This is a genomic window from Hymenobacter fastidiosus, assembly GCF_039539565.1.
GTDB classification, from domain to species: Bacteria; Bacteroidota; Bacteroidia; order Cytophagales; family Hymenobacteraceae; genus Hymenobacter; species Hymenobacter fastidiosus.
Map to the genome: position 1 here is coordinate 293,941 of NZ_BAABDJ010000006.1, position 41,438 is coordinate 335,378.

At 62.0% G+C, this 41,438-nt stretch carries 30 protein-coding genes and 1 tRNA gene; 14 read left to right on the forward strand and 17 right to left on the reverse strand.

The annotated features are described in order from the left end of the window. Positions 1-6 precede the first annotated feature (6 nt). Together ABD833_RS19305 and trxA are read left to right on the forward strand one after the other, a co-directional pair. The gene (locus tag ABD833_RS19305; protein ID WP_425553569.1) at positions 7-2,709 is read left to right on the forward strand and encodes a helix-hairpin-helix domain-containing protein; all 2,703 of its coding nucleotides are present in this window, start codon (positions 7-9) and stop codon (positions 2,707-2,709) included. A gap of 247 nt (positions 2,710-2,956) precedes the next feature. Further along, the gene (trxA, locus tag ABD833_RS04790) at positions 2,957-3,286 is read left to right on the forward strand and encodes a thioredoxin (protein ID WP_135496369.1); all 330 of its coding nucleotides are present in this window, start codon (positions 2,957-2,959) and stop codon (positions 3,284-3,286) included. Between the two features lie 77 nt (positions 3,287-3,363). On the opposite strand, the gene ABD833_RS04795 is transcribed toward trxA, so the two are convergent. From ABD833_RS04795 to ABD833_RS04805, 3 genes are all read right to left on the reverse strand, one after another. Continuing rightward, positions 3,364-4,320: a TonB family protein gene (locus ABD833_RS04795; RefSeq protein ID WP_345071333.1), complete on the reverse strand. Its 957-nt coding sequence runs from the start codon at positions 4,318-4,320 to the stop codon at positions 3,364-3,366. 238 nt (positions 4,321-4,558) lie between these two features. Then, complete coding sequence (locus ABD833_RS04800) at positions 4,559-5,023, reverse strand: AsnC family transcriptional regulator (protein WP_345071335.1); 465 nt, start codon at positions 5,021-5,023, stop codon at positions 4,559-4,561. A 556-nt stretch (positions 5,024-5,579) separates the two neighbouring features. Next, complete coding sequence (locus ABD833_RS04805) at positions 5,580-7,769, reverse strand: protein-disulfide reductase DsbD family protein (RefSeq protein WP_345071336.1); 2,190 nt, start codon at positions 7,767-7,769, stop codon at positions 5,580-5,582. A gap of 226 nt (positions 7,770-7,995) precedes the next feature. Here ABD833_RS04805 and ABD833_RS04810 point away from each other — a divergent pair, with 226 nt between their 5' ends. From ABD833_RS04810 to ABD833_RS04820, 3 genes are read left to right on the forward strand one after another with little or no spacing between them, the layout of a single operon-like run. Next, positions 7,996-9,327 (forward strand): hemolysin family protein, encoded by a 1,332-nt coding sequence (locus tag ABD833_RS04810; protein ID WP_345071338.1) that lies wholly within the window; start codon positions 7,996-7,998, stop codon positions 9,325-9,327. Between the two features lie 59 nt (positions 9,328-9,386). Then, positions 9,387-9,758, forward strand: coding sequence for an RDD family protein (locus tag ABD833_RS04815; RefSeq protein ID WP_345071340.1), 372 nt, complete (start codon positions 9,387-9,389; stop codon positions 9,756-9,758). 50 nt (positions 9,759-9,808) lie between these two features. Next, complete coding sequence (locus tag ABD833_RS04820; protein ID WP_345071341.1) at positions 9,809-10,054, forward strand: hypothetical protein; 246 nt, start codon at positions 9,809-9,811, stop codon at positions 10,052-10,054. A gap of 76 nt (positions 10,055-10,130) precedes the next feature. On the opposite strand, the gene ABD833_RS04825 is transcribed toward ABD833_RS04820, so the two are convergent. Both ABD833_RS04825 and ABD833_RS04830 read right to left on the reverse strand, forming a co-directional pair. Beyond that, entirely contained in the window at positions 10,131-10,646 is a 516-nt protein-coding gene (locus tag ABD833_RS04825) for a gamma carbonic anhydrase family protein (protein WP_345071342.1), read from the reverse strand. Between the two features lie 95 nt (positions 10,647-10,741). After that, positions 10,742-11,725: a radical SAM protein gene (locus ABD833_RS04830; RefSeq protein WP_345071343.1), complete on the reverse strand. Its 984-nt coding sequence runs from the start codon at positions 11,723-11,725 to the stop codon at positions 10,742-10,744. A gap of 115 nt (positions 11,726-11,840) precedes the next feature. Here ABD833_RS04830 and ABD833_RS04835 point away from each other — a divergent pair, with 115 nt between their 5' ends. Continuing rightward, positions 11,841-12,320, forward strand: a complete 480-nt coding sequence (locus tag ABD833_RS04835; RefSeq protein WP_345071344.1) for a hypothetical protein — start codon at positions 11,841-11,843, stop codon at positions 12,318-12,320. 155 nt (positions 12,321-12,475) lie between these two features. Here the strand turns inward: ABD833_RS04835 and ABD833_RS04840 are convergent, their stop codons facing one another. The 4 genes from ABD833_RS04840 to accD all read right to left on the reverse strand — a co-directional run bounded on the left by ABD833_RS04840 (position 12,476) and on the right by accD (position 16,318). Continuing rightward, positions 12,476-13,237, reverse strand: a complete 762-nt coding sequence (locus ABD833_RS04840) for an endonuclease III domain-containing protein (RefSeq protein ID WP_345071345.1) — start codon at positions 13,235-13,237, stop codon at positions 12,476-12,478. Positions 13,238-13,393: 156 nt separating this feature from the next. Then, entirely contained in the window at positions 13,394-14,113 is a 720-nt protein-coding gene (locus tag ABD833_RS04845; RefSeq protein WP_345071346.1) for a YiaD family glycine zipper/OmpA-like lipoprotein, read from the reverse strand. Between the two features lie 355 nt (positions 14,114-14,468). Beyond that, the gene (locus ABD833_RS04850) at positions 14,469-15,164 is read right to left on the reverse strand and encodes a YiaD family glycine zipper/OmpA-like lipoprotein (RefSeq protein ID WP_345071347.1); all 696 of its coding nucleotides are present in this window, start codon (positions 15,162-15,164) and stop codon (positions 14,469-14,471) included. A 260-nt stretch (positions 15,165-15,424) separates the two neighbouring features. Beyond that, the gene (accD, locus tag ABD833_RS04855; RefSeq protein WP_345071348.1) at positions 15,425-16,318 is read right to left on the reverse strand and encodes an acetyl-CoA carboxylase, carboxyltransferase subunit beta; all 894 of its coding nucleotides are present in this window, start codon (positions 16,316-16,318) and stop codon (positions 15,425-15,427) included. A gap of 364 nt (positions 16,319-16,682) precedes the next feature. Between accD and ABD833_RS04860 the strand changes: the two genes are divergently transcribed. Then, positions 16,683-17,702 (forward strand): OmpA/MotB family protein, encoded by a 1,020-nt coding sequence (locus ABD833_RS04860; protein ID WP_345071349.1) that lies wholly within the window; start codon positions 16,683-16,685, stop codon positions 17,700-17,702. Between the two features lie 394 nt (positions 17,703-18,096). Here ABD833_RS04860 and ABD833_RS04865 read toward each other — a convergent pair whose 3' ends face one another. Beyond that, the gene (locus ABD833_RS04865; protein WP_345071350.1) at positions 18,097-18,612 is read right to left on the reverse strand and encodes a hypothetical protein; all 516 of its coding nucleotides are present in this window, start codon (positions 18,610-18,612) and stop codon (positions 18,097-18,099) included. Further along, positions 18,612-19,751, reverse strand: a complete 1,140-nt coding sequence (locus tag ABD833_RS04870; protein ID WP_345071352.1) for a cystathionine gamma-synthase — start codon at positions 19,749-19,751, stop codon at positions 18,612-18,614. Before ABD833_RS04870 ends, ABD833_RS04865 begins: the two co-directional genes overlap by 1 nt. Before the next feature lie 160 nt (positions 19,752-19,911). Here ABD833_RS04870 and ABD833_RS04875 point away from each other — a divergent pair, with 160 nt between their 5' ends. The 3 genes from ABD833_RS04875 (at position 19,912) to ABD833_RS04885 (ending at position 22,248) form a co-directional block, all read left to right on the forward strand. After that, a complete protein-coding gene (locus tag ABD833_RS04875) occupies positions 19,912-20,631 on the forward strand; it encodes a TVP38/TMEM64 family protein (RefSeq protein WP_345071353.1) in 720 nt (239 codons plus the stop codon). Between the two features lie 116 nt (positions 20,632-20,747). After that, positions 20,748-20,821, forward strand: a tRNA-Arg gene (locus ABD833_RS04880). A 128-nt stretch (positions 20,822-20,949) separates the two neighbouring features. Further along, positions 20,950-22,248, forward strand: a complete 1,299-nt coding sequence (locus ABD833_RS04885) for a site-specific integrase (RefSeq protein WP_345071355.1) — start codon at positions 20,950-20,952, stop codon at positions 22,246-22,248. A gap of 664 nt (positions 22,249-22,912) precedes the next feature. Here ABD833_RS04885 and ABD833_RS04890 read toward each other — a convergent pair. From ABD833_RS04890 to ABD833_RS04905, 4 genes are all read right to left on the reverse strand, one after another. Continuing rightward, positions 22,913-23,311: a tetratricopeptide repeat protein gene (locus ABD833_RS04890; protein ID WP_345071356.1), complete on the reverse strand. Its 399-nt coding sequence runs from the start codon at positions 23,309-23,311 to the stop codon at positions 22,913-22,915. 15 nt (positions 23,312-23,326) lie between these two features. Next, on the reverse strand, positions 23,327-24,385 hold the full coding sequence (locus ABD833_RS04895; protein ID WP_345071358.1) for a serine hydrolase domain-containing protein: 1,059 nt from the start codon (positions 24,383-24,385) through the stop codon (positions 23,327-23,329). 84 nt (positions 24,386-24,469) lie between these two features. Then, positions 24,470-25,447 (reverse strand): alpha/beta fold hydrolase, encoded by a 978-nt coding sequence (locus ABD833_RS04900; protein WP_345071359.1) that lies wholly within the window; start codon positions 25,445-25,447, stop codon positions 24,470-24,472. 79 nt (positions 25,448-25,526) lie between these two features. Continuing rightward, on the reverse strand, positions 25,527-27,935 hold the full coding sequence (locus ABD833_RS04905; RefSeq protein WP_345071360.1) for a TonB-dependent receptor: 2,409 nt from the start codon (positions 27,933-27,935) through the stop codon (positions 25,527-25,529). 110 nt (positions 27,936-28,045) lie between these two features. Between ABD833_RS04905 and ABD833_RS04910 the strand changes: the two genes are divergently transcribed. Both ABD833_RS04910 and ABD833_RS04915 read left to right on the forward strand, forming a co-directional pair. Further along, a complete protein-coding gene (locus tag ABD833_RS04910) occupies positions 28,046-29,728 on the forward strand; it encodes a histidine kinase (RefSeq protein WP_345071361.1) in 1,683 nt (560 codons plus the stop codon). Then, positions 29,725-30,423 (forward strand): LytR/AlgR family response regulator transcription factor, encoded by a 699-nt coding sequence (locus ABD833_RS04915; RefSeq protein WP_345071362.1) that lies wholly within the window; start codon positions 29,725-29,727, stop codon positions 30,421-30,423. The genes ABD833_RS04910 and ABD833_RS04915 overlap by 4 nt, the downstream gene beginning before the upstream one ends. Before the next feature lie 49 nt (positions 30,424-30,472). Here the strand turns inward: ABD833_RS04915 and ABD833_RS04920 are convergent, their stop codons facing one another. Then, a complete protein-coding gene (locus ABD833_RS04920) occupies positions 30,473-31,444 on the reverse strand; it encodes an IS30 family transposase (protein WP_345071363.1) in 972 nt (323 codons plus the stop codon). Positions 31,445-31,947: 503 nt separating this feature from the next. Here ABD833_RS04920 and ABD833_RS04925 point away from each other — a divergent pair. Beyond that, positions 31,948-35,040, forward strand: a complete 3,093-nt coding sequence (locus ABD833_RS04925) for a sensor histidine kinase (RefSeq protein WP_345071364.1) — start codon at positions 31,948-31,950, stop codon at positions 35,038-35,040. Positions 35,041-35,289: 249 nt separating this feature from the next. On the opposite strand, the gene ABD833_RS04930 is transcribed toward ABD833_RS04925, so the two are convergent. After that, complete coding sequence (locus tag ABD833_RS04930) at positions 35,290-35,922, reverse strand: response regulator (protein ID WP_345071366.1); 633 nt, start codon at positions 35,920-35,922, stop codon at positions 35,290-35,292. Between the two features lie 171 nt (positions 35,923-36,093). Here ABD833_RS04930 and ABD833_RS04935 point away from each other — a divergent pair. Then, on the forward strand, positions 36,094-41,438 hold a 5,345-nt coding region (locus ABD833_RS04935), incomplete at its 3' end, for a beta strand repeat-containing protein (protein ID WP_345071368.1).

The window sequence follows — 41,438 nt, forward strand, 5'->3', positions numbered from 1 at the left end:
ACACTGGTGCATGATGCCGACACCGGGGCGCGGGTGCGGATTGACGAGTTGGCCGGCCGCGTGGGCACTTTCCGGGTGCAAGGCGTGGATGCCGACCTCAACCCGGCCGTGGCCCCCATCACCCGCTTCTTCGACAACGGCGTGCGCGAGGTGGTGCGGGTGCGCCTGCACGACGGCTCGACGGTAACGATGACGCCCGACCACCAGGTGCTCACCGAAGCCGGCTGGCAGGCAATCGGCCAGCTCGCGCCCGGCGACTATATCGCCGCGCCCCGCCAACTGGCCGTGGCAAACGAAACCGATTACGACCTCCACAAGCTCCGCACCCTGGCCTACCTGCTGGCCGACGGCTCCCTGACTTCCGGCGCCTGCTGCGACTTCGTGTCGCGCAGCCCGGCCCTGGTGGCCGCCTACACCACCAGCACCACCGCCGCTTTTGAAAACCTGACCATCAGCACCTTGCCCCAGGTCCGGGAGGTAACGCGGGTATCGGTGAAGGTGGCCGAGAAGGCCTATTATCACCAGCCCACCAGTCTGCTGGCCTGGCTGCGGGAGCTGGGCCTGAAGACCCCAAAGGGCGGGCTGCCCTCGCGGGAGAAATTCGTGCCCGAGTTCGTATTCGGCCTGAACCCGGCCTGCATTGCGCACTTCGTGGCCGCTTTATGGGACTGCGACGGGCACGTGGGCGAGAAGATCTGCTTCTACAAAACGATTTCGCCCCAGCTGGCCCGCGACGTGCAGACGCTGCTGCTCCGCCTGGGTTTGCGGGCGGTAACCTACGAAACCAGCTACCATAACCCCGGCGACGGGCAGCCCACCCCGGCCTACCAGATCAGCACCTACCAGCTGCGCGAGTTCGACGCTTTGGTTGGCCCCCACCTGGTGGAAAAGCGCCGCCGATACGGTGAGCGGGCCACCCCGGCTACCACCGCAACGGTTGGCCGGCAGGCTTTCGTGGCCGAACTGCGCCAGGCCTGGACCGGCTCAGACAAAGCCCTGATGCGCACCCACGGTTTCGACCGCCAGCACCTGCAACCGGCGCGGCTGGCCCGCAACCCCCGCATCAGTGCGGCCGTGGTGGCTCCGCTGACGCGGACGCTACCGCTGCCGGCTACCGAGCGGAACTTGCGGGTTCGGTGGGAGGAAATTGTCAGCATCGAGCCGGCCGGGCAGCAGCCGGTGTACGACATTGAGGTGGCCGGCATCCACAACTTCGTGGGCAACAACGTCATCCTGCACAACTGCGTCTATCAGGAGCAGATCATGCAGGCAGCCCAGATTATGGCCGGTTACTCGCTGGGCGGGGCCGACTTGCTACGCCGCGCGATGGGGAAGAAGGACATGAAGAAAATGGCCCAGGAGCGGGACAAATTCATCGAAGGCTGTAAAACGCTCCACGGCATCGCGGCCAAAAAAGCCAACGAGGTGTTCGACGTGATGGAGAAGTTTGCCGCCTACGGGTTTAATCGCTCACATTCAGCGGCTTACAGCATTGTCGCCTACCAGACCGGCTACCTCAAGGCCCACTACCCGGCCGAGTACATGGCCGCCGTGCTCACCAACAACATGGGCGACATCAAGAAGGTGACGTTCTTCATTGAGGAAGCCCGCAAGCAGGGCGTGGCCGTGCTCGGCCCCGACGTGAACGAATCCATTCTGAAGTTCAACGTGAATGCCCAGGGCCAGATCCGCTTCGGCATGGCCGCCATGAAGGGCTCGGGCGAGGCCGCCGTGGAGGAAATCGTGCAGGAGCGCGACAAGGGCGGCCACTACGCCGACATCTTCGACTTTGCCCGCCGGGTGAACCTGCGGGCCGTGAACAAGAAAACCTTCGAAAGCATGGCCCAGGCCGGCGCCTTCGACTCGTTTGAGCGTTACCACCGCCGCCAGTTTCTGGAGGCTCCGGCCAATGACCAGAACCTGATTGAGAAGGCCATGAAGGTGGGCCAGCAGCATCAGGCCGCCAAGGAATCTGCCCAGCAAAGCCTCTTCGGCGGCGGCGGTGGCGAAATGGCCATTCCCATGCCCAAGATTCAGGATATGGAACTCTGGAGCCCCACCGAGAAGCTGCGCCGGGAAAAGGAAGTCGTGGGTTTCTACCTCTCCGGCCACCCGCTCGACGACTTCAAGCTCGAAATCGACTCCTATTGCACCTGCGGGCTGGACAAGATCGAGACCTTCAAAAACCGCGACGTGACGGTAGCCGGGCTTATTTCCAATGTGCTGTTCAAGACCACCAAGACCGGCCAGCCCTTCGTGTCGTTCAACGTGGAAGACTACGAAAGCAGCCTGAACCTGGCCCTGTTCCGCGACGACTACACCAAGTTTTCCAGCATCATCAACCCCCGCAACTACGACAAGGAGCAGGTGCCGCCGATGTTTATCCGGGGCAAGTACCAGCAGCGCTTCCGCGACTCCGACCAGTTCGAGTTCAAGGTGATGACCATGGAGCCGCTGTTTCACGTGGCCGAGAAGCTCGCCAACGGCGTGCGGGTCCAGCTCGACCTGCGCACCATCACCGAGCCCTTCATGGACCGCTTCATGGAAGCCGTGGAAAGCGCGCCAGGCTCCAAGAAGCTCGAAATCAAGTTCGCCGAGCCCCACGAGCACCTGGCCGTCGACACCTACTCCCGCCGCTACCGCATCGAGCCCAAGGAGTTTATCCGCCGGATGCGCGCCATGGAAATCGACGCCTGCCAGCTGATTTGATCTTTGACTTTCCCGGCTTTTGAGCAAATGCCGCAGATTTTTTCAGTCATAATCGAAAGAATCTGCGGCATTTGCTTTGACTATCAGCAGGGCTACGCGGCCGTACGACAAGGTTATAAGTCCCTATCTGCCACTCTGTCCTGATTGAACTTTCCGGCCCGGGGCTTGTTGAACTCCCAATCTGCTACCTTGCGGCCTCAATGCTCGTAAGCAGCTGGATAACTCAACCCACAAACCCCCTACTGTTATGGGACACAAAGCCATCGAAATCACCGATGCTAATTTCGACGAAATCATCAACTCCGATAAGCCCGTGCTCGTGGATTTCTGGGCCGAATGGTGCGGTCCCTGCCGTATGGTGGGTCCGGTAGTAGAAGAGCTGGCCGGCGAATACGAAGGTCGCGTCGTAATCGGCAAAGTTGACGTGGACTCCAACCCGCAGACGTCCGCCAAGTTCGGCATCCGCAGCATCCCTACGCTGCTCGTCTTCAAAAACGGTCAGGTGGTCGACAAGCAGGTTGGCGCTGTTCCCAAGCACGTTCTGGCCCAGAAGCTCGACGCCCAGGTTACGGCCTAAGCTTCCTTTTGAAATACCAAAAAGCCCCGTTCCTCACCAGGAACGGGGCTTTTTGGTTTCAGTAGCGATTAGTAACCCTAGTAGGTTTCGTCCGGGTTACCCGCCCGGGCTTCGGTGGGCGGAGTCTGGGTAGCTTTTATTCCCCCGAAGATCTTGAAGTTGGGCGCAAACATGATGGGCAACGTGTAGGTCATAGCGGTGGGAACATTGTACTCGCGGCCCGGCCGGAAAGCGGGCAGGCTGGTGACGACCCGGCGCGCTTCCGTATCTACTTCCGCCGACACCCCCCGCACTACGCGCACCTGGCTCACCCGGCCGTCTTCGCCCACGGTGTAGGATACGTATACCTTGCCCGTAATATTTTTACGGCGCGCAGCCTTAGGATACAGCGTATTGCGCGCCAGATACTGCAACAGGACCACTTCGCCGCCGGGAAACTGAGCCGCCTGCCGCCGCCGGAGCGACCCTTTGTAAGGCGTACCATCAGCGTTGAAGAACGTCATGCCCAGGCTGCGCCCCCGGTCCAGGTGTTCGATGGCGCTGGGCTGGCCCGTATCGTAGTAATAGCGCCATTCACCGTGCTGCTGCCCCGCCACATAGTCGCCGCGGGAACGTTTCTGACCATTGCGGTGGACGCTCAGCCAATGGCCTACCCGCTGCCCGTCGGTATATTCCCCGCGCTGGCTCACGTGTCCGTCCTCGTACCACGAAACGTACATTCCATCGGCCTCGTCATCACGGTAATGCACCTGGCCGGCTTTGGCCCCGTTTGGATGGTACCAGGTCAGGGTACCGTTGCGTACGGCCGGCTCAATGGAAGAAAGCGTGCCGCGCAGCAGTAACGTACCCGCCAGGGAATACTCACGCATCGCATAGCCACTTTCGCCCTTACGGTCTACCAACCGGTAGTGAGTCGCACTATCAGGTACGGTTTCCTCACCGTGGGCGTTGAGGTAGACCGCCGGCATCGTCTGACCAGGGGCGGAGAGCACCGCCATCATGAAAAAGTAAAACGCGGCAAGGCAGACTTTCATAAGGCGCTACGCGGATAGGGGTCAGTCTAGGAAAGATACTGAGTTATCGGGGCGTAGGCAACCCCAGGGCCTGGCTTTGTTCGAAAAATACTATACAAACTATGTTCTAACCAGATTACTCCGTGGAATTCAGACCGCAAAAAACGGCCTTTCCGCGGTGCGGAAAGGCCGTTTTTTGCATTTTCGATCAGGTAAAGGGCCGCTGGGCGCGGCTGCCGTTGTGGCTCAAACTGGCCGTTTACAGCAATTGAATCGGGCGGTTCAGGGTTTCTTCGAGCGAGATGAGGGTTTCTGTTCGCTCAATCCCTTCAATCAGCTGCACCCGGTTGTAGAGCACGTCGCGCAGGTGCTGGGTATCCCGGCATACCAGCCGGGCAAAGACCCCGTAGGCACCGGTCGTAAAGTGAATATTCACGACTTCCGGAATCTCGCGCAGCTGCTCCGCGACACTATGATACACCGAGCTTTTTAATAGGTAGATGCCCAAAAAGGCACTTACCCCGTAGCCCAGCTTCTGATAATCCATCTTAAGCGTTGCCCCTTTTACGATACCTAACTCCTCCAGACGGGCCATCCGCACGTGAACCGTACCACCTGACACATTTACTTTACGGGCAATTTCGGTGTAGGGAATCTTCGCATCTTCTACCAACAGCGCCAGAATCTTCCGGTCGGTGTCATCAAGTTCGTAATTACGGGCCATTTTTTAGTTTGTTGATTGCCTATATTTCTATTAAAGGCGTTTTTAATTAAAATGTTTGCAAATTTACACCTCAATAGCTGAAGATATTTTATTACTTCAGCACAAACACTACATTTGTCATAATCCGATGTAGACGACACGGCTTACCTTGTAGGATGATGGAACTGGCAGACATACCCTCCTCTCTCGGGGGTGGTGATTCGGGAGAAACTGGTCCGGCGGCCGGCTAACTACACCGTGAAGGTTCGACCCCTTCTTCTACAGCTTTAAGTGGATAGTGTGAAGAGGGAAAACAGGAACGTATCTGGGTGGGTACGTTCTTATTGCTGAGCGACTGTATCTGGGTGGGTACAGTCCTTCTATGAAGAGGCTGCATCTGGGTGGATGCAGCCTTTTTTGGGTCTATACTGGCTGAACTTATCCGTGTAGATAACCCTACCCTCTCCCAAATTTTGCGCAAATAACGCCAATTTTGGCCAGGAAGTATAGATAGGAAGGCAAAACTAACCGTTTGGCAAACTGGGACCAGCCTCAGAATCCTCCTTGCTTGGCCGGGCTAAGGCCGCCCTCCGACGGCCACCGGATTGCCCTGCTGACGGTATTGACGCAGGCCCGCATCCAGAAAAGCAACAAACTCCGCGACGGAAGGCTCGTAGGCGATTGGCGTAACCAACGGCTTACCGCTCGCATCCTCAGGATCGAACAAAACATAGTAGGGCTGAGCATTCACGCCGTAGCGCGTTACCTGCAGATCGGCATTTTGTTTGCCCAGCGTAGACTTAAGCTGGTTGTCACGCCGGGAAGTATACCACTCTTGTTTGGGCAGTTCGGTTTTATCGTCGACGTACAGGGCCACCACCACGTAATTTTCGCGCAGACGCTGCAGAACCTGCGGATCGCTCCAGACAGTTGCCTCCATTTTGCGGCAGTTTACACAAGCGTGGCCGGTGAAATCAATAAAAACGGGCTTCCCCTGCTCGCGGGCACAGCGCCTGGCCTGCTCCAGATCAAAGTAGCCCTGCAAACCGTGGGGAAGCTCCAGAAAGTCGGCGTAACGCGGGGCTTCACAAAGCGCGCTGCGGGCCGGAACGGCCACGGCTCCGGCGGCCCGGTTCAGCGAAAAGTCGTGGTTGCTCTGCGGGGGCAGGTAGCCCGCCAGCAGCGGCAGCGGGGCGCCAAACAGGCCGGGCACCAGATACACCATGAAGCCGAAGGCGAAAATGGCCATCAGCAAACGTCCCACGCTCAGGTGGCTCAGGTCGCTATCGTGGGAGAGTTTGTACTTGCCCAGCAGGTAGAGTCCCAACAGGCCGGACAGCGTGATCCAGAGCACGAGATACAGGTCGCGGGGCAGCAGGTTCCAGTGGTAGGCCAGGTCGGCCATACTCAGAAACTTAAGTGCCAGCATCAGCTCGATGAAGCCCAACACGACTTTCACCGTGTTGAGCCAGCCCCCCGAGCGGGGCAGACTTTTCAACCACGACGGGAAGATGGCAAACAGCGTGAAGGGCAGCGCAAAAGCCAGGGAGAAACCCAGCATACCCACCACCGGCAGCACCGTCTGCCCCCGGGCCGCCAGCCCCAGCACCGTAGCCACAATAGGTCCGGTGCAGGAAAAAGACACCAGTACCAGCGTAAAAGCCATGAAGAACACACCGAGCCAGCCGCCCTTGTCGGCCTGCGCATCGGCTTTGTTGACCAGTGCGTGCGGGAGCGTGATTTCGAACAGCCCCAGAAACGACAGGCCGAATACCACGAAAACCACGAAGAAAATCAGGTTGGGGAGCCAGTGAGTGGCCATGAAGTTGGGCCCGTCTTCGCCCAGCAGCCGCGCCACAATCACCCCGATGATGGTATAGATCAGAATAATGGACAGGCCGTAGACCAGAGCTTTCATGATTCCCTGCCGCCGGCTGTCGGAGCTGCCGGTGAAGAAGGAAACCGTCATGGGCACCATCGGGAACACGCAGGGCGTGAGCAGAGCAGCCAGCCCGGAAAGAAAAGCCAGGAAGCCGAAACTCCACAGGCCCCCACTTTCCGGGGCGGCAGCTGCCGCCGTAACCGGAGCAGCAACCGCCCCGGTGACAGCCGATGCCGCAGCAGTATCCCGCTCCGGGGCCTGACTCAAAGCCAGGGCCGGCGCAGCGCTATCAGCAGCTATGGCGGCAGAAGCCATTGGGCGGGGTTCGGTTGCCGACTTAGCAGCCGGGGTAGCCGGCAAGGCTACGGCGGCCGGCGTTGAGGGCGGCGCCACGGCCGCCGTACCCGTCACCGCTATCGGGCCGAAGCTCAGCGTTTCGGCGCCCGGCACGCAGCGGCCATCCACGTCGGTGCAGGTCTGGTATTCTACGTCCGCTTTGATGGTTAACGGGCCGGGCTGCAATACGCGGATGCGCTGGCGGATCTGGCCGGTTTTCTCGAAGTAGGTGATGTCGCCCTTAAATATCTCGTCAAACTTCTTCTTCGTACCGATAGACTTGGGCTTGCCGACCAGCTCATAGGCGGCACTCTTCCCGAGGGTGAGGGTGAAAACCGTCGGCCCCAGATCGGGGTCAAAATCGGTGGCATAGAGGTGCCAGTTGTTGTCGATGCGGGCATTCACCAGCAGCTCTATTTCCTCACCTACCGGTGCCGTGGGCTTACTCAGCGCGGTACTAAGCTTGGTAGGAGTCAGCACCTGGGCCCAAACGGTACCGGCCAGGAACACGCACAGGACGAGCAAAACTATTTTTTTAAACGCAGGCATGCAGCAGCAAAAGGGCGGTGATAACACTGGACAACAAACAAAGTACGGCAGGAAGTGTCACAAACTTGTACTTCCCTGGTCCCGCTTACCGGCCAGAGGATAGTATGCCGGGCCGGAATGGCCAATCTTAGGGCTATTTCTGGCTGCGCCGGAACCGCTTAGGTGAAATCCCGTACTTTTGAAGCATAAAGGAAGCTGTGCCGTCCGTGCCGAAGCCTCCGAACCTATGGCCTTAAATATTCTTTTTACCGTTCTGCTGGTTTTGCTGAACGGGTTTTTCGTGGCGGCTGAGTTTGCGTTCGTCAAAGTCCGGCTCTCGCAAATCGAGATCAAAGCCCAGAGCGGCAACCGTTTGGCCAAGCTGGTGCTGAACATGCTCAAGGATCTGAACTACTACCTTTCCGCCACCCAGCTGGGAATTACGCTGGCGTCGCTGGCGTTGGGCTGGATTGGCGAAAGCGTGGTAGCCGAGGTGGTCATGGCTATCATCCGTCAGTTTGGCATCACCCTCGCTCCCACCGCAGTACACCAGATTTCGCTGGTCACCTCTTTCTCCATCATTACCGTCCTGCACATTGTGCTTGGGGAGCAGGCGCCCAAGGTGCTGGCCATTCAGAAGCCCGAAAACACGAGCATGGCCATAGCCATTCCGCTGCGGGCCTTTGCCTTCGTCACCTTCCCGCTTATCTGGATCCTGAACAAGCTCTCCAATATGGTAGCGGGCCTGTTTGGGGGGCAGGTCACGCACGGCTCCGAAGCCCACTCGGCCGATGAGCTGCGCCTGCTGCTCGACCAGAGCATGCAGAGCGGCGAGATTCAGGATTCGGAGCACGAGCTGATTGAGAACGTGTTTCAGTTCAACGACCGGATGGTAAAGCAGATTATGGTGCCCCGCACCAAGATTGCCGCCATCGACGTGAACGCGCCCCAGGAACAGGTACTCGAAATGGTGTACAGTGAAGGCTATTCGCGGGTGCCGGTGTACGAGGACTCCATCGATAACATCGTCGGGATTCTTTACGTGAAGGACCTGCTGCAGATCATCCGTCGCAACGAGCCGATCGTGCTGCCCAAGATTATGCGGCCGGCGTATTTCGTGCCCGAAACCAAGAAGATCAACCGCCTGCTGCGCCAGTTTCAGCGCAAGCACATGCACATTGCCATCGTCTCCGACGAGTTCGGCGGCGTGTCGGGTATCGTGACCATCGAAGACATTATTGAAGAGCTGGTGGGCGAAATCCAGGACGAGTACGACAACGAGGTGCCGGTGGTGGAAAAGGTATCGGAAACCGAATACCGCGTCAACACGTCCACCTCCATCTCCGACGCCAACGAATACCTGCCCTTCCCCCTGCCCGAAGGCGGCGACTACGAAACCGTGGGCGGCCTGCTCAACGTGATTTACGGCAGCATTCCGGAAGTCGGCGACGTGGCCGCGCTGGACCATTACGAATTCCGGGTGCTCAAACGCTCCCGCCGCGTAGTCGAGCTGGTACAGGTGCGCGTCACCACCTCCCGGGAGCGGGCCGCCGAAGCCGAAGAAAGCCTGGGCCTGTAGCCGCAGCTTGGCCGCACCGGGTAAAAAGGCCACCTTTGCGGCCTCTTCAAATTCCCCGTATGGATGCTTCCCTGACCCGCCGGTTTCTGAACTGGCTGATTGATAACGTGGGCGTACTGCTGCTGCTGACTGTGCTGGTCCGGCTGGGCAGCAACCCCGCCGCCACCCGCCTGTACCTGCGCCTGGCATCGGTGGGCTTGCTGTTCATCTACTACGTCGGGACTGAGTTCTTCTTCCAGCGCAGTCTGGGGAAGCTGCTCACCCAAACCGTGGTCGTGAGCCGCGACGACGAGCGACCCTCCTTCGGCGCCATTCTGCTGCGCACCGTTTGCCGGTTTATTCCGCTGGAACCGGTAAGCTTGCTGCTTAGCGGAAAACGGGCCTGGCACGATTCGCTTTCGGGCACGAAGGTGGTTTTTGTAAATTATTAACTTTAGTTTTGACTCATCTTTTTTTTCCTTTCCTCCATTTCCATCTTTCTATGAAGCAACTGCGTCAGTTTGTCATTATTGCCTTAGCCACAGCCGCCTTATCCAGCTGTGCAACCGTGTTCGGCGGTCCGGTTACTACTTACCAGAAAACCAAGCCCGCCGCCGGTCAGCCCCAGCGGGACATCCGCGTGGGTGCTTTGGTAGCGGATATTCTGCTGTTCTGGCCCGGCGCAGTTATCGACTTCGCTACCGGCGCTATCTACAAGCCCCAGGCTGCGGCTGCGGCTGCCAAGTAGGCGCGCTGAATCAAAAAAAGGGCCTGCACACGCGTGCAGGCCTTTTTTTTGTTGCGTATGGCTTCCTCTGGTTCGGTCAGGTGCCTATCCATCCCGCGTACAGCACGTAGTTATCGGCGGTGCGGCTGATGGTGGCCCGCTGCGCTTCCGTCACCGGCTTTATTTTGCGGGCCGGAATGCCGGCGTAGAGGTAGCCGGCTTCGCACACCGTATTTTCCAGCACCACGGCCCCGGCCGCCACAATGCAGCCCCGCTGCACCACGGCCTGGTCCATGACGATGGCGCCCATGCCGATGAGCACGTCGTCTTCCACGGTGCAGCCGTGCACGATGGCGCGGTGCCCGATGCTGACCCGGGACCCAATGGTGGTAGCGGCTTTCTGGTAGGTGCCGTGCAGCACCGCGCCGTCCTGAATGTTGGTCTGGTCGCCGATGCGGATGCTGTTCACGTCGCCGCGAATGACGGCGTTGAACCACACGGTGCAGTCGGTACCCAGCGTCACGTCGCCCACGATAGTGGCGTTATCGGCCACGAAGCAGTTGGGGCCGAGCTGGGGCAAAACGCCGTGGACCGGCAAAATCAGAGCAGGCATCAGAAAAAGCAGTAGGGTGGTAAAATCAGGAAGCCTGGTTGAAGCCGGGCAATCAAGCGCGAACAACCAGCCTGGGGCAATATCTTTTGTCGTCTCTACCGCGTCAGCATCCGCTTCCAGGTGCCTTTGTGCAGGTTGTACTTCAGCGTGCTGGGCAGGGCCTGCCAGAAATACTTGTTTACTTCCACCGCGAAGCTCGGCTGCATGTAGCAGTTGATGGTGCAGCCTTCGCACTGCGGCAACCGGCCTTCCAGCGCCACCAGCCGCCCCACGGCCGGCGAGTGGTACAGGTCGAATAGCTGACCGTCGATGGGGAATTTCTGCTCCCCCAGGTGGTAGCAGGGCAGCACCAGCTCGTTGCTGGGCGAAATAACCAGGGTGGTGCTGGCGGCCTTGCACACAGGCGCGGTCACGTGGTTGCCGCCGTCCTTGCGCAGCTGAATGAACGCCTCGTTCAGATACACGCCCTTCCGCTTGCCAAAGGCCGACAGGTAGTCCAGCTCGGCAGCCGTGAGCTGCCCGCCCGTAGCCACGGAGTTGTATTCGAAGGCCGGGTTCAGAATCAGCACCAGGCCGTTAGGCTGGGCGATGTCGCGGTACACGGCCTCGAGGTCATGCAGGTTTTCGCGGAACACGGTGAACAGAATGTCGGGTCTTTCCCCCAGCTCTTTGGCCACCCGGATGCTTTCAAAAACGAAATCGTAGCAGGCCACGCCGCGTCCTTGGTCGTGTACTTCCTTTTCGGAAGAATCGAGGGAGAAGTGCAGCATATCCACTTTACCGCGCAGCCGCTCCGCGTACTTAGGGTAGAGCAGGCAGTTCGTCGTCAGGGTGGTGATGAAGCCCATGTCGTGCGCCAGGGCCACAAACTCGTGAATCTGACGGTGCAGCAGCGGTTCCCCGCCCGTGAAATCCACCACGCTCACGCCCAGGCGCTTCAGGTCGCGCAGGTTCTGCTCCACATCGGCCAGCTGAATGTAGGGCGAGGGTTTTTCCCAGATGTCGCAGAACGAGCACCGCGCATTGCACCGGTAGGTGACGTAGTAATTGCAGAGAACCGGGTGATGGATAAGGCGCATAGGTGCCGTAAAGATAGGCAACTACACCGGCCGCCATCCGCCCCGCCACATACCAGGTAACTGCTAAAAGCGTTACGGGCTTGTTTTACCGCGTATCATCCCGAAAAGCATTGCTATGAACGGCTACTCTTTGCTGCTGGGCACTCTCCTGGCGGCCACCTTTACCGGCTGCGAACAGGAAAAGGTGTCGCCCGACGGAGGCTACCTGGTTGTCGGCCGGTATTATGGAGAATGTATAGGGGAAAGCTGTATCGATATTTTCAAAATCGATACGGTGGCCGAGCGGCTGTATGAAGATACTGCCGATACTTACCCTTCTTCAGAGCGGCCCTACGAGGGACGGTACCAGCTGAAAAGCCAGCCCCTGTACGAGCAGGTCCGGGTCCTGCCTCAGCACGTCCCGGCTCAGCTGCTTACCCAACCTACCGGTATCGTCGGGCAGCCGGATTTCGCCGACGGAGGCGGGTATTACGTAGAAGTAAGCGCCGCTGGACAGCGTAAGTTCTGGCTCATCGACACGCAGAAGAACAACATCCCGGTTTATCTGCACGCGTTTGTGGATGAGCTGGATGCGAAGATCAGGAGCCTCCAATAGCCAGGACGGCCTTTGAGCCTATCAAAATAGGGCGTCATGCTGAGCTGGTCGAAGCATCTCGCGTGCTGACGTAGGAGTAGTAATCTAACGTCAGCACGCGAGATGCTTCGACCAGCTCAGCATGACTGTTCTTTTTAGCCTATTTGGATAGCCTCTCAGTGCAGCAGTACGCCCCAGCTTTTCTCCCAATGCGCCGGGGTAGCAGCCAATGCCTCGGCCGTTGGCTGTCCATAGTGCTCCAGATAATAAGTACAGAAGCCTTTAAGGGGACAACGGGCGCAGTCGGGTTGGGTGAAAAAGCAGATGTGCTGGCCGTGCCAGTAGTTGTGCTTGTGAAAGTTGAGCAGCACTACCGGGTCGGGCGGCAACTGAGCCAGCAGCACCTGGTGGGCCTTGTCCACCAAAGCCCTGGGGCCAATCATGCCCACCCGCTGCGCCACCCGGTGCACGTGCGTATCGACGGGCAACACCGGCTTTTGAAAGTTAAAGAGCAACACCAGCGACGCCGTTTTCAACCCGATACCGGGCATCGCCGTCAGCCAGGCCAGGCCCTTTTCGGCCGGCCATGCCGCCAGGAAGTCGAGGGTGAAAGCGCCCTGCTCGGCTTTAATGCGGGCCAGGATTTCCTGAATGCGCGGCGCCTGCGTATCGGGCCAGCGGGTGGTGCGGATGGCGTGGGCCAGCGCCGCTACCGGCGCGGCCAATACCCCATCCCAGTCGCCAAACTCAGCCAGCATCCGGTTATAGGCCAGCTCCTCATCGGCATGCGTGGTGCGGTGCGACAGCAGTGTGGAGATAAGCTCGCGCATGGGCGGGCGGCGGGGTTCGAGGGGTAGCGGACCGTAAAACTCGTGCAGAATCAACTGGTTCTGCCAGGTTTTCTGCTCCGGCGTCAGCGTGGTGGCAGCAGTGCTCATAGGCAGGCTTTACCGCCTGATGCGCGGTCGGGTTACGCCCAACCCAAAATCCGGCGTGAGGCACCCGCCGCCGCGCGGGACGGACGCCAGACTCTGAGCCACCAAAAAAGGGCAGCTCCTTTCGGAAGCTGCCCTGTTCTAGGTTCTAAACCAAGCTTAGATGGTGCCTTTTTCGGCCGCTTTCTTCAGCTTTTCGTTGGCGTAGATAGCTACTTCCACCCGGCGGTTGGCAACCCGGCCCGACTCGGTCGCGTTGTCGGCAATAGGCTGCTGCGAGCCGTAGCCCGTTACGGTGAAGCGCGAAGCCTCAACGCCTTGCTCCTGGGTGTAGTTGGCCACGGCCTGGGCCCGGCGCTGCGACAAAGGATTGTTGACGGCGTCGTTGCCGCTCGTGTCGGTGTGGCCTTCTACCAGCACGTTGGTATCGTTGTACTTGATGAGCGTCTTGGCCAGCTCCGCGATATTCTCCCGGGCCTGAGCCGTCAGAGCCGATGAGTTCTTGCCGAACAGCAGGCCCGAGTCGAAGGTAATCTTGATGCCTTCCCCTACCCGCTCAACGCGGGCCCCGGACATTTCCCGCTTCAGCTCGGCGGCCTGCTTATCCATACGGCGGCCAATTAGGGCACCACCAGCACCACCTACGGCAGCCCCAATGATAGCGCCGCCGGCGGTGCTGTTCTTGCCCCCGATTACGCGGCCCAGAACGCCCCCGACTACGGCTCCGCCCCCGGCGCCAATCAGGGCACCCTTAGCGGTTTTGCTCCAGGGTTTTCTAGTCTTGGTTGTGGTCGTGGTCGTGGTTTGGGCTTCGGCTACGTTGGAGCCGAGCAGCACGACGGCCAGCAGAGCGGCGAAATACGAACGGAGATTTTTCATGTGTTTTGCTTTTGTGGGTTTGGTCTGAGGTTAAGAGCAGCTGATTGCGGGGTCAAACTTAATAGAGTTTACAGAACCCCGCTACTGTTCTGCTGGAAGGAGCGTTGCAACCACCTTGCCAAAAAGTCGCAAGCCGGGGCAGAATCCCTGAAAAGCTCCTTTAAACGCTTTTAAAGGCATTTTCGAAGAGGGAATTTTTCTACTTCCGGCTCTGCGGCTACGAAAGCTGCGGGTGATTTCCGGCCTGCCGGCAACTAAATATTTTGCGTAAAACGGCCATTGGCCAACGGCCAAAAACCTCCACAAAAAAGACCGCGCCAGTCGACGCGGTCTTTTTTGAAAACTGGCGGGCTCCTTACAGACGGTTCTGCTCGGCGGCCTTCTTCATCTTCTCGTTGGCGTAGATAGCAACCTCTACCCGACGGTTAGCCTGCTTGCCTTCCACCGTGGTGTTGTCGCCAATCGGCTGCGAAGAACCGTAGCCCTGGCTGGTCACGCGGGCGGCATCAACCCCCTGGGTGGTGGTATAGTTGGCCACGGCCTGGGCCCGGCGATCCGACAGCGGCTGGTTGATGGCATCCGTGCCGGAAGCATCGGTATGGCCTTCGATCAGCACGTTGGTGTCGGGGTATTTCTGGAGGATGGCGGCCATCTTCTGGATTTCCGTCATGGAAGCAGCCCGCAAGGTAGCGCTGTTGGTATCGAACAGAATGCCCGAATCGAAGGTGATTTTGATACCCTCGCCCACGCGCTCCACTTTGGCGTTTTGCATATCGCGCTGGAGCTCTTCGGCCTGCTTGTCCATTTTGCGGCCAATCAGGGCCCCCCCGGCTCCGCCTACCGCGGCCCCAATGATAGCGCCGGCAGCCGTGCTGTTCTTGCCCCCGATTACGCGGCCCAGCACACCACCTACTACGGCTCCGCCCCCGGCCCCGATCAGACCGCCCTTAGCCGTCTTGCTCATCCCGGTTTTGCGGGGGCCACTCCCGTTGGTAGCCTCCGGGATGTTGGGGTTACGGGTAGTAGCGCACGACCCCAAAAACAGGGTCATAGCCATAAACAAAGAGAGCAATGATTTAGAGGAGTTCATCAGAATGAAATTAGTGAAAGGGAAAAAGGAAGAGCTGAGTTGACTTTCGGGGATGCTTACTGGGTTTTCGGGCAAAATGTTTACCTAATATAGCCCGCTGGCTATACCCGTTTGAGGAAGAGGCCGGTACTTTCCGGGAGGGGTAGGAGAAAGCCCATTCCCCGCGCCGGTTGCGCGATGAATGGGCTTTTCCAAAAAGCTTGCCGGAAATAGTTGCGCGCCTAATTTCGGCCCCGCTGAACCGGCGAAGCTTCGGGAGCGGCAACGGCGGCGGGTTGCAGCATCGTCAGCAGATCAGTGAGTTGCTGCTTGAGGTCCTTACGGTCGACGATAAAATCCAGGAAGCCGTGTTCGAGCACAAATTCGGCGCTCTGGAAATCTTTCGGCAAATCCTTGCCGATGGTTTCCTTGATCACCCGCGGACCGGCGAAGCCAATCAGAGCGCCGGGTTCGGCGATGTTGAAGTCCCCCAGCATGGCGAACGAGGCCGTCACGCCGCCCGTGGTCGGGTCGGTGAGCATGGAGATATAGGGGATGCCCGCTTCGGAGAGCATCGCCAGCCTGGCCGAGGTTTTAGCCATCTGCATCAACGAGTAGCCCGCTTCCATCATCCGGGCGCCCCCCGATTTGGAAATCATCAGGAACGGAATGCGGTGCTGGCGGGCGTAGTCGATGGCCCGGGCAATTTTTTCGCCGACCACTGACCCCATGGAGCCGCCGATAAACTTGAAATCCATGCAGGCTACTACCAGGTCCAGGCCGTTGAGCTGGCCGTGGGCCGCGCGCACGGCATCAGTCAGGCCCGTGGTCTGCTGCGTCGCGGCGAGGCGCTTCGGGTACGCTTTGGTATCAACAAACTGTAAGGGGTCGGCGGAGGTAAGGGCCGCGTCGAGTTCCGTGAACTCATTACCGTCGAACAGCAGCTCGAAGTACTCGGCCGAATCAATCCGGTCGTGGTGGTTGCACTTGGCGCAGGTATACAGCAGACGTTTGTGCTCGGCCATCGGGGCCACGGTTTTACACTCCGGGCACTTATACCACAAGCCGTCGGGCGTCTCTTTCTTCTGCTCCGTCGGGGTGACGATGCCTTTTTCTACGCGCTTAAACCAAGACATTTCTTTCAATTAAAAATTAAGAACTGAGCCGTACAACCTATGAATCCGAGCTGGCAAAAAATCAGGGGGAGCTTTTCCCGGCCAGCGCCGGGAATGCTTCTGATATGATTTCGCCCTGCTCAACTCATAGTTTCTACTGGGCTCTATGCCGGCTTCCAGCCGGGTTCAACTCCCCCGCGGCCCAGTATTCGGCCGGACGGCGCCCCAGACCAACGGCCCCGGGAAGGGAACAAATATAGGTTGAAAATCGGTGCGTCCCCGGCCTTGTCGTTGCAAGTTGCGGCGGCGGGGCGCTACCTTGCCATGGCATAGTGGGGCATCCCTGACCGGCTGCCACCCCTTTTCTTTCCCAACCTGGCCTTCCGTGAAGAAACAACCTACTCTATTCCTGACTGCGGCCCTGCTGACGGCCGCTACGGTGCTGCCGGGCTGCGTGGCCTCTAAAAAGTACGACGACCTGCGGGCCCGCCAGACGGCTACTGAGCAAGGCAAAGCCGAAGCCGAGCGCCAGCAGCGGCTGGCCGTGACGGAGCTGAAAAAAGCCACCGATGAGCTGACCGAGCTACGCCTGAATACCAAGCGCCTGATGGCCGACTCGACCCAGAACGGCAACGCCCTGCGCCGCACCCGCACGCTCTACACCCAGCTGACCGACAGCTACGACAAGCTGCTCAAGAACAGCGACCGGGCTATGGCCGACAAATCGGCGGACTACAATAAGGTGGCGAAAGACCTGGCCCGCCGCGAAGCTGAGCTGGGCGACCTGGATACGTCGCTGAAAAAGACCCGCACCGAAATCGATAAGCTCAACACCGATCTGAAAACCCGCGAAGCCAGGCTGGCCGAGCTCACTCAGGCCCTGGCCGACAAAGACAAGGCCGTGAATGACCTGAAGGCCAGCGTGAGCAACGCGTTGCGCGGCTTCCAGGGCACCGACCTGCAGGTGAAGATGAAGGATGGCAAAGTGTACGTCTCGTTGTCGGAGCAGCTGCTGTTTAAAACCGGCTCCACCAAAGTAGACCCCAAGGGTCAGGAGGCCCTGAAGCAGCTGGCTACCGTGCTCAAAACCCAGCCCGACGTGAACGTGGTAGTGGAAGGCCACACCGATAACGTGCCTTTCAGCCGTCCCACGGCGGCTATGCAGGACAACTGGGACCTGAGCGTACTGCGGGCCACTGAAATTGCCCGGCTCCTCACCACCAGCGGCGTGCAGCCGGAGCGCGTCACGGCTTCGGGCCGCGCCCAGTACGTGCCCATGGCCGCCAACGACTCGCCCGCCAACAAGGCCCTGAACCGCCGCACCGAGATTATCCTGACGCCCAAACTCAACGAGCTGCTCAAAATCCTGGACTCCAACTCCACCACGACCACACCGGGCAAATAGGGGACAGCAAGGACTGGAAAACTGCTGGGTCTTCGCCATAAAAAATGCTTCAGTATTTCTACTGAAGCATTTTTTATGGCGGTTGCGGCCCCACTCCCGGGGCTCAGACGCGCAGGTGCGCGAGCCATCAGAATAGGTGGGAACCGACCTTCGGCCACGGTGAGCCGCTGGCCGGGGCGGGGCAGCACCAGGCGGATGCCCTGGGGGGCCGGCCGCCGCTACCAGCCGCTCTACCGGCTCGGTCCGGCCGTGGAAGGCCCGGCTGAAGGTGCCCCAGGGCAACGGCAACAACGGTCCGCCACCCGGTAATCGGTGCGCCGCCAGTCGAGCGCGGTTATCTGGCCCGCCGGCTCCCTGCTGAACCGGCGGCTTTCGAAACCTGCTGCGCTCAGGCTTACCAGGGCATTCGGAGCGCGTCTTCCAGCTTGGTAAAAGCGCCAAAGCGGACTTTGCTCCGGCTGTAGCGCAGCGTGCCCCGCGGTACGGCCCGGGCAATTTCCTCCAGCGTCCGAAAGGCGATTTTATTCGGGGCACTTTCCAGCCCCAGATACTGGGCCGCAAAGCCGGTAGCGCTGTTCAGCGGGCCTTCAATCGTGTACAGGGCCGTTAGCCGCCACCCGTCGGGCATCCGGCGGGCGCTGATTTTCATTTGCTCGGCCAGCGTGCGCGCAGGCACGACCACGGTGGTAGTGAGGAGACCTCGCCCGGCATCCATACTATCGGGCAGGAAGCCCCGCGCCGTCAGATACTGCCGCAGGGTTTGCAGCACGGAATCGGGTCGGGCCGTCGTCCGTACCAGCACCACATTGGCCCGCGCAAAGGGGGCCGGGGCTTCCTGCGGCGGTTGGGCGGCCGCCGAAAAGCCGGTCAGCAGCAGCGTCAGCAGCAGGAATACTCCAGGCCGCCGCATTACCCAATAGCCTGCTGCAGATCCTCAATCAGATCCTCCGCATCCTCAATACCCACGCTCAGGCGGATCAGCGAATCGGACAGACCGGCTTTCTGCCGCTCGGCGGCCGGGATGCTGGCGTGCGTCATGGTAGCGGGGTGGCCCGAAAGGCTTTCCACGCCGCCCAGGCTTTCGGCCAACGAGAACAGCTGGAACTTCTCCAGCACGGCAATAGCGTCTTCCTTCACGTCGCCCTTCAGCACGAAGGAAATCATGCCCCCGAAGTCGTTCATCTGCCTGGCGGCAATGGCGTGGTTGGGGTGGTCCGGAAAGCCGGGCCAGTACACCTTGCCCACTTTGGGGTGACTCTTGAGGTACTCGGCCACCTTACGGCCGTTTTCGCAGTGCCGCTGCATCCGGATGTGCAGGGTTTTGAGGCCGCGCAGCACCAGAAAGCAATCCTGGGGGCCGGGGGTGCCGCCGCAGGCGTTCTGGAAGAAGCTCAGCTGCTCGTGCAGCTGGTCGTCGTTCACCACCACGGCGCCCATCACGGTATCGGAGTGGCCGGCCATGTACTTGGTCAGCGAGTACATCACCATATCGGCCCCCAGCTCCAGCGGCGTTTGCAGGTAGGGCGTGGAGAAAGTATTGTCGACCACCAGCAGGGCACCGGCCTTTTTAGCCACGGCCGAAGCAGCCGCGATGTCGATAACGTTGAGCAGCGGGTTGGTCGGCGTCTCGACCCAGATGAGCCTGGTTTTCTCGTTTACCACGGCTTCCACCGCCGTCATGTCGTGCATGGGCACGAAGTGGAATTTGATGCCGTAGGTGGCGTACACTTTCGTGAACAGCCGGTAAGAGCCGCCGTAGAGGTCGTTGGTCGAAATAACTTCGTCGCCGGGCTGGAGCAGCTTCACGATGCAGTCGATGGCGGCCATGCCGGAGGCGAAAGCCAGGCCGTGCCTGCCGTTGTCCAGCGCGGCCAGCGCGTCCTGCAGCTGGGTACGGGTGGGGTTGTGGGTACGCGAGTACTCGAAGCCCTTGTGGTCGCCGGGCGAGCGTTGCACGTAGGTCGAGGTCTGGTAGATGGGCGTCATGATGGCCCCGGTGGCGGGGTCCGGGTGCACGCCGGCGTGGATGGCTTTGGTTCCGAATTTCATAGGGAAGAGGAGAAAGCGAGGCAACGTGAGCAATTGGACCCGCAAGGTAGGAATGTCACTGAAGCTTTGTGGGCCCGGGTTTGTTTGGAACTTGCGCGGCCGAACGTAACCCTGACGCTTACGTTGAATCGGCTACCCCGTCGCTGTTCCCTATCCGCCTATGGCTTTCCTGAAAGAGCTGTTCCAGAAAAACACTTCTACCCTGCTGTCCATGGCGATGCTGGTGGCCATGCCGGTACTGGGCAGCTCGTCGCTGACCTACCTGCTCTACCGCAACCAGGCGCTGCTGCAGAATCTGTCGCTGGGTCAGGCGCTGGCCTACTTCGTGGTTATTGCCTTCACCATGGCCTTTGCCCTCACGCCCACCACGTTCGTGGCCCTGGCTACCGGGTTTTACCTCGGCTGGGCGGGCCTGCCGGGCATGGTGCTGGCCTACGCCCTGGCCGCTTTGGTAGGCTACGAGGTAGCCTGCCGCCTCGACCACGGCAAGATGACCGCCTTTCTGCACCACTTCCCCAAAGCCGACGCCGTGATGCGGGAGCTGAAAACCGAAAGCCTGCAGCTGATCGTGCTGACCCGCATTTCTCCGGTGCTGCCCTTTGCCCTGATGACGTTCGTGCTGGCCGTGATGCGCATCGACCGCCGGCGGTTTCTGCTGGGCAGCGTGGCCGGAATGCTCCCGCGCAGCCTGTTTTTCTACTGGCTGGGGACCAAGGCCCAGGACGTTTTCACCTTACTCAGCAACCCCGATACCGGCACGACCGGCAAGCTGCTGTTGATCGGGCTGGTAGCGGTGTCGCTATTCGGCCTCTACTACCTCTTCGACCGGGCCCTGAAGCGGGCCCTGGGCCGCAGTTCGGTAAGCGGCAAAAAAAATTAAAACTGACTTTCAGTTGCTTGCGTCTTTTCAGGGAGGTTTTTGCGGGCAAATTCGGGCTATGGCTTGTATGACTGAATTATTTGCCCCTATCTTTGCACCTCCTAAACGGGAAAGATGGTTGTGTAGCTCAATTGGATAGAGCATCTGACTACGAATCAGAAGGTTTAAGGTTCGACTCCTTACACGACCACAGGTAATTACCCCCGGAAACCCCGGAAAGTCGCTAATCAGGTAACTGAAGCGGTTTTCCGGGGTTTTTGCATTTGGCCCGGACCGTCTTTACTACCTGGCTTCACCTTAGCTAAACCCCCAACCCCCGTGCCGGTACACGCCGAACGCCGCACCGACCGACCGGATGCATCCGGGCGCTGCGCCATTCACCTGCGGGCCTACTTCGACGGGCAGCGCCTGCGCCTGGTGACCCGCGAAAAATGCCTGGCCTCGGAATGGCAGACCGACAAACAGAAGTTTCGGCGCGCCAAGCCGGGCTTTCAGGAAGCCAACGAATACCTGGACAGCCTGGCGGCGCGGGTGCAGGCGGCCTACCGGCAGCTACGCACTTCGGGTATTGAGCCCCCGCCGGAAGACCTGAAAGCGGCCCTGGCTCCTCCCACCCCCGTTGAGAAGCCCAAGCCCATGCCGGTGCTGCCCCTGATTGAGTTGTTTGATGAATACCGCCTGGCCCTGGCGGCGCGGGGGCGGCGGGCCAGCACGTTGAAGGGCGTAAAAACGACGCGCAACCTGATGGAGCAGTTCGAGGGGAAGCTAAAGGGTAAGCTGACGTTGGCGGCCTATGACGTGGCCATGCACGACCGGCTGTTGGGCTTCCTGCGGATTGAAAAGAAGCTGGCCCAAAACTCCATCTGGAAAGTTGTCAAGCACATCAAGGCCCTGCTGGCTTATCTCGGGGAGGACCGGGGGCTGACGCTGGCCCTGAAGGTGCGGCAGCTGAAAGCGGCGTGGGTGGACGTGGACAAGGTGTATTTGCTGGCCTCCGACTTGACGCTGTTGGAAACGGCGGCATTGCCGGCAGGGCTGGTGCGGACGCGGGACGCCTTTCTATTTTGCTGCTATACCGGACTGCGCTACTCGGACCTAGCCGAGCTGCGCGAAGGGAATTTGCACGAATGGAGTGGGGCGCGGGTGCTGCGGCTAACGCAAACCAAAACGCGCACGTCGGTGAGCATCTACCTGACGGCGGCGGCCTCGGCGCTATTGGATAAGTACCGGGGCACGGGGCAACGGCTGATGCCGGTAATGGCCAACCAGGTGATGAATCGAAATCTAAAGAAGATTAGTGAGCTGGCGGGGCTGCGGGAAATGGTGGAAGTGGTAACAACAGAGCTAGGCGAGGTGGTAAAGCGGCAGGTGCCCAAGCACGAGCTGGTGACAATGCACACGGCGCGCCACACGTTTGCCACCCAAAGCCTGCTGCGGGGCATGGCAATGGAGGTACTACAGAAGGTCATGGGCCATACCCGGATTCAGACGACCATGATTTACGCCAAGATTATCGAGGACTTCCAGCATCAGGAAATGCGGCGAATTTGGGACGGGGAGGCAGTGGCAGCCATTGCCGCCGTGCCGGAAGTTTGCCAGGTGTTACTTGCTGCGTAGACAGGCAAGCTTAGCATTATGGATTCATAGAGAAACGCCCGGCTGGAGCTTAGCTGCGCTGTCCTCCGGTTGCTCCGGGCCGGGCGTTTTTGTGAACATTTGAAGTGGGGCCACGCCTTGGCATATAGCCTTGGGTAAATACTTAGTTCAAATGGCACTTGGGTTGCGTTGTACTGGCCGGGTTCCACCCAACCGTCAGCAAAGCGTCTAAATCGAATTGAAGCGCTTTATCAATGCTTTCTCAGCTTTCTCAAAAAATTGAATTCACCTTACAGGTTGGCATGCAGCCAGTTCACGGGGACATGGGGGCAATGGCTTCGGCCAGGACTAGTGCTCAGTTGGCGGGGCCTGAGACACCTACTGATTGAAACACCAACAGTTTCAGCACAACAGCCTAGTCTGCACTAGCCGTTTACGGCCATCGGCGAGTTGCTGCTTCTCCTTGCCGGCATACGGAATTTGTCCGTTTTAACCGTAAAACACGGCCCGGGCGGAGTGGTGCGTACTTTCGAGCTTGTCCCAGCTGGTCATTAATGCGCTTGCGCCGCGCTTGGTCGTCCATGTGGCGCAATAGGAATTCGGTGCGCACCACCCGGCCCAGCTCGCGTAATTCTGCGCGTTGGCACGGCGGAGCGAGGGCCGCCGCCGCCCGGAGCGCCGCTTTCTACGGCGTACCGAGTTTGCGGAGGCGCTCCACGGTGTTGGCGTTCCGTGGGTTCAGCGCCAGGGAGCGGCGGTAGTTTTCGATGGCCTGCGGCTTGTTGCCGGTGCTCTCGTAGGTTTCGGCCAGGCTGTCGTAGGTGTTCCAGCTTTTGGGAAACAAGCTGACGTTCAGCTTGAAAATCTCCAGCGCAGGTTGGGCCTGGCCCTGCCGGAGCAGCGCGTAGCCCCACACGTTCACGTAATTTTCCGTCAGATGTAGCTCGGGGTGCTGCTTTTTCACGACCGCGAATACGTCGGCAGCATGGCCGTATTTACGGGCGGCCAGCGCCGTGCGCAGCGCCTGCAGGGCGGGCGGCACGCCGTAAACGGCTTCCACAATCTGCCCGGCCGTGGCTTGCAAGCTGCTTTGCGTGCCCTAGTCCGACTCATTGGCAAGCAGCACGATGCCGAATTGCCGCTCCGGGTACAGCGCACAGTAGCTGGCGTAGCCAAACGTGCCGCCCGAATGCTGGAGCCGCCGCTGGCTGTCCACCATTTGGTCCGGGTTCCAGTTGAAGCCGATGGCCTCGTCATCGAGCCGGCCCCAGGCGGGCTGCTGCGTCAGGGTTACGGCCTTGTCCGGGGCGGCCAGTTGGTATTGCAGGTACTTGACCATATCGGCCGCGCTGTAGCGCAGCCCACCGGCCGCCAGCGCCGTGGCCATGGTGAGCGGCGGCATCGGGTGGCCCTTGCCATCGTAGCCCGTCGCGTTTGGCCCCGTGTCCGTCGCGCCGGCCAGGTGCAGCGGCTGGTTGACGTAGCGCGCCAGCAAGTCGGCGTAAGAGGTTTGGTACACGCTTTCCAGGATGTAGGCCAGCAGCTGCGTGGCTACGTTGGAATGGCGCGGCAGCAGGCCGGGAATCGTATCCAGCCGGGCCTGGTGCAAGTCGGCCAGAAAGTTCTGCTTTGCGTAGCTGCGCAGGATTTTCACCGCCCGGAAAGCCACCGAATCCGGGTTAGCCGCCTGAAACAGGTTTTCCGGCAGATTATTGGGCAGCCGGGAGGTCATGTTGGCCAAATGCACCAGCCTAATCGGCTGGCTCCCAAAGGCCAGATTCGGATATGCCTCCGGCAGGTATTTGCGGATGTCGTCATCCAGATCCACCCGCTTTTCGAGCACGGCGTGGGCCAGCAGCAGGCTGATAAACGTCTTGCTGATGGACCCGATTTCGTACACGGTGTGCGGCGTCGCCACCTGGCTTTTGCCCTTCTCCGTGGTGCCGAAATGGTAGAAGGAGGTCCGGCCATTCCGGGTGATGCCAACGGACAGGCCCACCCGCCCCGGCTGCCGCATAAGGGCAGCTCCCAGCCGCTGCACCACGGTATCCAGCTGAGGGTGTGAAGCCGCGACTGGCGCGGGGCGCACTTGCCCAACGGCGTTTCCTAACGTCGAAGCCAGTAGCGTGGTCAGGGCGATAAAGCGGGAAAAACTCATACTGTTGGTGGTTGTAACGACGCGATACGTTGCGGCTGGTTGTTGAAAGAAATGGTGCTGATGATGCAAATGCAGGGACTGGCTTTATTTTTTTGTTTCCAACGCCTGTATTATTGCATTTTGAAATTTCTCCGGTTCGTCTTTATGTATTTGATGTCCGGAATTTTCGAATAAAACCAATCCTTTTCTTGGAGATTGTAGGTCCTTGAAATATTTCTCCGCGATTTCAGTGGATGTCTGAATATCGTTTTTACCAACGAAGAAATAAATCGGGCAGCGCACCTTCTTCAAGCTCTTCGGTAAATCAATGTTCATTACTTCATTCCACACCGGCGACCAGGTTTCTGACCATTTAAGAAACCCGTTTTTGAATTCATTACTTGTCGCGTATTTCTTGCCTTCCTTGTAAAAAAGCCATTTTCTGATATAAAATAAGTCTTCGTCCTTTTTAAAAGGAATATTGACACTCGCTAATTCCTGGCTGGCAAGCGGAGTTTCTTTGAAGTAAATCTTTAAAATTTCAAGCAATTCCTTTTCACTCGTTAGTTGGCTGATAACGGGATTTACGGCGAAGTAGGAATGCAATAATTCGGGATGGTTTTCGACCATGTAAAACCCCAGAACATTTCCCCAGGAACTGCCCAACAAGTGTATCTTGCCTTTGCGTAATTCCTTCGTCAGAAAACGCACTACTTGATACGTATCATTTTCCATCTGCTCAACGGATGGCTGGTTCGGTGAAGGATTTAATGCCAAGGTCTTTCCTGCGTCCCGTTGGTCCCACTGGACGATGGTGAATTTGCTTTTTAGAACGTTGGTGAACTTGTCCGCAGCAGGTATCATGGAGCTTCCGGGGCCACCCGATAAAAACAAAAGCACCGGCTTGTTCAAATCATCCGTTTTGATTTCCAGAACCTGTTTTATTCCACCAATTTCAGGGGTCAGGAGGGTGTCAATTTTATGCGAAATGTTCACAAATTTTAGCTCCTTTTTACCTTGCGCTTTGCAAGCATAAAATTGAAAAAGGATTGACAGCAGGACGAGAAGGAAAGTCTTTTTCATGACAGGGAACGGTTTGTTGGTTGAAATTACTGGCAGCCTCATTGGCCGTTAGCAGGCTGGTTGTTAGGCCGCGAACAGCTTACTCCCGGTTGCTGCCCTTGGCCTGCCGGATGGCCCGCCCGTCCTTCAGGTTGAAGCGGTACTGGAAGCTGAGCCGGTAGCGGGCGGCGTTGCGGTTGCTGACCTGATTGAAGTCGAAGGTTTGCCCCTGGGTGCGGGTCCGGGTTTGGTTGGTGTCGAAGAGGTTGGTGCCGTCGAGGGTGAGGGTGGCGCGGTTTTGCAGCAGGTTTTTGCTCAGGGCCAAGTCGGCGTTGTGGATGGCGCGGGTGCGGGCCTGGGCGTTGTTCTGGGGCCCGGTCACGCTGTAGCGCGCCTGCACGGCGAAGCTCGCCGGCAACTTGAGTTGGGTGCTGAAGCGGCCCGTGACGGTTTGGTCGGCAAACCCGAAGTCCTGTTCCCGGTACGTGCCCTGCTGGCGGAAGCGGAACAGGTTCAGCTCGGTGTTGAAGTTCAGCCACTTCGCCGGGTTGTAGAGCACCGACAGCTCCAGGCCCAGGCGGGTTTCGCCGCGCAGGTTCACCGGCGTGCTGATGAACGTGCCCGTGGGGTCGCGGTAGGTGTAGGTCTGGATGAAGCCGGTGGTGCGCTGGAAGTATACCGACGGGTTGAACGTGACCTTGGCCCAGTTCCGCAGCAAGCCCCACTCCAGCGCGTCGGTGTAGGCTGGGTCCAGGTCGGGGTTGCCCACCGATTGCGCGTTGAGGTCGGTCAGCTCGTTGAAGGGGTAGAGCAGCCACAGCGAGGGGCGGTCGATGCGCCGGCTGTAGTTGAGTTGGCTGGTCAGGCCCTCGCGGAACTGGTAGCTCAGGTTCAGGGTGGGGAACAGGCGGGCGTACCGCTTGCGGTTGTTGAACTCGCCGGCACGGTCGGCGAGGGTGATGCGGGTCAGCTCGGCCCGCAAACCCAGCAGGTACGAGAGCTTGTTCAGCTTGCTGCCAAACTGCGCGTAGCCGCTGCTAATCAGCTCGTCGTAGCGCAAGCTGTTGTTGATGCCCCGGAACACGGCCCATTCCGCGCCGCGCTGTTCTTCGGCCCGGAAGTCGCTGGTTACCTGCCGGCTTTCGGCTTTCAGACCCACTTCCAGCTTGGCGCGCGCGCTCAGGGGCTGCACCCAATCGGTTTGCACCCGCAGGTCGCGGCTGTCCCCCACCGAGCCGGTGCGGATGCCGGGCAGGGCCCCGTCTTGGGGCGAGAGGCGGCGGGTGGTCAGGGTCCAGTCCTTGTCGCTGTTCCAGAAATCGTACTGCACGTCGGCCGTGTACTTGCGGCCGGCTTGCGCGAAGAGCCGGGTGTAGTTGAATTCGAGCTGATTGTAGCTCCGGTTTTCGCGCGAGTCGCCGTCGCGCCGTCGCGTGCTGTCCGGCTGCCCGCCTGCGGTGGCGTACTCGTACCGCAAGTTCGTTTGGTCGCGGTCCCGCGTGTCGTTTTTCAGGAAGGCCGCCGTGATGGTATTGCGCTCATTGATGGCGTAGTCCGCGCCGAAGTAGAGTATCCGGCCATCGTCGTGCCGGTACTCCACCTGCCGCTGGCTCAGAGCGGCCGGGCGGCTGCCTAGGCCGGTGGTTTGGTCGGTGCGGTAGCGGCCCAGGTAGTCGGACAGGCGAAAGCCGGCGGTAGCGAATACGTTGAACTTGCCGGACTTATAGGTCAGCCCCGCGTTCAGCCGCGAATCGTTGGGCAGGCCGCCTACCAGGCGCAGCTGGCCGCCCAGGCCCGGCTTTTTGGTCTTCTTGAGGATGACGTTGATGATGCCGGCGGTGCCGGCGGCATCGTAGCGGGCTGAGGGGTTGGTGATGACCTCCACCCGCTCGATTTGCGTGGCCGGAATCTGGTCCAGGCCGCTGCTTTGCGTCAGACCCGAGCGGCGGCCGTTGATGAGCACCGTCACGTTGGGGTTGCCGCGCAGGCTGATGCCGCCGGTCGGGTTCACCGCCACCGACGGCACCCCGTTCAGCACGTCGTTGGCCGACCCGCTTTGCGAGAGGATGTCCTTGCCCACCTCGAACACCTTCTTGTCGAGCTGCAGGCTGATGCCGGGTTTTTCGCCCGTCACCGTCACTTCGGCCAGCTGGGTCACATCAAGCGCTAGCAGCACCGGACCCACGTCCAGCTTGCCGCCCGCCGCAGGTACCCGCAGCGGCTGGCTCACCGTCTGGTAGCCCATGAACCGCACCTCCAGGGTCAGCTCGCCGGCCGGCACGCCTTCCAGCCGAAAGGCCCCCTGGTCGTCGCTGATGCCGCCGCCGACCAGCTTAGCGGCCGCATCCAGCAGGTTCACCGTCGCATAGGGCACCGCGGTGCCGGAAGCCCGGTCCCGCACCGTGCCGCTGACGGTGCTGCCGGGGCCGGCGGCCGGGGTGGTGGGTTGCTGGGCCGCGACGGCCTGGCACAGCAGAATCGACAAGCAGAGGGCGGGTATGTTTTTCATGGCCCAAAGGTTGGCCGGTACCCCAGGCGTTTTCAAGCAAATCCATGCCAACGGCTCTAGCGGCTGCTGAACGGCTCCGGCTGATTTGCGGAGCTTGTTACCTTTGGTTCATGTGCCGGCTCCCACTGTTTCTCTTGTTGCTGCTTGCGTTGGCCTCCTGCCAACCCGATACGACGTTCGAGGCGGCCGAGGCAGTTTTTCAAACGGGTGACGACCCGCGGTGGGCGGCCCCGCGCTACGACGACTCCGGCTGGCGAACCGAGCGCGGCCTCACTGGCAACCAGGTGTTCTGGATGCGCCACCGCGTCACGCTCCGGCACCGGGATTCGGCCGCGCCGCTGGGGTTGCGGGTAAATGCCTTCGGCAGCTTCGAGGTGTACTGGGACGGCACCCGCATCGGGCACAACGGCCGGCCCGCCGGCCCGGCGCGGGCCGAAGTGCCCGGCACTGCCGCCAGCACCTACCTCGTGCCCGATTCGCTGGCCGCCCCCGGCCCGCACCTGGTGGCGCTCCGGGCCACGCAGGTCCATCTAGGGCACGACCGGCGCACCTCTCAGTTGGTGCTGGGCAGCTACCCGCGCCTCTTGCGCGACCCGCTGCTGCTGCTGGCCTTCGTGAACCTGATGGCCGGGGCCCTGCTAATCGCCGCCGCCTACTACCTGTTTCTCTTCCTCAACAGCAGCCGGAAGGAGTTTGGCAGCCTGGTATTTAGCCTCATTTGCGCCCTCTGCTTCGCGCTGCTGATGGTGGAATACGCCAAGTTTTATGTTGACATCCCCTACCCGCGCTTCTACGTGCGCCTGGAAATCATTGGCCTGCTCACCTTTGCCATTGCCGGGCTGGTGCCCCTGTATTTCGCCATCCAGTTCGAGATAAAGAAAAAGGGCCTACTTGCCGGCGCGCTGTTCGCCGTGCTGGGTGGTATTTACCTCGTTCATTACCACGAGTACGACCTGACCGCGCTCCGCCTGAGCCAGGCCGCGTGGGTGGCCGCGCTGCTGCTTGTGCTGTGGGCCGTTTGGCAGCGGGCCCCCGGCAGCGTCCTGGTCCTGACCGGCTTGCTGGCCAGCGCGGTGAGTCATTATTTCCTGGAATTTGATTTCAGCCTGTACATCGCCTTCACCATCCTCGTGCTCTGTATGCTCTACCTGCACGCCATTCGGGTGCGGGCCACGGAAAACGAGCGCCAGGCCGCGCTGCTGCTCTCGTCGCGGCTGAAGCTGGAGCTGCTCAAGAAAAACATCCAGCCCCACTTCATCAAAAACACGCTCACCTCGCTGCTCGATTGGGTCGAGGAGTCGCCCGCGCAGAGCGTAGTCTTCATCCAGGCCCTGGCCCGCGAGTTCGACTTGCTCAACGGTATGGCGGAGGCCACCCTGATTCCGGTGCGCCAGGAGATTGAGCTGTGCCAGAATCATTTGCGCGTGATGCAGTTCCGCAAGGAAATCAGCTACGAGCTGGAGCAAACCGGCATCGAGCCCGACGACCTTATTCCGCCCGCCATTTTCCACACCATCCTCGAAAACGGCATCACCCACAGCCTGCCCCCGGCCGATGGCCGCATCCGCTTCCAGCTCAGCTTCGAGCGCACCGGCCAGCAGAAGAAGTACCAGTTGCTCACCCGCGCCCAGCCCCGGCCCGCCGAAAAAGGTGGCAAAGCGGGCAGCGGCACGGGCTTCCGCTACATTGCCGCCCGCCTCCAGGAAAGCTACGGCGCGGGCTGGACGTTTCACTCCGCCGCCGTGCCCGAGGGCTGGCTCACCTCCATCACCATCGCCCCAGTCGCATCATGAGGATAGTCATCGTCGAAGACGAAGCCCGCATCGCCCGGCGCATCGAGCGCATGGCCCGCGCCTACTTCGGCCCGGCGCTGGAGCACCTGACCAGCTGCGACTCGATTACGCAAGGCCTGCACGCCCTGGAAACCACCCCGCCCGACCTGCTGCTGCTTGACCTCAACCTGAACGGCAACGACGGCTTCGGCCTGCTCGAAAGCGTCAGCGCCGGGGCCTTCCACACCATCATCATTTCCGCCTACGCCGAAAAGGCCATCACCGCCTTTGCCCACGGCGTGCTGGATTTCGTGCCCAAGCCCTTCGCCGAAGAACGCCTGAACCAGGCCTTTGCGCGGGTGGCCGCCACCGTCAAAAAACAAGAAAGCGGGCTGAAATACCTGGCGGTAAAGAAGCAAGGTAACATCGTGCTGATTGATATCCAGGACCTGCGCTACATCAAGGGGGCCGGCATCTACACCGAATTACACCTGCAAAACGGAAAAAAGGAGTTACATGACAAGTCGCTGGAAAAGCTGGAACAGCTGCTGCCCAGCTCTTTTGAACGCATCCACAAATCCTACATCGTCCCCATTACGCAGGCGGAGAAAATCATCGTGCAGGAAGGCAGCAGCTACCAGCTACTGTTAAAGAACGGCGAGCTGATTCCGATTGGCCGCTCACGCTACAAAGAGCTACGAAGCAAATTGCTGTGAAGGGGTCTGGCACCGTAATAATAGCCGCATCAGAAGTCTACCCGCAGGTTCACGTTTGAAATGCAACAAATTGGGTTGAAAAGAGGGATTTCAGGCGTTCATTGGGCGTGGCATAGTTCAATTTCTTTCTGGGCCGGTCGTTGATGCGCTCCTGGTAGGTTAGTATCTGTTGGGGGCTCATCTGGGAAAAGTCTTGCTTTTTAGGCAGGTACTGGCGGATGAGTTTATTGTTGTGCTCGTTGGCTCCCCGTTCCCAGGCATGGTAGGGGTGGGCAAAGTAGAAAGACGTTTTTAACGCTTTGGCGATGCGCTCATAGTCGGCGAACTCAGTGCCGTTATCCGACGTGAGCGTGTGGACGGGCAAGCCGCTTTGGCTTAGGCTGTCAATAATCGCCTGACGGGTCTGGGCAGCGGATTTATCGTCTACCCGCTGCATGAGCAGATAGTTGCTGCTGCGTTCGGTTATCGTCACCAGGACGCCTTTTTGCTGGGGACCCAGCACCGTGTCGAGTTCCCAGTCGCCGAAACGACTCTTTTCCGCGACCACCGCCGGCCGCTGGTCGATACTGGGTTTAGCCGCCCGGCGGGCTGCTTTGCCGCGCCCATCGGGTTTGCCAGAGCGTTTGCGATAGGGGCGATTGGCATGGCGTACGTCTTTGTACAACTGGCCGCCCTGCCGCTGGTCGCGCCAGATGTGGGCATAAATGGCCGCCCGGCTGAGCATGGGCTGCCCCTGCTGCTGGCAGCGGCCTTTTATCTGGTCGGGCGACCACTGCTGGGCCAGGCCTTCGGTAATAGTGGCCGTGAGGGCCGGTGTCATTTTCAGGGCATTGGCTCTTTTGCGTTGGGCTGCCCGTTTGTGGGCCGTCTGCGGCTGGTAGGCGTGGCGGGTGGGGCCATTACGGGCCAGCTCGCGCGTGACGACCGAGCGGTCTTTGCCGATTCTACGGGCAATCTCGGCGGGCTTGAGATGGCGCAGGCTCCCAATTTGATATCTTTGGCTAAGGGTTAGGTGGGGCATGGGGCAACAGTTTGGCGATTGTGGCAAACATACCACCTTGTCCGGAATCAGCGGGGAGGTGACTCCCCGCTGACGTTCTGGGTAATGTGCTATTTTTGGCCACAGATACATTTGTTGCATTTCATTTTGGAATCCAAGAGGGCCCAAGTACAGGGTGCTCATCCCGGAGATGGCCTTTCCCGTACTCTGAGGGCTGAACAGGTTTTCTACACCGTTTCTATTGGCCTTGGCTGGCCTGGACTTGCGTTTCCGCCAACTTCACCTGCCTGCCAACTTGTACAGAAGAAGGAAGGTATAAATTTTCGGATAAAGCGGTTTCGAGTTATAGCGGTTAAATTTTATTTTACTTTGGAATAATAATATATTTGCGCTTTGAGCGATTCTCCGGTTGGTGTACATGCCGTCTTTCCGGTCGGCTGGCCGAAAAAGCCAGCCGACCGGGACGTACACTAAGCGGAGAACCGCTCTAAATCTAACCTTTCATCCGCTTACCCCAAGTGAACATGTTTCCAGTGTTCTCGCTCCGGCTCAGCAGCATTGGAACCAGGGCCTGGTTGCTGGGACTGCTGCTGGTGGTGAGCAGCCTGGCGGCCAGCGCGACGGAAGGGCCCGGCTGGCAGCGCGACCCCGTGCTGAGCTCGCTCCTGATTCAGCAGATGGTGACGGATGCCGCGGGGTTCCGGTGGGTGGCTACCGACGAGGGCGTGTACCGCTACGACGGCAACGAAATCGTGCCCCTGAAAAGCCTGGTGCGCCGGGGGCCGCGCCTAAAGGTGGAGGCGGTGTCGGCGCTGGCCCTCGACCGGGCGGGCCGGCTGTGGATAGGGGCCGAGTCGGGCCTTTCCCGCTTCGACCCCACCACCGGACGGCTGCTGGTGGTGCCAATACCATTGCGCCCCGACGAACGCCCCAAAGTGATAACCCTGCTGCACCACCCGCGCAGTGACCACCTCTGGGTCGGCTACGGGGTGGGGACCGTGGCGGTGTTTGCCGCCATACGCCCGCGGGCCCCGCTTTTCCCGGTCAGCCGGGTGGCCGAAACCGCCTTCTATTTTACGGCCGAAACGGGGGGCGACGGCGTTTGGCTGGCCAGCGACCGGCCCGTGCTCTACCACTTGGCACCCAACGGCGCGGTGCGGCGGCAATTTCGGGTGCCGGCGCAGCTGCTGCCGGTGCCGGGCACGCGGCCGCAGCGGTTTTTTGGTCGCCAGGGCATGTTTGTGCTCGACCCGGCTTACCGCCTGCGGGCCCTCTGTCGGTGGCCGCGACTCCTGCCCGAACTGACCAACCAGCCCTACGTCAGCGACAGCACCCTCGACGCCGTGGTGGCCGGGCAGTGGCTGCACGTGGCGGGGGTGCGCGGGGCGCGCCCGCGTCTGACGACGGCGCTGGTGGTCGCCCCTTCCGGCGAGCCCGAAACGCGCAGCTACACGCTGGAGCGCGACGCCTACGGCGTGTGGTGGCGCTTCGACCGTACCTATCGCGGCTGCTACAAGCAGCGGCAGGTGCGCCAGGTAGTGGAGCCGGTGCTACGGGCCGGCGGGGCCCCGGTGGGCAGCGCCCGGCTCATCACCCGCCTGCCGGACGGCCGGCTTTTCGTTTCAACCTACGGTGGTTCCTTCACGCAGGCGGCCGACTCGCCCACGGCTCCCCTGCGGCCGTTCCGCATCTGGCAGTCGCTTCAGAAGGAGCCGTACGACGGCGTATTCGACGGCATTTTCGCGGCTCCCACGGGCCGTTTCGCCGTGCTGGCCGACGAGCTCTGGGGCGTGGCGCACCTCGACCTGACGACGGGCCACATCAGCAATTTAGCGCAGGGGCCGATGATACCCTGGCGGCGCGAAACGAATGGGCCGGCCCGCGCTTACGCGTTGCTCCGGGACCGCGCCGGCCGGCTCTGGGTAGGCGGGCAAACGGGCTTGTTCCGCGTCAGTGCCGACTTAGCCTCCCTGCGGCGGGTCGCCGACGAGCGCGCCAACTGGCCCTTGCACAAACTCGACGTCACGGGTCTGGCCGAAGACCCGGCCACCGGGGCCCTGTGGATAAGTACCAACGGCGGCCTGTTCTGGCTGCCCCCCGACCAGCCGGCCCGGCTGCGCGCCTATGGGGTGGACGCCCCGGCCGGGCGCCGACTGCCCACCGACGCCCTCACCTGCGTGGCGGCGGCCGGCCCCGGTCGCGTGTGGGTCGGCACCCGCGACCAGGGCCTGCTGCTGGTGGATGCCCACGCGGGCGTGGTGCGCCGGCTCAGCGTGGGCGCGGGGTTGCCGAGCCACAGCATTGCCACCGTGCTGCCGGACCGCGCGGGCGACGTATGGGTGGGCACCTATGCCGGGCTGGTGCATTACGCCCCGGGCAGTGGCCGGCTTTCGGTTTTTGGCGAAGCCGAAGGCTTTGAGGACCCCGAGCTGAACCGCCGGTCGGCCTTCGCCGATGCCGACGGCACGCTGTGGTTTGGCGGGGTACGGGGCGTGTACCGCGTGCGGCCGGGGCGCGGGGCGGCGGTGACCTTATCCCGCCCGCCGCGGCTGCTGCTCACCGCCCTGGGCACCCCGGACGGGGCTGACGAAGCCGTGCGATACCTCACCGGCACGCCCCGCGAACGGTTCACGCTGGCGGCCGGCCCCACTGCCTTCGTGGAGCTGCGCCTGGCCCTGACGGATTATTTCGCCCCCGGCCTCGTGCGCTACGCTTACCGCCTGCACTACGCGGCCGAAGCGGTGCCCACGGTCTGGCTGAACACACCGCGGCGGCTGGTGCTGCGCGGCCTGGCTCCCGGTGATTACACGGTGGAAATCCGGGCCGAAACCGCGGGCGGCCAGCAGGCGGGTAACCACCTGCGCGTTCCGCTCCACGTGGAAGCCCACTGGTGGCAATGGCCGCTGCTGTGGGTGCTGGTAGCCGGAGTGCTGCTGGGCCTGGGCTACGGCGCGCACCGCCTGCGGCTCCGCCGCGTACTCCGCGAAGCGCACCGGCGGGCGGAGCTGGCCGCCAATCTGCATGATGAGGTAGGCGCCTTGCTGACCCGGGTCACCATGCTGGCCGAGGTCCTGCGCGAGCATTACCTGCCCGGGCCCGACGACGGGGCGGGCCGCTTCGACCCCCGCCACGCCCTCGACCGGTTGCTCTACAACAGCCGGGCGGCCGTCCAAACCATGCGCGACGTGGTCTGGGGCATCGATTCCCGGGCCGATTCGGTGGCCGCGCTCCTGGACCGCATGCGCGAACACCTCGACCAAACTGCCACCGCGGCCGGCCTGGAGGCCACCTTCACGCAGGCCGGGCTCAGCGAAACCACCGTGCTGCCGGCCAGCGCGCGCCAGCATTTGTTCCTTATTTTTAAAGAAGCGGTAACCAATACTGCCCGGCACGCCCCGACCGCCACCCAGATCAGCGTGCACCTGGGTCGCCGCCAGGGCAAACTGGTGCTGGAAGTGGGCGACAACGGCCAAAGCAGCCGAAGCAGCTCCGCCCACCCCAGCGGCATGGGCCTGCGCAACATGGCCCACCGCGCCAAGGCCCTGGGCGCCGACCTGCGCACTGGTCCCCACCCCGACGGCCGCCCCGGCTACCACGTGCTGGTGACCCTGGGGTAAGGGGGCACCAAATTCTTAGGGCTTACGCAGATACGCGCTTTGTTAGCCCCGGCGGGGCATATATCGCCAGTAAAACCTTGCCAGTCAAGAACGAAGCCCCCGCGGGGCGGCACCTGCCAGAACAGCAGCCGAGTGCCGCCCCGATGGGGCCGTTGTCGTTCTATTGCAAGCGGTTACTACCGGCCTGCCGCCCCGACGGGGCTTGGCGAATCCGATTTTACGTAAGCCCTGATTCTGTAAATCACTTCTTTACAGCTGCCCGCGTGCCGCCCGGCTCAATAGCTCAATGCGGCCGCTGACGTGCAGCTTGTGGTACACGTTTTTAACGTAGGTGTGCACCGTTTCCAGGCCCAGGTCGAGGCGCCGGGCAATTTCCTTGTCCGCCAAGCCGTCCACTAGGGCTTCGAATACCTGCTGCTCGCGCGGGGAGAGGCCGGCGGGGTGCTGGCTGGGGGCCGGCTTGAAGTGCGCCAGCACCCGCCGCGCCACCGACGGGCTGAGGGTCGAGCCGCCGTTGGCGACTTCCCGGATGGCCTGCGGCATCTGGGCCAGGGGCGTGCTTTTGAGCAGGTAGCCGCTCGCGCCCCGGCTCAGGGCCAGGTAGATGCGGTCGGGGTCCTCGAACACGGTCTGGACGATGACATCGGTCCGCGGCAGGCGCTGCTTGATGAGGGGCAGCGCCTCCAGCCCACTCATGCCGGGCAGGCCGAGGTCGAGCAGTACCACGTCGGGGGGCAGCGCGTCGGGCAGCTCGGCCAGAAACTGCTCGGCTGACGCGCACACCAGCACCAGGTTCAGGTCGGGCTGCCGGCTGAGGTAGTTGCTGAGCAGTCCGCGGACTTCGGGGTCGTCTTCGACCAGGGCCAGGTTGAGCGAGTTCATAGCCCAAAGTACGCAAAGCCTCCCGTCGCCGCCGCCGCCGGGCCCTCCCTTAAATAGGGGTATATAGTTTATTGAATATTAAACCATGTTAGATATTTTTACTACCTGCAACCCCGGTGGGTAGTACCCATTGGCCGGCAACAGGTCTTCATATTTTCGCCCCCCTTTCTTATGAAACCAACCCCAACTGTCCTGCCGCGGGTTTGCCGCCGCATTCTGTTTCTGGCCGTGCTGCTGGCCGCGACAGGGGGCCTGCTGTCCCCGGCTTTCGCCCAGGCCCCCGGGCTCACCGGTACCAGCAACCCGGTTGCCTTCACGGTTGCGATGCCGTCGCCGCTGGCTATCACCAGCCTGTCGCCCACGCGCAACCTGCGCAACGCGGCGGCCGCTGCCCCCGTGGCCGTGACGTTCAACCAGCCGATGCAGAGCACGGCCGCCACCCAGCAGGCGGTGCGCGTGTTCAGCCAGCAGCGGGGCGGGCGGCTGTTTGGCACCCAGGGCGGGGCGGCCAGCGTGAGCGGCAACACCATCACCTTCAACCCCACCGCCAACTTCCGGCCCGGCGAGACGCTGCTGGTGACCACCACGGCCGCCGCCATGGCCACCGGCGGGACCACCCTGGCCCGCGGGCAGGTGCACCAGTTCACGGTGGCCACTGGCGGCACGGGGCCGGGCAGCTTCGTGGCCCCGGCCACCAACCCCAACCCCGCCGTGGGCGCTGGCCCGGCCAGCGTGGCGGTGGGTGATGTGGACGGCGACGGCGACCTGGACCTGCTCACGGCTAATCAATTCGCCAGCACGGTGAGCGTACGGCTCAACGACGGCACGGGCAACTTCACGGCCCCGGCCACCAACCCCGACCCCGCCGTGGGCAACAACCCGCAGAGCGTGGCTTTGGGCGACGTGGACGGCGACGGCGACCTGGACTTGCTCACGGCCAACTCTGGTAGCAGCACGGTGAGCGTGCGCCTCAACGATGGCACGGGCAGCTTCACGGCCCCGGCCACCAACCCCGAACCCGCCGTGGGCAACAACCCGACCAGCGTGGCGGTGGGCGACGTGGACGGCGACGGCGACCTGGACCTGCTCACGGCCAACTTCGGCACCTTCACCTCGCCTGGCACCACGGTGAGCGTACGGCTCAACAATGGGGCGGGCAGCTTCACGGTCCCGGCTACCAACCCCAACCCCGTCGTGGGCACTGCCCCCATCAGCGTGGCGCTGGGCGATGTGGACGGCGACGGCGACCTGGACCTGCTAACGGCCAACCAAGGCAACTCCACGGTGAGCGTACGGCTCAACGACGGCACGGGCAACTTCACGGCCCCGGCCACCAACCCCAACCCCGTCGTGGGTAATGGCCCGCAGAGCGTGGCAGTGGGCGACGTGGACGGCGACGGCGACCTCGACCTGCTGGCGGCCAGCGTCGGCAGCAGGTCGGTGAGCGTACGGCTCAACAACGGGTCGGGCAGCTTCGTGGCCCCGGCCACCAACCCCGACCCCGCCGTGGGCGACAGCCCGCAGAGCGTGGCGCTGGGCGACGTGGACGGCGACGGCGACCTGGACCTGCTCACGGCCAACGCCAGCAGCGACAATGTGAGTGTGCGCCTCAACGACGGGACGGGCAACTTCACGGCCCCGGCCACCAACCCCGACCCCGCCGTAGGCAACAACCCGCAGAGCGTGGCGCTGGGCGACGTGGACGGCGACGGCGACCTCGACCTGCTGGCGGCCAACTATATCGGCATAGGCAGCAATACGGTGAGCGTACGGCTGAACCAGCCTGGGCCTACCCTCCCGAGCCTTTCGCCCACGAGCGGGCCGGTGGGCACGAGCGTGACGCTGACCGGCACCAACTTCATCGGGGCCACTGGCGTGAGCTTCAACGGCACGGCGGCCGGCACTTTCAGCGTAACGAGCGCCACTACAGCCACGGCCACCGTGCCGGCGGGCGCGGCCAATGGTAACGTGACCATTACCACGCCCAGCGGCACCAGCAACGGGGTGAGCTTCACGGTGATTTCGTCGACCATTACTAGCCTCTCGCCCACGCGCAACCTGCGCAACGCGGCGGCCGCTGCCCCCGTAGCCGTGACCTTTAATCAACAGATGCAGAACACGGCCGCCACCCAGCAGGCGGTGCGCGTGTTCAGCCAGCAGCGGGGCGGGCGGCTGTTTGGCACCCAGGGCGGGGCGGCCAGCGTGAGCGGCAACACCATCACCTTCACCCCAACGAATAACTTCCGGCCCGGCGAGACGCTGCTGGTGACCACCACCACCGCCGCCACGGCCACCACCGGCGCTACCCTGGCCCGTGGGCACGTCCACCAGTTCACGGTGGCCACCGGCGGCACGGGGCCGGGCAGCTTCGTAGCCCCGGCCACCAACCCCAACCCCGCCGTGGGCGCTAACCCATTCAGCGTGGCGGTGGGCGACGTGGACGGTGACGGGGACCTGGACCTGCTCACCGCCAACTACAATAGCATCGGCACGGTGAGCGTACGGCTCAACGACGGCGCGGGCAGCTTCACGGCCCCGGCCATTAACCCCAACCCCGCTGTGGGCAACACCCCGCAGAGCGTGGTGTTGGGCGACGTGGACGGCGACGGCGACCTGGACCTGCTCACGGCCAACTCTGGTAGCAGCACGGTGAGTGTGCGCCTCAACGACGGCACGGGCAGCTTCACGGCCCCGGCCACCAACGCCAACCCCGCCGTGGGTGCCTTCCCGACCAGCGTGGCGGTGGGTGATGTGGACGGCGACGGCGACCTGGACCTGCTCACGACCAGCGTTGGCTCCGGCACCTTCACGGTGAGCGTACGGCTCAACAACGGCACGGGCAGTTTCACAGCCCCGGCCACTAACCCCAACCCCGTGGTGGGCAATCGTCCGTTAAGCGTGGCTTTGGGCGACGTGGACGGCGACGGCGACCTGGACCTGCTCACGGCCAACCTTGACGCCAACACGGTGAGCGTGCGGCTCAACGACGGCACGGGCAACTTCACGGCCCCGGCCGTCAACCCAGAGCCCGCCGTGGGCGCTGGCCCCCGGAGTGTGGTGGTGGGCGATGTGGACGGCGACGGCGACCTGGACCTGCTCACGGCTAACATCGGCGCCAACACGGTGAGCGTGCGCCTCAACGACGGCACGGGCAACTTCACGGCCCCGGCCACCAACCCCAACCCCGCTGTGGGGGGGGAGCCGTATAACGTGGCGCTGGGCGACGTGGACGGCGACGGCGACCTGGACCTGCTCACGGCTAACTCCGGCATAGGCAGCAACACGGTGAGCGTACGCCTCAACGACGGCACGGGCAACTTCACGGCCCCGGCCACCAACGCCAACCCCGCCGTAGGCGCTAATCCGTATAGCGTGGCTTTGGGCGACGTGGACGGCGACGGGGACCTGGACCTGCTCACGGCCAACGTCAACAGCAACACGGTGAGCGTGCGGCTCAACCAGGCATCCGCGCCGGTCATCAGCAGCCTCTCGCCCACGAGCGGGCCGGTGGGCACGAGCGTGACGCTCACGGGCACGGGCTTCACCGGGGCCACGGGCGTGAGCTTCACCGGCACGGCGGCCGGCACCTTCTCGGTGACGAATGCCACCACCGCCACGGCCACCGTGCCGGCGGGGGCCACCAGCGGCAACGTGACCATTATTACGCCGTTCGGTACCAGCACCGGGGTGGCCTTCACGGTTACGGTGGTGCCGTCGCTGACCATCACTGCCACCAGCCCGGTGGCCAACGCGCGGGCGGCGGCGCCGGCCGGGCCGGTGTCGGCCACCTTTAGCCAGGCCATTACCAACGGCAGCACGGCGGCGCTCAAAGTATTCAGCGCCCAGCGCGGCGGGCTGCGCACGGCCAGTAGCGGCACCACCACGGCGAGCGGCAGCACGGTGAGCTTTGTGCCCACGTATGCCTTTCGGCCGGGCGAGACGGTGCAGGCCACCATCACCACGGCGGCCACGGCCGCGGCGGGCGGCAGCCTGGCCACGGCGCGGGTGCTGCAGTTCACCACGGCCGTCACGGGCGGCTCGGGCGTGTTCAGCGGCGGCGCCGACCCGGCCGTGGGCGTTACCCCGCAGAGCGTAGCGGTGGGCGACGTGGACGGCGACGGCGACCTGGACCTGCTCACGGCCAATAACGGCAGCAATACGGTGAGCGTGCGGCTCAACGATGGCAGCGGCGGCTTCACGGGCGGCAGCAACCCCGCCGTGGGCAGTCGCCCGATCAGCGTGGCGCTGGGCGACGTGGACGGCGACGGCGACCTGGACCTGCTTACGGCCAACTTCGGCTTGGGCGCCAACACGGTGAGTGTGCGCCTCAACAACGGCAGCGGCGGCTTCAGCGGCGGCTCCGACCCCGCCGTGGGCGCTGGCCCGTACAGCGTGGCGGTGGGCGATGTGGACGGCGACGGCGACCTGGACCTGCTTACGACCAACTTCGGCTTGGGCGCCAACACGGTGAGTGTGCGCCTCAACGACGGCACGGGCAACTTCACGGGCGGCAGCAACCCCGCCGTGGGCTTTAACCCGGCCAGCGTGGCGGTGGGCGACGTGAACGGCGACGGCGACCTGGACCTGCTCACGGCCAACTCCAACGCCAACACGGTGAGTGTGCGGCTCAACGACGGCAGCGGCAACTTCAGCGGCGGCTCCGACCCCGCCGTGGGCAGTCGCCCGGTCAGCGTGGCGCTGGGCGACGTGGACGGCGACGGCGACCTGGACCTGCTCACGGCCAACACCGGCACCAGTTTCGTGCCTGGCAATACGGTGAGTGTGCGGCTCAACAACGGCAACGGCAACTTCAGCGGCGGCTCCGACTCCGCCGTGGGCAGTCGCCCGTTCAGCGTGGTGATGGGCGACGTGGACGGCGACGGCGACCTGGACCTGCTCACGGCCAACTCCGGCGCCAGCACGGTGAGCGTGCGCCTCAACGACGGCAGCGGCAACTTCAGCGGTGGCTCCGACCCCGCCGTGGGCGCTACCCCGGTCAGTGTGGCGCTGGGCGACGTGGACGGCGACGGCGACCTGGACCTGCTCACGGCCAACCAGAACCCCAACACGGTGAGCGTGCGGCTCAACCAGTCATCCGCGCCGGGGCTCACGAGCCTCTCGCTCACGAGCGGTCCGGCGGGCACGAGCATCACGCTCACGGGCACTAACTTCACCGGGGCCACGGGCGTGAGCTTCAACGGCACGGCCGCCATCACCTTCAGCGTGACGAATGCCACCACGGCCACGGCCACCGTGCCGGCGGGCGCCACCAGCGGCAACGTAACCATCACCACGCCCGGCGGTACCAGCAACGGGGTGGCCTTCACCGTGTGCGCGGCCCCGGTGGCCCTTGCCCAGGCCGCCACGGTGCAGCTCGATGCCACCGGCAACGCTACCATCACGGCGGCCATGGTGAATAACGGCTCCACCGCGGACTGTGGCTTCGCGACCGGCGGCGGGCTGAGCGTGTCGCCCAGCAGCTTTACCTGCGCCAACCGCGGGGCCAACCCCGTGAC

What these genes read in the sequence shown, in the direction of transcription:
- trxA (WP_135496369.1), top strand. Translation starts at nt 2,957, where the DNA reads ATGGGACACAAAGCCATCGAAATCACCGATGCTAATTTCGACGAAATC.
- ABD833_RS04795 (WP_345071333.1), bottom strand. Translation starts at nt 4,320, where the DNA reads ATGAAAGTCTGCCTTGCCGCGTTTTACTTTTTCATGATGGCGGTGCTC.
- ABD833_RS04800 (WP_345071335.1), bottom strand. Translation starts at nt 5,023, where the DNA reads ATGGCCCGTAATTACGAACTTGATGACACCGACCGGAAGATTCTGGCG.
- ABD833_RS04805 (WP_345071336.1), bottom strand. Translation starts at nt 7,769, where the DNA reads ATGCCTGCGTTTAAAAAAATAGTTTTGCTCGTCCTGTGCGTGTTCCTG.
- ABD833_RS04810 (WP_345071338.1), top strand. Translation starts at nt 7,996, where the DNA reads ATGGCCTTAAATATTCTTTTTACCGTTCTGCTGGTTTTGCTGAACGGG.
- ABD833_RS04815 (WP_345071340.1), top strand. Translation starts at nt 9,387, where the DNA reads ATGGATGCTTCCCTGACCCGCCGGTTTCTGAACTGGCTGATTGATAAC.
- ABD833_RS04820 (WP_345071341.1), top strand. Translation starts at nt 9,809, where the DNA reads ATGAAGCAACTGCGTCAGTTTGTCATTATTGCCTTAGCCACAGCCGCC.
- ABD833_RS04825 (WP_345071342.1), bottom strand. Translation starts at nt 10,646, where the DNA reads ATGCCTGCTCTGATTTTGCCGGTCCACGGCGTTTTGCCCCAGCTCGGC.
- ABD833_RS04830 (WP_345071343.1), bottom strand. Translation starts at nt 11,725, where the DNA reads ATGCGCCTTATCCATCACCCGGTTCTCTGCAATTACTACGTCACCTAC.
- ABD833_RS04835 (WP_345071344.1), top strand. Translation starts at nt 11,841, where the DNA reads ATGAACGGCTACTCTTTGCTGCTGGGCACTCTCCTGGCGGCCACCTTT.
- ABD833_RS04840 (WP_345071345.1), bottom strand. Translation starts at nt 13,237, where the DNA reads ATGAGCACTGCTGCCACCACGCTGACGCCGGAGCAGAAAACCTGGCAG.
- ABD833_RS04845 (WP_345071346.1), bottom strand. Translation starts at nt 14,113, where the DNA reads ATGAAAAATCTCCGTTCGTATTTCGCCGCTCTGCTGGCCGTCGTGCTG.
- ABD833_RS04850 (WP_345071347.1), bottom strand. Translation starts at nt 15,164, where the DNA reads ATGACCCTGTTTTTGGGGTCGTGCGCTACTACCCGTAACCCCAACATC.
- accD (WP_345071348.1), bottom strand. Translation starts at nt 16,318, where the DNA reads ATGTCTTGGTTTAAGCGCGTAGAAAAAGGCATCGTCACCCCGACGGAG.
- ABD833_RS04865 (WP_345071350.1), bottom strand. Translation starts at nt 18,612, where the DNA reads ATGCGGCGGCCTGGAGTATTCCTGCTGCTGACGCTGCTGCTGACCGGC.
- ABD833_RS04870 (WP_345071352.1), bottom strand. Translation starts at nt 19,751, where the DNA reads ATGAAATTCGGAACCAAAGCCATCCACGCCGGCGTGCACCCGGACCCC.
- ABD833_RS04875 (WP_345071353.1), top strand. Translation starts at nt 19,912, where the DNA reads ATGGCTTTCCTGAAAGAGCTGTTCCAGAAAAACACTTCTACCCTGCTG.
- ABD833_RS04895 (WP_345071358.1), bottom strand. Translation starts at nt 24,385, where the DNA reads ATGAGTTTTTCCCGCTTTATCGCCCTGACCACGCTACTGGCTTCGACG.
- ABD833_RS04900 (WP_345071359.1), bottom strand. Translation starts at nt 25,447, where the DNA reads ATGAAAAAGACTTTCCTTCTCGTCCTGCTGTCAATCCTTTTTCAATTT.
- ABD833_RS04905 (WP_345071360.1), bottom strand. Translation starts at nt 27,935, where the DNA reads ATGAAAAACATACCCGCCCTCTGCTTGTCGATTCTGCTGTGCCAGGCC.
- ABD833_RS04910 (WP_345071361.1), top strand. Translation starts at nt 28,046, where the DNA reads ATGTGCCGGCTCCCACTGTTTCTCTTGTTGCTGCTTGCGTTGGCCTCC.
- ABD833_RS04915 (WP_345071362.1), top strand. Translation starts at nt 29,725, where the DNA reads ATGAGGATAGTCATCGTCGAAGACGAAGCCCGCATCGCCCGGCGCATC.
- ABD833_RS04920 (WP_345071363.1), bottom strand. Translation starts at nt 31,444, where the DNA reads ATGCCCCACCTAACCCTTAGCCAAAGATATCAAATTGGGAGCCTGCGC.
- ABD833_RS04925 (WP_345071364.1), top strand. Translation starts at nt 31,948, where the DNA reads ATGTTTCCAGTGTTCTCGCTCCGGCTCAGCAGCATTGGAACCAGGGCC.
- ABD833_RS04930 (WP_345071366.1), bottom strand. Translation starts at nt 35,922, where the DNA reads ATGAACTCGCTCAACCTGGCCCTGGTCGAAGACGACCCCGAAGTCCGC.